This is a genomic window from Cyanobium sp. Candia 9D4, assembly GCF_024346155.1.
Taxonomy (GTDB): Bacteria; Cyanobacteriota; Cyanobacteriia; order PCC-6307; family Cyanobiaceae; genus Cyanobium; species Cyanobium minutissimum.
Genome location: NZ_JAGQCK010000006.1, coordinates 1 through 57,671 on the forward strand (window position 1 = coordinate 1; position 57,671 = coordinate 57,671).

At 70.4% G+C, this 57,671-nt stretch carries 49 protein-coding genes and 1 pseudogene (1 of these 50 running past the window's edge); 45 read left to right on the forward strand and 5 right to left on the reverse strand.

What is annotated here, in order from left to right; genetic code table 11:
- The 3 genes and pseudogenes from KBZ08_RS12150 to KBZ08_RS12160 form a co-directional block, all read left to right on the forward strand.
- Positions 1 to 266, forward strand: a pseudogene (locus KBZ08_RS12150) (photosystem II D2 protein (photosystem q(a) protein)); the annotation flags it as partial.
- Entirely contained in the window at positions 250 to 1,638 is a 1,389-nt protein-coding gene (gene psbC, locus KBZ08_RS12155; protein WP_015108803.1) for a photosystem II reaction center protein CP43, read from the forward strand. The pseudogene KBZ08_RS12150 and the gene psbC, both read left to right, overlap by 17 nt.
- Positions 1,639 to 1,884: 246 nt before the next feature.
- On the forward strand, positions 1,885 to 2,907 hold the full coding sequence (locus tag KBZ08_RS12160) for a hypothetical protein (protein WP_254973264.1): 1,023 nt from the start codon (positions 1,885 to 1,887) through the stop codon (positions 2,905 to 2,907).
- Here the strand turns inward: KBZ08_RS12160 and KBZ08_RS12165 are convergent.
- Positions 2,892 to 3,497 (reverse strand): nucleoside triphosphate pyrophosphatase, encoded by a 606-nt coding sequence (locus KBZ08_RS12165; protein ID WP_254973266.1) that lies wholly within the window; start codon positions 3,495 to 3,497, stop codon positions 2,892 to 2,894. The two genes, KBZ08_RS12160 and KBZ08_RS12165, sit on opposite strands and share 16 nt — an antisense overlap.
- 53 nt (positions 3,498 to 3,550) lie before the next feature.
- Here KBZ08_RS12165 and KBZ08_RS12170 point away from each other — a divergent pair, with 53 nt between their 5' ends.
- The 6 genes from KBZ08_RS12170 to glf all read left to right on the forward strand — a co-directional run bounded on the left by KBZ08_RS12170 (position 3,551) and on the right by glf (position 9,139).
- Complete coding sequence (locus tag KBZ08_RS12170) at positions 3,551 to 3,925, forward strand: Npun_F0494 family protein (RefSeq protein WP_106220735.1); 375 nt, start codon at positions 3,551 to 3,553, stop codon at positions 3,923 to 3,925.
- Positions 3,926 to 3,957: 32 nt separating this feature from the next.
- A complete protein-coding gene (locus KBZ08_RS12175) occupies positions 3,958 to 5,475 on the forward strand; it encodes a cobyric acid synthase (RefSeq protein ID WP_254973452.1) in 1,518 nt (505 codons plus the stop codon).
- Positions 5,476 to 5,546: 71 nt separating this feature from the next.
- Positions 5,547 to 5,771 (forward strand): 2Fe-2S iron-sulfur cluster-binding protein, encoded by a 225-nt coding sequence (locus KBZ08_RS12180; RefSeq protein WP_396122420.1) that lies wholly within the window; start codon positions 5,547 to 5,549, stop codon positions 5,769 to 5,771.
- A gap of 5 nt (positions 5,772 to 5,776) precedes the next feature.
- On the forward strand, positions 5,777 to 6,817 hold the full coding sequence (locus tag KBZ08_RS12185; RefSeq protein ID WP_254973268.1) for a hypothetical protein: 1,041 nt from the start codon (positions 5,777 to 5,779) through the stop codon (positions 6,815 to 6,817).
- A 309-nt stretch (positions 6,818 to 7,126) separates the two neighbouring features.
- The gene (locus tag KBZ08_RS12190; RefSeq protein WP_254973270.1) at positions 7,127 to 8,008 is read left to right on the forward strand and encodes a hypothetical protein; all 882 of its coding nucleotides are present in this window, start codon (positions 7,127 to 7,129) and stop codon (positions 8,006 to 8,008) included.
- A 3-nt stretch (positions 8,009 to 8,011) separates the two neighbouring features.
- Positions 8,012 to 9,139, forward strand: coding sequence for a UDP-galactopyranose mutase (gene glf, locus KBZ08_RS12195; RefSeq protein ID WP_254973271.1), 1,128 nt, complete (start codon positions 8,012 to 8,014; stop codon positions 9,137 to 9,139).
- On the opposite strand, the gene mnmA is transcribed toward glf, so the two are convergent.
- Positions 9,124 to 10,251: a tRNA 2-thiouridine(34) synthase MnmA gene (gene mnmA, locus KBZ08_RS12200; RefSeq protein WP_254973456.1), complete on the reverse strand. Its 1,128-nt coding sequence runs from the start codon at positions 10,249 to 10,251 to the stop codon at positions 9,124 to 9,126. The genes glf and mnmA overlap by 16 nt on opposite strands.
- 133 nt (positions 10,252 to 10,384) lie before the next feature.
- Between mnmA and KBZ08_RS12205 the strand changes: the two genes are divergently transcribed.
- A complete protein-coding gene (locus KBZ08_RS12205; RefSeq protein WP_254973273.1) occupies positions 10,385 to 12,007 on the forward strand; it encodes an NAD(P)H-hydrate epimerase in 1,623 nt (540 codons plus the stop codon).
- Positions 12,008 to 12,229: 222 nt separating this feature from the next.
- Entirely contained in the window at positions 12,230 to 13,162 is a 933-nt protein-coding gene (locus tag KBZ08_RS12210; protein WP_106220730.1) for a sigma-70 family RNA polymerase sigma factor, read from the forward strand.
- A gap of 18 nt (positions 13,163 to 13,180) precedes the next feature.
- Here KBZ08_RS12210 and KBZ08_RS12215 read toward each other — a convergent pair whose 3' ends face one another.
- On the reverse strand, positions 13,181 to 13,942 hold the full coding sequence (locus KBZ08_RS12215; protein ID WP_181280085.1) for a hypothetical protein: 762 nt from the start codon (positions 13,940 to 13,942) through the stop codon (positions 13,181 to 13,183).
- A 148-nt stretch (positions 13,943 to 14,090) separates the two neighbouring features.
- Positions 14,091 to 15,200: a pyruvate dehydrogenase (acetyl-transferring) E1 component subunit alpha gene (pdhA, locus tag KBZ08_RS12220; RefSeq protein WP_106220728.1), complete on the reverse strand. Its 1,110-nt coding sequence runs from the start codon at positions 15,198 to 15,200 to the stop codon at positions 14,091 to 14,093.
- A gap of 108 nt (positions 15,201 to 15,308) precedes the next feature.
- Here pdhA and KBZ08_RS12225 point away from each other — a divergent pair, with 108 nt between their 5' ends.
- The 9 genes from KBZ08_RS12225 (at position 15,309) to galE (ending at position 25,096) form a co-directional block, all read left to right on the forward strand.
- A complete protein-coding gene (locus KBZ08_RS12225) occupies positions 15,309 to 17,276 on the forward strand; it encodes an ARC6/PARC6 family protein (protein ID WP_254973276.1) in 1,968 nt (655 codons plus the stop codon).
- Positions 17,276 to 18,760, forward strand: a complete 1,485-nt coding sequence (ffh, locus tag KBZ08_RS12230; RefSeq protein ID WP_254973279.1) for a signal recognition particle protein — start codon at positions 17,276 to 17,278, stop codon at positions 18,758 to 18,760. The genes KBZ08_RS12225 and ffh overlap by 1 nt, the downstream gene beginning before the upstream one ends.
- Positions 18,761 to 18,806: 46 nt before the next feature.
- Positions 18,807 to 19,232, forward strand: coding sequence for a 30S ribosomal protein S16 (rpsP, locus tag KBZ08_RS12235; RefSeq protein ID WP_254973280.1), 426 nt, complete (start codon positions 18,807 to 18,809; stop codon positions 19,230 to 19,232).
- Positions 19,229 to 20,245 (forward strand): PhoH family protein, encoded by a 1,017-nt coding sequence (locus tag KBZ08_RS12240; protein ID WP_254973458.1) that lies wholly within the window; start codon positions 19,229 to 19,231, stop codon positions 20,243 to 20,245. Before rpsP ends, KBZ08_RS12240 begins: the two co-directional genes overlap by 4 nt.
- Entirely contained in the window at positions 20,242 to 20,748 is a 507-nt protein-coding gene (locus KBZ08_RS12245; RefSeq protein ID WP_254973281.1) for an aromatic acid exporter family protein, read from the forward strand. The genes KBZ08_RS12240 and KBZ08_RS12245 overlap by 4 nt, the downstream gene beginning before the upstream one ends.
- A gap of 104 nt (positions 20,749 to 20,852) precedes the next feature.
- Positions 20,853 to 21,581: a Bax inhibitor-1 family protein gene (locus KBZ08_RS12250; protein ID WP_106220722.1), complete on the forward strand. Its 729-nt coding sequence runs from the start codon at positions 20,853 to 20,855 to the stop codon at positions 21,579 to 21,581.
- A 248-nt stretch (positions 21,582 to 21,829) separates the two neighbouring features.
- Positions 21,830 to 22,954, forward strand: a complete 1,125-nt coding sequence (gene gmd, locus KBZ08_RS12255) for a GDP-mannose 4,6-dehydratase (protein ID WP_254973282.1) — start codon at positions 21,830 to 21,832, stop codon at positions 22,952 to 22,954.
- Between the two features lie 130 nt (positions 22,955 to 23,084).
- Positions 23,085 to 24,053 (forward strand): GDP-L-fucose synthase, encoded by a 969-nt coding sequence (locus tag KBZ08_RS12260; protein WP_254973283.1) that lies wholly within the window; start codon positions 23,085 to 23,087, stop codon positions 24,051 to 24,053.
- Positions 24,050 to 25,096, forward strand: a complete 1,047-nt coding sequence (gene galE / locus KBZ08_RS12265; RefSeq protein ID WP_254973285.1) for a UDP-glucose 4-epimerase GalE — start codon at positions 24,050 to 24,052, stop codon at positions 25,094 to 25,096. Before KBZ08_RS12260 ends, galE begins: the two co-directional genes overlap by 4 nt.
- Here the strand turns inward: galE and KBZ08_RS12270 are convergent.
- Positions 25,050 to 26,147 (reverse strand): TIGR03790 family protein, encoded by a 1,098-nt coding sequence (locus KBZ08_RS12270; RefSeq protein WP_254973288.1) that lies wholly within the window; start codon positions 26,145 to 26,147, stop codon positions 25,050 to 25,052. The genes galE and KBZ08_RS12270 overlap by 47 nt on opposite strands.
- Before the next feature lie 460 nt (positions 26,148 to 26,607).
- Here KBZ08_RS12270 and KBZ08_RS12275 point away from each other — a divergent pair, with 460 nt between their 5' ends.
- From KBZ08_RS12275 to KBZ08_RS12395, 25 genes are all read left to right on the forward strand, one after another.
- Entirely contained in the window at positions 26,608 to 28,527 is a 1,920-nt protein-coding gene (locus tag KBZ08_RS12275) for an ABC transporter ATP-binding protein (protein ID WP_254973289.1), read from the forward strand.
- Between the two features lie 49 nt (positions 28,528 to 28,576).
- On the forward strand, positions 28,577 to 29,506 hold the full coding sequence (locus KBZ08_RS12280) for a glycosyltransferase family 8 protein (protein ID WP_254973291.1): 930 nt from the start codon (positions 28,577 to 28,579) through the stop codon (positions 29,504 to 29,506).
- Positions 29,503 to 31,053, forward strand: a complete 1,551-nt coding sequence (locus tag KBZ08_RS12285) for an asparagine synthase C-terminal domain-containing protein (protein ID WP_254973293.1) — start codon at positions 29,503 to 29,505, stop codon at positions 31,051 to 31,053. The genes KBZ08_RS12280 and KBZ08_RS12285 overlap by 4 nt, the downstream gene beginning before the upstream one ends.
- Complete coding sequence (locus KBZ08_RS12290; protein ID WP_254973294.1) at positions 31,050 to 32,264, forward strand: glycosyltransferase; 1,215 nt, start codon at positions 31,050 to 31,052, stop codon at positions 32,262 to 32,264. The genes KBZ08_RS12285 and KBZ08_RS12290 overlap by 4 nt, the downstream gene beginning before the upstream one ends.
- Positions 32,257 to 33,168 (forward strand): glycosyltransferase family 2 protein, encoded by a 912-nt coding sequence (locus KBZ08_RS12295; protein ID WP_254973295.1) that lies wholly within the window; start codon positions 32,257 to 32,259, stop codon positions 33,166 to 33,168. The genes KBZ08_RS12290 and KBZ08_RS12295 overlap by 8 nt, the downstream gene beginning before the upstream one ends.
- On the forward strand, positions 33,165 to 34,049 hold the full coding sequence (locus KBZ08_RS12300; RefSeq protein WP_254973296.1) for a glycosyltransferase: 885 nt from the start codon (positions 33,165 to 33,167) through the stop codon (positions 34,047 to 34,049). Before KBZ08_RS12295 ends, KBZ08_RS12300 begins: the two co-directional genes overlap by 4 nt.
- Before the next feature lie 15 nt (positions 34,050 to 34,064).
- Positions 34,065 to 35,186 (forward strand): hypothetical protein, encoded by a 1,122-nt coding sequence (locus KBZ08_RS12305; RefSeq protein WP_254973298.1) that lies wholly within the window; start codon positions 34,065 to 34,067, stop codon positions 35,184 to 35,186.
- Positions 35,187 to 35,209: 23 nt separating this feature from the next.
- Positions 35,210 to 36,094 (forward strand): glycosyltransferase family 2 protein, encoded by an 885-nt coding sequence (locus KBZ08_RS12310; protein ID WP_254973299.1) that lies wholly within the window; start codon positions 35,210 to 35,212, stop codon positions 36,092 to 36,094.
- On the forward strand, positions 36,091 to 37,443 hold the full coding sequence (locus KBZ08_RS12315; RefSeq protein WP_254973302.1) for a glycosyltransferase family 4 protein: 1,353 nt from the start codon (positions 36,091 to 36,093) through the stop codon (positions 37,441 to 37,443). The genes KBZ08_RS12310 and KBZ08_RS12315 overlap by 4 nt, the downstream gene beginning before the upstream one ends.
- A complete protein-coding gene (locus KBZ08_RS12320) occupies positions 37,436 to 39,457 on the forward strand; it encodes a glycosyltransferase (RefSeq protein ID WP_254973303.1) in 2,022 nt (673 codons plus the stop codon). The genes KBZ08_RS12315 and KBZ08_RS12320 overlap by 8 nt, the downstream gene beginning before the upstream one ends.
- 4 nt (positions 39,458 to 39,461) lie before the next feature.
- Complete coding sequence (locus tag KBZ08_RS12325) at positions 39,462 to 40,397, forward strand: glycosyltransferase family A protein (protein ID WP_254973305.1); 936 nt, start codon at positions 39,462 to 39,464, stop codon at positions 40,395 to 40,397.
- The gene (locus KBZ08_RS12330; RefSeq protein ID WP_254973306.1) at positions 40,394 to 42,457 is read left to right on the forward strand and encodes a glycosyltransferase; all 2,064 of its coding nucleotides are present in this window, start codon (positions 40,394 to 40,396) and stop codon (positions 42,455 to 42,457) included. The genes KBZ08_RS12325 and KBZ08_RS12330 overlap by 4 nt, the downstream gene beginning before the upstream one ends.
- A gap of 1 nt (position 42,458) precedes the next feature.
- Positions 42,459 to 43,766 carry a hypothetical protein gene (locus KBZ08_RS12335; RefSeq protein ID WP_254973307.1) on the forward strand — a complete coding sequence of 436 codons (1,308 nt, stop codon included), beginning with the start codon at positions 42,459 to 42,461 and terminating at the stop codon, positions 43,764 to 43,766.
- Positions 43,763 to 44,935, forward strand: coding sequence for a glycosyltransferase (locus KBZ08_RS12340; protein ID WP_254973308.1), 1,173 nt, complete (start codon positions 43,763 to 43,765; stop codon positions 44,933 to 44,935). The genes KBZ08_RS12335 and KBZ08_RS12340 overlap by 4 nt, the downstream gene beginning before the upstream one ends.
- Positions 44,932 to 46,389 carry a hypothetical protein gene (locus tag KBZ08_RS12345; RefSeq protein WP_106220705.1) on the forward strand — a complete coding sequence of 486 codons (1,458 nt, stop codon included), beginning with the start codon at positions 44,932 to 44,934 and terminating at the stop codon, positions 46,387 to 46,389. The genes KBZ08_RS12340 and KBZ08_RS12345 overlap by 4 nt, the downstream gene beginning before the upstream one ends.
- On the forward strand, positions 46,386 to 47,189 hold the full coding sequence (locus KBZ08_RS12350; protein WP_254973310.1) for a glycosyltransferase family 2 protein: 804 nt from the start codon (positions 46,386 to 46,388) through the stop codon (positions 47,187 to 47,189). Before KBZ08_RS12345 ends, KBZ08_RS12350 begins: the two co-directional genes overlap by 4 nt.
- A 106-nt stretch (positions 47,190 to 47,295) precedes the next feature.
- Positions 47,296 to 48,330, forward strand: a complete 1,035-nt coding sequence (locus KBZ08_RS12355; protein WP_254973313.1) for a GDP-mannose 4,6-dehydratase — start codon at positions 47,296 to 47,298, stop codon at positions 48,328 to 48,330.
- Positions 48,327 to 49,544 carry a glycosyltransferase gene (locus KBZ08_RS12360; protein WP_254973316.1) on the forward strand — a complete coding sequence of 406 codons (1,218 nt, stop codon included), beginning with the start codon at positions 48,327 to 48,329 and terminating at the stop codon, positions 49,542 to 49,544. The genes KBZ08_RS12355 and KBZ08_RS12360 overlap by 4 nt, the downstream gene beginning before the upstream one ends.
- A 4-nt stretch (positions 49,545 to 49,548) precedes the next feature.
- A complete protein-coding gene (gene asnB, locus KBZ08_RS12365; protein ID WP_254973318.1) occupies positions 49,549 to 51,393 on the forward strand; it encodes an asparagine synthase (glutamine-hydrolyzing) in 1,845 nt (614 codons plus the stop codon).
- A 277-nt stretch (positions 51,394 to 51,670) separates the two neighbouring features.
- Positions 51,671 to 53,422 (forward strand): carbamoyltransferase C-terminal domain-containing protein, encoded by a 1,752-nt coding sequence (locus KBZ08_RS12370; protein ID WP_254973319.1) that lies wholly within the window; start codon positions 51,671 to 51,673, stop codon positions 53,420 to 53,422.
- Positions 53,419 to 54,297: a glycosyltransferase gene (locus KBZ08_RS12375; protein ID WP_254973321.1), complete on the forward strand. Its 879-nt coding sequence runs from the start codon at positions 53,419 to 53,421 to the stop codon at positions 54,295 to 54,297. The genes KBZ08_RS12370 and KBZ08_RS12375 overlap by 4 nt, the downstream gene beginning before the upstream one ends.
- A gap of 28 nt (positions 54,298 to 54,325) precedes the next feature.
- Positions 54,326 to 55,060 carry an ElyC/SanA/YdcF family protein gene (locus KBZ08_RS12380; protein WP_254973323.1) on the forward strand — a complete coding sequence of 245 codons (735 nt, stop codon included), beginning with the start codon at positions 54,326 to 54,328 and terminating at the stop codon, positions 55,058 to 55,060.
- 5 nt (positions 55,061 to 55,065) lie between these two features.
- Positions 55,066 to 55,989 (forward strand): hypothetical protein, encoded by a 924-nt coding sequence (locus KBZ08_RS12385; RefSeq protein ID WP_106220697.1) that lies wholly within the window; start codon positions 55,066 to 55,068, stop codon positions 55,987 to 55,989.
- Positions 55,986 to 56,924, forward strand: coding sequence for a glycosyltransferase family 4 protein (locus tag KBZ08_RS12390; RefSeq protein WP_254973326.1), 939 nt, complete (start codon positions 55,986 to 55,988; stop codon positions 56,922 to 56,924). Before KBZ08_RS12385 ends, KBZ08_RS12390 begins: the two co-directional genes overlap by 4 nt.
- A 338-nt stretch (positions 56,925 to 57,262) precedes the next feature.
- Positions 57,263 to 57,671, forward strand: the 5' portion of a protein-coding gene (locus KBZ08_RS12395; protein WP_254973328.1) for a nucleoside-diphosphate sugar epimerase/dehydratase. It continues 1,499 nt past the right edge of the window; 409 of the gene's 1,908 nt are visible here — the first part of the coding sequence; its start codon is at positions 57,263 to 57,265; the stop codon falls past the right edge of the window.

The following is a 57,671-nucleotide window of genomic DNA, read 5'->3' on the forward strand; positions in this document are numbered from 1 at the left end:
GCTGGCTGCACTTCTTCATGCTGTTCGTGCCGGTGATGGGTCTGTGGACCAGCAGCATCGGCATCATCGGCCTGGCCCTCAACCTGCGGGCCTACGACTTCGTGAGCCAGGAGATCCGCGCAGCGGAGGATCCTGAATTCGAGACGTTCTACACCAAGAACATCCTGCTCAACGAAGGTCTGCGTGCCTGGATGGCGCCTGCCGACCAGCCGCACGAAAACTTCATCTTCCCTGAAGAGGTTCTGCCCCGTGGAAACGCCCTTTAATTCCGGTCTCATCTCGGTCGGGGGCAAGGACCTCGACTCCACCGGCTATGCCTGGTGGGCGGGCAATGCCCGGCTGATCAATCTCTCCGGCCGTCTTCTGGGCGCCCACGTGGCCCACGCGGGCCTGATGGTCTTCTGGGCCGGCGCCATGATGCTGTTCGAGGTGAGCCACTTCACCTTCGACAAGCCCATGTACGAGCAGGGCCTGATCCTGTTCCCCCACGTCGCCACCCTCGGCTACGGAGTCGGCCCCGGCGGTGAGGTCACCGACCTCTATCCGTTCTTCGTGGTCGGTGTGCTGCACCTGATCAGCTCCGCCGTGCTCGGCCTCGGTGGCCTGTACCACGCCCTGCGTGGTCCGGAGATCCTGGAGAACTACTCCGCGTTCTTCTCCCAGGACTGGCGCGACAAGAACCAGATGACCAACATCATCGGTTACCACCTCATCCTTCTCGGTGTGGGTGCCCTGCTGCTGGTGTTCAAGGCGATGTTCTTCGGCGGCGTCTACGACACCTGGGCTCCCGGTGGCGGTGATGTTCGCCTGATCAGCAACCCCACCCTCAGCCCCGGGGTCATCTTCGGTTACCTCACCCGCGCCCCCTTCGGTGGCGAGGGCTGGATCATCGGTGTCGACTCCATGGAGGACATCATCGGTGGCCACATCTGGATCGGTCTGATCTGCATCTTCGGTGGCATCTGGCACGTCATCACCAAGCCCTTCGGCTGGGTGCGTCGCGCCTTCATCTGGAACGGTGAGGCCTACCTGAGCTACAGCCTGGGCGCCCTGAGCTTCATGAGCTTCATCGCCTCGGCCTACATCTGGTTCAACAACACCGCCTATCCCTCGGAGTTCTACGGCCCCACCAACGCCGAAGCCTCCCAGGCCCAGAGCTTCACCTTCCTGGTGCGTGACCAGCGCATGGGCGCCAACATCGGTTCCGCTATGGGTCCCACCGGCCTCGGCAAATACCTGATGCGCTCCCCCACCGGTGAGATCATCTTCGGTGGTGAAACCATGCGTTTCTGGGACTTCCGCGGTCCCTGGCTGGAGCCCCTGCGCGGCCCCAATGGTCTGAGCCTCGACAAGCTCCAGAACGACATCCAGCCCTGGCAGGTGCGTCGGGCGGCTGAGTACATGACCCACGCCCCCAACGCTTCCCTCAACTCCGTCGGCGGCATCATCACCGAGCCCAACTCGGTGAACTTCGTCAACATCCGCCAGTGGCTGGCCTCCACGCAGTTCGTGTTGGCCTTCTTCTTCCTGGTCGGTCACCTGTGGCATGCGGGCCGGGCCCGCGCCGCCGCCGCCGGTTTCGAGAAGGGCATCGACCGTCAGGCCGAACCCACCCTGGCCATGCCGGACCTCGACTGATGGCACTCCGGGATCCGCACGCCGGATCCTCTCCATCACCCCTTGCCTCCGCCCCCGGGCGGAGGCTTTTTGCTGTGGGGGCGTTCTGGAGCGGGGGTTCTCTGCTGCAGCTGTTTTGCTGCCGTATCTTGAGTTTCGCCGCAGCCGTTGGGAGATCCGATGGGTGATCCTTCCCCCACGGACGCGGCGAGCCTATGGCGGAGGCTGGGCGGCAAGATCCGGCGATCGCCACGCACCCTCCGGGTCGTGCTTGGCCCCCGAATCCGGCGTCGCACCCAGGCCATCGAAGGGCTCCTCAACCGGCGCCGGTTCTCCGCGACCCGTCGCTCCCTGCGCCGCCGGAACCCGGACGGGACCGGCCTGGTGCTCAACACGCGGCTGGTGGAGCCCACCATCCCCTCGATCGCCCACTGGGCCGACTGGAGCCTGACCCGCCATGGCTTCTTCGGCAACCTGCGCGCCCAGCCCCGACTCCTGTTCGTCAAGGCGGTGCCGGAGTGCCTGGAACTGTTTCTGGACCGCTATCTCCCCCGCATCGCGGCCACATCACGCTTTGTTCTGGTCACCGGCGATGCCGACACCACCCTGCCCCGGCAGGTGGATCAGCGCTTCCCCGATTACATCGCCTCCGGGCTGCAGCAACGGCTGCTCGGCCTCCTGGACGACCCCCGACTGGTGCACTGGTACGCGGAGAATCTGGACACCCCGCTACCCGGTGTCACCCCGATTCCGCTGGGCTGCATCAACAGTGATGGCCACGTCATCTACCGCCGGACCCTGGCGCAGGACGCAGCAATCCCCCTCCGGCAGCGACCCCTCAAGGCCTTCTGCGCCCACTACGTCCGTGAGGGTCCGCAATGGGAGAACCGGCGCAGGGTGATGCGGCTGGCGACCGGCGAGTGGCGGGCGTTCGTCGAGGTGCACGAGCAGATTCCCTACGACGATTTCTTCCCGACCCTCAAGCGCTATCCCTTCGTGATCTGCGCCGGCGGCGGCGGCCTCGATCCCTGCCCGAAGGCCTTCACGGCCCTGCTGGCCGGCGCCATTCCGATCATCGAGCGCAATCCCACCACCGTCGCCTTCGGGGATCTGCCGGTGGCCTATGTCGACCAGTGGGACAGCCACAGCCTCTCCCCCGCCCGGCTGGAGGCCTGGCGGGACGCGCTCCATCCCCGGTTCGAGGATCCGGCCCAGCGCCGCGCCGTGCTGGAAAAGATGTCGATGGCCCACTGGCTGCGGCGGATCCGCGCCCATCACCCGGGCGCCTGAACCAGGGCTCCCGGGCCGAGCCAGCGCCGCAGCAGGGGCAGGCTGAGGCCGATCACGTTGCTGAAGCAACCCTCCAGCCGCTCCACCACCAGGCCGCCGCGGCCCTCGAGGGCGAAGCCGCCGGCACAGGCCAGGGGCTCACCGCTGGCCACATAGGCCTGGATGTCCGCCTCGCCGAGGTCGGCGAACTGCACCCGCGTGGTCACCACCGCCTGCAGCGGCTCGTCCGGCGCCCCGGGGGCGGGGGACTTCAGCAGGGCATGGCCGGTGTGCAGGTCCCCCCAGCCACCGGCCATGCGCCGCCAGCGGTCCACCGCCTCGGCGCCGTCGCGGGGCTTGCCCCAGGCCTCCCCCTGCACCACCAGCAGGGAATCACAGCCCAGCACCCCAAAGGGCGGCCAGTCGGTTTCAGAGGCGAGCGTGGCGGCCACGGCCCGGGCCTTGGCCAGCGCCAGCGCCTGCACCAGCCGCCGGGGATCCGGCTGGCGGATCCCGTCCTCATCCACGCCGCTCACCTGGGTCCGATGGGGGATGCCGGCCTGCTCGAGCAGGCGGCGGCGGGCCGGGGAAGCGGAAGCCAGCAGCAGCAAGGGGATCACCGGGGAGGCCTCCAGCCTGCCCGTCGATTGGGGAGAATGGGGCGATGGCACAGGCCGACACCGAGTCCCGTTCGCTGGCGCGGGCCGCCCTCTCCCTCCGCTGCCTGCCCTTCCGCCGCCGCTTCTACGAGACGGTGGGGGAACAGCCCCTGAGCAGCACGGAACTGGCCGCCCGCACCGAAGTCCCTGCCCCTTTCACCTTCCTGCCCCTCAGCAGCGACCGGACCGAGGACCATTTCCTCTGGCTGATCCGGCTGGGGGTGCTGCGGCGGGAAGTCGATGGCCAGGGGCTCACCGAGCGGGTGCGGCTGACGCCGATGGGCCGGCAGCTGCTGCGGCGCTGGCCTGGTGAGATCCCCCGGGCGGGCCGGCGGGAGCGGATCCTGGAGGCGCTGCGCCGCCACCGCCCCCGCCTTTGAACCGCCCCCACCCCGCCTCTCCGCGGCCGCTGATGGTGCTGGGCACCAGCAGCGGCGCCGGCAAATCCCTGATGACCGCCGCCCTCTGCCGGGTGCTGCGGCGCCGGGGGGAGCAGCCCCTGCCCTTCAAGGGGCAGAACATGAGCCTCAACGCCTGGGTCGACCCGCAGGGCGGGGAAATGGCCTACTCCCAGGCGCTGCAGGCCTGGGCCGCGGGCCTGGAGCCGCAGGTAGCGATGAACCCCGTGCTGCTCAAGCCCCGGGGCGACAGCACCAGTGAGGTGATCCACCTGGGTCGCTCGGTGGGCACGGCCCGGGCGGAGCACTACTACCGCGACTGGTTCCGGCCCGGCTGGGCGGCGATCCGGAGGGGCCTGGCGGAACTGCAGGCGGCCCACCCTGGCGGCCGGCTGGTGCTGGAGGGGGCCGGCAGTCCGGTGGAGGTGAATCTGCAGGCCAGGGATCTCACCAACCTGCGGCTGGCCCAGTACCTGCGGGCCCGCTGCCTGCTGGTGGCGGACATCGAGCGGGGCGGTGTCTTCGCCCAGATCGTCGGCACCCTGGCGTTGCTGCGGCCCGTGGAGCGGCCCCTGATCGGCGGGCTGCTGATCAATCGCTTCCGCGGCCGCCGTTCCCTGTTCGATGCCGGCCGCGACTGGCTGGAGCAGCAGACCGGGGTGCCGGTGCTGGGGGTGATGCCCTGGCTCGATGAGCTGTTCCCCCCCGAGGACTCGCTCGACCTGCTCGAGCGGGGCAGCCGCAAGCCCCGCGCCGAGCTCGACCTGGTGGTGGTGCGCCTGCCCTCCCTGAGCAACTTCTCCGACCTCGACCCGCTTGAGGCGGAGCCCAGCGTGCGGCTGCGCTGGCAGCGGCCGGGGGAGCCCCTGGAGCAGCCCGATGCCGTGATCCTGCCGGGCAGCAAGCAGACTCTGCGGGACCTGGCGGCGCTGCGCAGCAGCGGGATGGCGGAGCAGCTGCGGGCCTATGTGGCCCGGGGGGGCCAGGTGTTCGCCCTCTGCGGTGGGCTGCAGATGCTGGGCCAGGAGCTGGACGACCCCGAGGGCCTCGAAGGGGGCCAGCCCGGCGAGCGGGCGAGCGGACTGGGCATGCTGCCGCTGCGCACCGTCTTCCAGGGCGACAAGGCGCTGCGGCAACGGCAGAGCCGGGCCCTCTGGCCCCCCGGCCCGGGCGACCTCCCCCTGTTGGAGGGCTTCGAACTCCACCATGGCCGCAGCGAGCGGACCGACCCGGCGGGCTGTGCGCCCCTGGCGCAGGACGGCGAACTGGGCTGGTGGGCGGAGTCCGGCGGCCAGGGGGGCCTGGTGGTCGGCACCTACCTGCACGGCATCTTCGAGAACGGCCCCTGGCGGCGCCGCTGGCTCAACCAACTGCGGTGGCGGCGCCAGCTGCCGCCTCTGGAGGAGAACCAGCCCCACCACGGCCGCCAGCGGGACGCCCTGCTCGATCGCCTGGCCGACGCCTTCGAGGCCCACATCGACCTGGCGCCCCTGCTGGCCCCGGATCCTCCCCCCCACGGGCGGCGGGCCTGAGCAGCCGGCACCCCCTAGATTTCCGCCAGCCCGACCCTCCCCCCATCGCCATCCCCCGCCCTGCCATCACCATCGCCTGGCCGGACGGACGCACCACGACGGCCATCCCCGGCCAGGACTGGCTGGAGGCCGCCCGCCAGGCGGCGGTGATGATCCCCACCGGCTGCCTGGGGGGCAGCTGCGGCGCCTGCGAAATCGAGGTCAACGGACGGGTGGTGCGGGCCTGTGTGGCCACCGTGCCCTCCAGTCCGAGCGGCCGGCTGACGGTCAACCTGGCCAGCGACCCCCACTGGTAGGTCGTGTGAGTTTCCCCCCTCGGTTCTCCATCCTTTCGATCGATTTCCAGGATCTCGATGTGATCTGGAACGTGCGGCTCTTCTATCGGGCCGTGGGTTTCCGATTCGTCCGCGGCGGGGTCGATCCGGATCTGGACCTGCTGGTCATCCTGCGGGGAGACCCGGGCCTCGCCCACCGGGAGCACCGGGGGATCGTGCATGTGTACGACTACGTCAAGGAGCTCCAGGTGGACTGGCCGGCGCGCTTTCCCCTGGCCCGCGAGATCCGGCTGATCTCCCTGTTCCGACCGGATCCAGTGCCTGAGGGGCTGCGCTGGGTGCCGGGGTACCTGCCGGTGGTCCCCGAGTTCTGGCAGCGGAGCCCCTTCCGCAAATGGGCCGGCCGGCCGCTGCACATCGCCAATTTCAAGCCGATGGGCGACGACCCCTACCAGCAGGATCTGGCCCGGCTGGCGCGCCGGGGGCTGGTGGAGGTGTTCGGCGGCCGCTGGGACAGGCTCGGGCTCGCCACCCACGGCCTCAGCTATCTGGAGGCGAATCGGCGGCTGGCGGGCGCCTGGTGCTGCTACGGCCTGATGTATCCCTACCAGCGGGGCACCACCCTCTCCGGCCGCATGTGGCAGGCACCCCTGCATGGCTGTCTGGTGATCAGCGAACAGGGCACCAACCCCCTGGGAGTGCCCGGGGTTCTCGAAGTGGAACGGTTCACCCCGGAAACGCTGCTGAGCGTGGGCTCGATCCGGGAGTGCTGGCAGATCAGGCAGCAGGCCACCCGCTACTGGCGCGAGGCCACCGAGCGGCTGGCCCAGCAGCTGGACCTGCCGGCCTACCGGGGTCCCACGGCCGCCCAGCTGGCCGACTGCAGGCGGGAGCGGCTGGCCCAGCACCTGCGGCTGGTCTTGGGCCGGCGCCTGGGGCGAGCGGGACGGTGGCTGGCGCCGCCGCCGGTCAGCTGCTGGTGGCGGCGGCGGCAGCGGACGCTGCAGGGACTGGGGCGATGGCTGCAGGGGGGCTCCGGCCGGGCCCGAGGGACCACGAACCGCTGAGAGGCCCCATCAGCCAGCCCGCTGTGGCCTCATCGTCGAATCAAAACCACGGGCCTTCGATGTCAGCGGGAAGGCTCTTCAATGTCAGCGGGCAGGGGCTACGATGCAACGACGCATGACGTTTTTGTAGGAATCTAGATGGCGCTGCCAACAGTCCTGAAGCGTGCCGTTCCCAAGAACGTGCAATCGGCTGTCAAGCGTTTTCTGTGGCCTGAATACTCCCCTGTACCTCCAGGTCAGAAGGTCATTGAATTCTGGGTGGATGTGGTGAGTGGCTGCAATCTCCGCTGCACGGCCTGTCCGGTCGGCATGCCCGAATTCACCAACAGCATCGGCCAGAAGCTGACGGAAATGCCGATCGAGCTGTTCGAGAAGATCTGCCTGAAGGCCAAGGCCGACACGAACGGCAACTGCCGTTTCGGCCTGTACAACTGGACGGAGCCCACGCTCCATTCCAAGCTCCACGAACTGATTGCCTGCGCCGAGAGCCATGGCGTCCCCTGCGGCATCTCCTCCAACCTCAATTACGACTACGACTGGTCCCTGCTCAAGCCGCTGCGCCTCTGGAATTTCACGATCACGGTGTCGGGCTTCACCCAGCGCACCTACCAGATCAACCACAAGGGGGGCCGGATCGAACCGGTGCTCGCGAACTTGATCCGTATCTCTGAAACCCTCGGCGACTGGGAATGCTTCCAGAACATCGACGTGCGCTATCTGGTGCACAAGCAGAACCTGCATGAGGTGCATCTGTTCAAGCACTTCTGCGACAAGCTGGGGATGAAATTCAGCCCCTACCACGCCTATTACATGCCCATCGACAAGATGTTCGACGGGCTGGAAACGATCCCCCCGGAACTCGAATACATCTATTACAGCCCCCAGCTGGTGCAGCAGGCCATCGGCAATCACCGGTCCCAGAACTGCTTCATGCGCGAATCCCAGGTGTGCCTCGACCACGAGGGGAACTTCTCGGTCTGCTGCGTGCAGTCCCCATCCGCCCCTTCAATCGCCAACTACCTGGACACCCCCTACCAGGTGATGCAGGCGAAGCGCTACGGCAGCGAACTCTGCAAGAAGTGCACCAGCAGCGGCATCAACATCTTCGCCACCTATGGCATGCAGGAGCCCCCGGAGATCCAGCAGTCGATCGAAAACCTTCTGCCCGTCGACCTGAAGGATTTTCGCTGATCTGTGACCTCCCAGGAATCAGACTCGCCCACCTACGATTATCTGATCGTCGGCTGCGGCCTGTTCGGCGCCACCTTTGCCCGACTGGCCACCGATGCTGGCAAGCGCTGCCTGATGGTCGACCGCCGCTCCCACATCGGTGGCAATTGCTATACGGAGAAGCTGGAAGGCATCAACGTTCACCGCTACGGTGCCCACATCTTTCACACCAGCAACAAGACCGTCTGGGCTTTCGTCAACAGGTTTGCGGAATTCAATAACTACATCAACTCCCCCAAGGCGATCTCCGGAGACAAGCTATACTCCCTCCCCTTCAACATGAATACCTTCTACGAGCTCTGGCAGACCCGGACGCCCGCAGAAGCCCGGCAGAAGATCGCCTCCCAGCGCTTCAGCGGCGAACCCACCAACCTGGAAGAGCAGGCCCTGTCCCTGGTGGGGAAGGATATCTACGAAACCCTGATCCGCGACTACACCCGCAAACAGTGGGGCAAGCATCCCCGTGAGCTGCCTGCCTTCATCATCAAGCGGCTGCCGTTGCGCTTCACCTACGACAACAACTATTTTTCCGACCGCTACCAGGGGATCCCGATCGGGGGTTACACAGCCCTGTTTGAGGCCATGCTGGAGGGCATTGAGGTCCGCCTCAACGTCGATTACTTCACGCAGCGCACCCCGCTGGAGCGGCTGGCCCACAAGGTGGTCTACACCGGCTGCATCGACCAGTACTTCGACTACGCGCTGGGGCGGCTGGAGTACCGCTCCCTGGAGTTCGACAACGCCGTGGTGGAGACCGACAACGTCCAGGGCAATGCGGTGATCAACTACTGCGACATGCGCGAGCCCTTCACCCGCATCATCGAGCACAAGCACTTCGAAGGCTCCAGCTCCCCCGTCACCGTGATCACCCGGGAGTACCCCCGCCCCTGCAGCGGCGACGCCATTCCCTACTACCCGGTCAACGATCCCCGCAACCAGGAGCTCTATCGCCGCTATCACGACCTCTCCCAGGGAACGGAGAACGTGATCTTCGGCGGCCGTCTCTCCGAATACAAGTACATGGACATGCACGTGGTGATCGAATCGGCGATGAACCGGTTCCGCAGCGAGAGCCGTCAGGCGTCGGCCTGAATCAGCCCGCCTCCGAGAAGCACCTCGCCGCTGTAGACCACCGCCGCCTGCCCCGGAGCCACCGAGAACTGGGGCTCGGCGAAGTCGAGCCGGGCCCGGTGGGGCCGTCCGGCGGCATGGTCGGCGGCCGTCTCGGGCAGGGGCGTCAGCAGGGCCCGCTCCGGCAGGCTCCGGTAGCGCACCTGCACCTCCACCTCGATCGGTGCGCTGGGCGGCGTGATCGACACCCAGTTGATGGCGCCCACCACACAGGCCAGGCGGGTCGCCTCCCGCCGGGGCGCCACAACCACCCGGTTCATGGCCCCATCCAGCCGTACCACATGGAGAGGTTCGCTCCAGGCCACCCCCAGCCCCTTGCGCTGGCCGATGGTGAAGTGTTCGATGCCGTCGTGCTGGCCGAGCACCGTGCCGTCCGCCAGAACGATCTCACCCTGGCGGGGCGCCAGGTAGGCATCCAGGAACGCCCGCATCGACCCATGGTGATCCGCCAGACAGAGATCCTGGCTTTCGGGCTTGGCGGCGGTGCGCAGGCCGAGGCGTGCCGCCTCGGCCCGGGTGGCCTCCTTGGTGAGTTCACCGAGGGGGAAGACCAGCCGGCCCAGCACCGACTGGGGCAGGTCGTAGAGGAAGTAGCTCTGGTCCTTGTGGGCATCGAGGCCCCGCAGCAGCTGATGGCGGCCGTCCCGGGGGTCCCCCTGGCGCAGCCGGGCGTAGTGGCCCGTGGCGAGGCGGCCGATGCCGCGCTCCGCCTCGGCCCACTCCAGCATCGGGCCGAACTTCACCGCCCGGTTGCAGCGGGAGCAGGGCAGGGGGGTGAGGCCCTCGCCATACCCCTCCACCAGAAAATCGACGATCTGCTCCTGGAAGCGGGCCCGGGAATCGACCACGTGGTGGGGAACCCCCAGCTGGTCGCAGATGCCGGCCGCATCCACCAGACCCTCGGCGCAGCAGGCGCCCTTGCCGCTCATCAGCCACAGGGTGAGACCCTCCACCTCCCAGCCGGCCGCCACCAGCAGGGCCGCGGTCAGGGAACTGTCGACGCCGCCGGAGAGGCCCACCGCCACGCGCCGTTCACCGGGCCAGTCGCCAAGCCATCCCAGCACCTCCGCCACCTCGGGGCTGCCGGCGGGGGGGTGGGCGGTGGACTCAGGCGGAACGGAGACCGTGGCGGCGGTGGGGCTCAAGGATCCCGATGGATGGAACGGGCGGACGCCTCCATCATGGGAGAGCACCGCTCGGGCCGCCGTGAACCTCGGGCCGCTGCCCACCGCCTGGCCGCCGGCGGATGCCGACCACGTCCTGGTGAGCGGCGCGGCCATGGCCGCCATCGAGCAGGAGCTGTTCGCCAGCGGACTGCCGGTGGAGGCCCTGATGGAGAAGGCCGCCCTGGCGGTGAGCCGCCGCCTGGCGGAACGGCCGGGCCGGGACCGGCAGGACGGCCTGTTGGTGCTGGTGGGACCGGGCCACAACGGCGGCGATGGGCTGGTGGTGGCCCGGGAATGGCACCTGGCCGGAGGCCGGGTGCGGATCTGGTGCCCCTTCGTGCGCCGCCGGCCCCTCACCGAGGCCCACCTGCGCCATGCCCGCTGGCTCGGCATCCCCCTGCTGGAGGCCCCGCCCGACCCGGAGGATCCGGCCCTCTGGGTGGATGCCCTGTTCGGCATCGGCCAGCAGCGCCCGGCCGGCCCGCTGATCGAAGCCCTGCTGGAGGAGCGGCAGCGAAGGCGGCCCGGCGCCCTGGTGGCGATCGATGTGCCCACCGGCCTGGACGCCGATGACGGTGTCCTGCTCGGTGGCGTGGCCGCCACGGCCGCCACCACCTACACCATCGGCCTGATCAAGCGGGGCCTGGTCCAGGACGCCGCCCTGCGCTGGGTGGGACGGCTGGAGCGCATCGACCTGGGGCTGCCGGCCGCTCTCCTGGTCCAGCCCGGTGGCGAGCCGCTGCTGGGCCTGGGGCCCGCCGACCCGTCCTCAGCCCCCTGGCCCGTGCCGGATCCGGCCGCCGGCAAATACGCCCGCGGCCGCCTGCTGGTCGTCGCCGGCAGCCGCCGCTTCCGGGGGGCCGCCCACCTGGCCCTGGCCGGCGCCACGGCCTCCGGGTGCGGCAGCCTCCGGGCCGCCCTCCCCCAGGAGATCACCCCCCACCTCTGGCAGATCCATCCCCATGTGGTGCTCGAGCCCGGCCTGGGGGCCACCCCGGCCGGGGGGCTGGCCCTGGCGGATCTGGGCGAGGGCTGGCTGGACCGTCTGGATGCCGTGCTGCTGGGGCCCGGTCTGGGGGGGATCGACCCCGCCGGCGGACCGCCAGCGGCGGCGATCGACGCCCAGGAACGGCAGCGCTGGCAGGACCTGGCCGACTTTGAGGGCCTGCTGGTGCTCGATGCCGATGGTCTCAATCGCCTGGCGGCCCTGGGCAGCGACTGGCTCCAGACGCGCCGGGGCCCCACCTGGATCACCCCCCACGCGGAGGAGTTCCGGAGGCTCTTCCCCGACCTGGCGCCGCTGCCCCGTCCGGAGGCGGCGGCGGCGGCGGCCCGCCGCAGCGGCGCCAGCGTGCTGCTCAAGGGGGCCCGCAGCGTCGTGGCGGCCCCCGATGGGCGCGGCTGGCAGCTGCTGGCGGCCTGCCCGGAGGCGGCCAGGGCCGGACTGGGGGATGTGCTCGCCGGCTACGCGGCGGGGCGGGGGGCCCTGGCCCTGGCCGCCATCGGGCAGGGGGGAACGCCAGGGGCCGATGCCGTCTGGCTGGCGGCCGCCGCCCTCGACCATGCCCTGGCCGGTGTCCGGAGCCATCGCCGGCACGGGGCCGGGGGCGTCACGCCCCTGGCGGTGGCCAAGGCCCTGGAGAATCCGGAGCCATTGGAATAGGGCGGAGCCGCCACTTCCCCATCGGGCGACTCTGATGGATTCCTCAGACCGGCAACAGAAGAATTAGCCCTTTGCTCATCCAATCAAAGCCCATTGCTAAAGAAGTCCGATTGTGTGCGGGTTCACATCTCATTCCTTAAAAGTTGTTCCAGACACTTTCTGCCCCTGCCGGTGGGTGGATAATCCGTTCACACTTTCGAAGGCGCCATTACGCCCCCTCCTATGACCGTCTCCGCCATTGCGACGAGAAGGGAGGGCTCCACCCGCAGAGGGAGTGATTCCATCACCTGGTACCTCACCTCCATCGGCAGAGAGCCTCTGTTGACCCCGGCTGAGGAGATCGAGCTCGGCAACCAGGTCCAGGCGATGATGCACCTGGTGGAAGAATCAAAAGCCGGATACTCCATCCAGGAGAACAAGACGATCAAGATCGGCCGTCGCTCCAAGGAGCGCATGATGCGCGCCAATCTTCGGCTCGTGGTGAGCGTGGCCAAGAAGTATCAAGGCAAGGGGCTCGAACTGCTCGATCTGATCCAGGAAGGTTCCCTCGGCCTCGAGCGTGCCGTCGAAAAGTTCGACCCCACCCGGGGCTACAAGTTCTCCACCTATGCCTTCTGGTGGATCCGCCAGAGCATGACCCGGGCCATCGCCTGCCAGTCCCGGGCCATCCGCCTGCCGGTTCACCTCAGTGAACGGCTGACGACCGTGCGCAAGGTGAGCCTGGAGCTGGCCCACAAGCTCGGCGCCATGCCCAGCCGCCGTGAGATCTCCGAGGCCATGGCCATCCCCGTCGAGGAGCTTGATTCCCTGCTGCGCCAGGCCCTCACCATCTCCAGCCTGGATGCTCCCATCCATGCGGAGGACGGCCGCAGCTTCCTGGGGGACCTCATCGCCGATGGTTCCGCCGAGGAGCCGCTGGATCGCATCGAGCGGGGCATGCACCAGGAGCAGCTGGCGGAGCTCATGGGCCACCTCTCCGCCCAGGAGAAGGAGGTGCTGGCCCTCCGCTTCGGCCTCGACGGCATGGAGCGCCACACCCTGGCCGAGATCGGCCGGCAGCTGGACGTCTCGCGGGAGCGGGTGCGGCAGATTGAACTCAAGGCCCTGCGCAAGCTGCGCAGCCTCTCGACCCGGTCGGCCGTTCCCCTGGCCTGATCGGCAGGGGGGGGCTCCTCAGCCCCGGCCCCCTCCGGCCAGAAGCCGTTTCAACCAGCCCTTGGCCTGGAGCCCGGCGATCTTCACTCGGCTCTCCCCCTTGAGGCCGCGATCACGGCGGATCTGGATCGGAGCATCGCCGACCCTCTCCCAGTCCGGCAGCCAGCAATTGTCGGTGCGGGGAAACCAGAACTCGAACACGGATGTTGTCGAGATGGGCAGCAACTTACCCAGGATCGAGTAGATCGACTGATCATGGCGGTGCTCCTGGAACCCCTCCAGGTTGGGGGAACGGGACGGGCGATCATCGATCATCGAGAAGTCCTCGCTGAACACCCTGATCCAGTGCCGCATGAAGTCCATGGCGGCGGGGCACTTGCGCACGAAGAAGGTGGTGGCCCCCAGCTGCTGGCTGCCGGTGATCTCGGGCCGGTCCCGCACCGCCAGGCGGTCGAGCAGATCACCTTTGGTCCACTTGGCCTCCCCCTGATCGGGAAACTGACGGCCCTCGTAGATGAGGGAACCATTGGGGGGCAGACATTCGAAACCCTGCAGCCCCGAAGGGGCTTCCGCCGCCATCGCAAAGAACTCCAGCAGGCGCTGCCGTCCCGCCGGGTTGAGATGACAGCCGGAATCGATCCAGTGCACAAGATCACCGTCCTGCAGACGCTCAAGGGTCTGAAGAACGATCTGGGGTTTCCAGGCGTAGTAGCCGAATCCCCGGTGCTCCGGCGTCAGATAATCCTTGAACTGCTGGCGAAAGGCAGGATCGAGATCCAACTCCGAGGCGCCGACGATGTCTGTATACACGCCCATATCCTTCGCCTGACGACATAATCGCCGGCGGGCCACTTTCATGCGGTGATCCGTGAAAGTGACAAGGACGCGTTTGGTCATCAGACCGCTGCCATTGCTGCCATCGTTGCGTTCAGTCGTCGGCCCAGATGTAGCGGGTGAGTTCGCTGCCATCGGGCTCTGGTGCGGCGAGGGCGAACTCGACGCAATCGGCCACCACGGCGTCGATCTCCCTGTCGATCTCCTTGAGTTCCTCGGCCGTGGCCAGGCCCTGATCGATCAGTCGGGCCGCCAGCTGCTTGATCGGATCACGCTTGGCCCAGAACTCCTTCTCCGCCGCTTCGCGGAGTTCGTCGGGATCCGCCAGGGAATGGCCGCGGAAGCGGTAGGTGAGACATTCCAGCAGGGTGGGACCCTCTCCGGCTCGGGCCCGGGCGATCGCCCGCTGGGCCGCCGCCCGCACGGCCAGCACGTCCATGCCGTCGACCTCCTCGCCGACCATGCCGAAGCCGGCCGCCTTGCGCCAGATCTCCGGCTCGCTGGTGGCCCGGTTGTGGTCCATGCCGATGGCCCAGCGGTTGTTCTCGACCACGAACAGGATCGGCAGTTTCCACAACGCCGCCATGTTGAGGCATTCGTAGAACTGGCCGATGTTGCAGGTGCCGTCCCCGAAGAAGGCGGCCGTGACGGCATCGCTGTCAGCCTGGCCGAGGGCGTCACGCTTGTAGCGGCTGGTGAAGGCCGCCCCCAGGGCCACAGGGATGCCCTCGCCGATGAACGCATAGCCGCCGAGGAGATGGTGCTCCCGGGAGAAGAGGTGCATCGAGCCGCCCCGTCCCTTGCTGCAGCCGGTGGCCTTGCCGAACAGTTCGCTCATCACCTCCCGGGCCGGCACACCACAGCTCAAGGCATGGACGTGGTCGCGGTAGGTGCTGCAGAACCAGTCGTGCTGGAGGCGCATCGCCCGGATCACACCGGTGGAGACGGCTTCCTGACCGTTGTACAGATGCACGAAGCCGAACATCTTGCCGCGGTAGTACATCTCGGCGCACTTGTCCTCGAAGCGGCGCCCCAGCGTCATGTCGCGGTAGAGCATCAGGCCCTCGTCCCGGCTGACACTGGCCCGCTCGGCCGGGTACAGGCCCTCGAGCCGCACCGCATGGCTGCCGGCCTCCTCGGACGACGAGCTGGCGCCCACGGTGCCGGGCTGCGCTGCCCGCGCCGCGGTCAGTTCCTGAGTCATGGCAGGACGGCGTTGCGATTCGTGGCCATGACTGTACGGGGTCCGTTCCCTGATGACAGTCAAAACCACTGCCTCTGACTACAGTCGCGCCCCAGCGGCCTCATCGGATTGGACCTGCCGATCGATCACTTCCGGTTGCTGGGTGTCTCTCCCTCCGCCGATGCCCAGGGGGTCCTGCGCACGCTTCAGTCGCGGCTGGACCGGGTGCCCCACGGGGGGTTCACCCAGGAAACGCTGCAGGCGCGGGCCGACCTGCTCCGCGCCAGTGCCGATCTGCTCTGCGACCACGATCGACGCGCCGCCTACGAAGCGGAACTGACAGGCCTGGCCGACACCGGCGGTTCCCTGCAGCCGGCCCTGGAGATCGCCACCACCCGCCAGGTGGGAGGTCTGCTGCTGCTGATGGAGGGGGGCCAGCCCCTGGAGACGTTTGAGCTGGCCAGCCGCTGCCTGCAGCTGCCCCAGGCGCCCACCCTCGGCAGTGGCCGCGAAACCGATCTGACGCTCCTGGCGGGACTGTCCTGCCTGGAGGCCGCCCGGGAGCTGGAGGAGCAGCGTCGTTTTGAAGCCGCCGCCCGCACCCTGCGGCAGGGGCTGCAGCTCCTGCAGCGTCTCGGCCGGCAGCCCGAGCTCAGGGAAACCATGAACGCCCGGCTGGAGCGGCTCACCCCCTACCGGGTGCTCGATCTGCTCAGCCGGGATCTGGTCGCCGGCGCCGAACGGCGTGAGGGGCTGGCGCTGCTGGAGCAGCTGGTGCAGCGGCGCGGGGGCCTCGAAGGAGACGGGGATCCCCATTTCCCCCGCGAGGACTTCCAGACCTTCTTCCACCAGATCCGCTCCTTCCTCACCGTCCAGGAGCAGGTGGATCTGTTCAGCCGCTGGGCCGCCAGCGGCTCCGAGGCCGCCGACTTCCTGGCCACGATCGCCCTGACCGCCTCCGGCTTCGCCCAGCGCAAGCCCGAACGCATCGCCGACGCCCGGAGCCGCCTGCAACGCAGCGGACGGGAGGGCGTCGAGCCCCTGCTCGCCAACCTGCACCTGCTGCTGGGGGAGGCCGACACGGCGCGGGTCTGCTTCGACAGCGGCGCCAGCCAGGAGCTCAAGGCCTGGGCGGCCGGCAAGAGTGACGATCCCCTCGGCCAGCTCTGCGCCTACTGCAGTGACTGGCTGGTGCGGGACGTGCTGCCCGGCTACCGGGACCTGGAGGCCGAACCGGATCTGGTGGCCTACTTCAGCGATCGCGACGTGGTGGCCTACGTGGAGCGGGAGGACCAGCGCCGGGGCCGCGCCTACCTCTCGGCACCGGCCGCACCGGCCGCGGCGGCCCCTCCCCCGTTCCCAAGCTTCGAGACACCCGGTTTTCCTGCCGCCGAGCCCTTCGCGTCCGGCGCCTCGGTCCTGGAGGGCTTCGCCCCCCTGCCGCCGCCCGGCCCCGGAACGGATCCCGACGACGACGGGGATCTGGATGACGACGTGCCCCTGCGCTGGCCCGTGCCCCCCCGGCCCTGGCTGCTGGCGGGCGGCGCCGCCCTGCTGCTGCTCCTGGCCGGCGCCTGGGTGCTGCGGCAGCGCCAGAGCGCGCCCCCGCCGCCACCACCGGCTCCGCTGCCGGCTCCGCCCGCCAAGCCCTCAGCCGCCCCGGCGCCCTCCCCAGGGCCGGCGATCGGCCAGAGCCTGACGCCCCTCACCAGCCCCCGACCCGATGCGGCCCAGGTCCGGAGGCTTCTGGAGGACTGGCTGACGATCAAGGCTGAGGTGCTGGCCGGTGAGCCCGTGCCCCGGGGCCTGGATCGCATTGCCCGGGAAGCACCGGTGGGCCTGCTCATCAAGGAGCGCCGCAGCGATGCCGCCCGGGGCCAGACCCAGCGGCTGGACGTGCGGATCACCGATCTGACCCTCGCGGAAAGCGGGCCCCGCCGCATCGTCGCCGTCGCCCGGCTGCGCTACAGCGACCGGCGTCTCGATGCGAACGGCAAGGTGGTGGAGACCACCGCGCCGCTGGAGCTGCGCAATGGTTATGTATTCGGGCGCGACGGCGACAGCTGGCGCCTGGTGGCCACCCAATCCCTCAACTGATGTTCGACGAACTCTCCCAGCGCTTTGAAGACGCGGTCAAGGGACTGCGGGGCCAGGCGGCCATCTCGGAGACGAACGTCGATGGCGCTCTCCGCGATGTGAGGCGGGCGCTGCTGGAGGCCGATGTGAGCCTGCCGGTGGTGAAGGAGTTCATCGACGAGGTGCGGCGCAAGGCCGTCGGCGCCGAGGTGGTGCGCGGAGTGAGCCCGGACCAGCAGTTCATCCAGCTGGTGCACGCCCAGCTCGTCGAGACCATGGGCGGCGCCAACGCCCCCCTGGCGCGGGCCGCGGAAGGGCCCACCGTGATCCTGATGGCCGGTCTGCAGGGGGCCGGCAAGACCACCGCCACCGCCAAGCTGGGCCTCCACCTCAAGGAGCAGGGTCGCCGTCCCCTGCTGGTGGCCGCCGACGTCTACCGGCCGGCCGCCATCGACCAGCTCCAGACCCTGGGCCGCCAGATCGGCGTGGAGGTGTTCAGCCTCGGCAGTGACGCCAGCCCCGAGGCGATCGCCGCCGCCGGCGTGGCCAAGGGGCGGGACGAGGGCTTCGACACCGTCCTGGTGGACACCGCCGGCCGCCTCCAGATCGACACCTCGATGATGGAGGAGATGGTCCGCATCCGGGAGGCCTCGGCGCCGGATGAGGTGCTGCTGGTGGTGGATTCGATGATCGGCCAGGAGGCGGCCGACCTCACCAGAGCCTTCCACGAGCAGGTGGGCATCACCGGCGCCGTGCTCACCAAGCTGGACGGCGATTCCCGCGGCGGAGCCGCCCTCTCGATCCGCAAGGTCAGCGGCGCCCCGATCAAGTTCATCGGCACCGGCGAGAAGGTGGAGGCTCTGCAGCCGTTCCACCCCGAACGGATGGCCAGCCGGATCCTGGGCATGGGCGATGTGCTCACCCTGGTGGAGAAGGCCACCAAGGAGGTGGAGCTGGCCGATGTGGAGAAGATGCAGCGCAAGCTGCAGGAAGCCAGCTTCGATTTCTCCGATTTCGTGCAGCAGATGCGCCTGATCAAGCGCATGGGCTCCCTGGGCGGGCTGATGAAGCTGATCCCCGGCATGAACAAGATCGACGACGGCATGCTCCGCCAGGGGGAGAGCCAGCTCAAGCGCATCGAGGCCATGATCGGCTCGATGACCGAGGCCGAACGCCGCCAGCCCGAACTGCTGGCCGCCCAGCCCTCCCGCCGCCGCCGCATCGCCGCCGGCAGTGGCCACACCCCGGCGGACGTGGACAAGGTGCTCCAGGACTTCCAGAAGATGCGCGGCTTCATGCAGCAGATGACCCGCGGCGGGATGCCCGGCATGCCCGGGATGCCGGGCATGGGTGGCTTTCCCGGCATGCCGGGGATGGGCGGCATGCCGGGGATGCCTGGAATGGGGGGCATGCCGGGCATGGGCGGGCCCGGTGCCCGCGGCGGCGGCCAGCCCCGCAAGCCCCCCAAGCCGGCCAAGAAACGCAAGGGATTCGGCCAGCTCTGAGCCGGCCTGTAGGATTGGTGGCTGCATTTCGAGCACCCTTTTCCAGATGATCAAGCTCCGGCTGAAGCGGTTCGGCAAGAAACGGGAAGCGAGTTTCCGTCTGGTGGCCACCAACAGCACCTCCCGCCGCGACGGCCGTCCGCTCGAGGAACTGGGCTTCTACAACCCCCGCACCAAGGAAACCCGTCTCGACGCCGAGGCCATCCGTGTCCGCCTGGGTCAGGGTGCCCAGCCCACCGACACCGTGCGCAGCCTGCTCGAGAAAGGCGGCCTGATCGAGAAGACCACCCGGCCCGCCGAAACCGTCGGCAAGCTGCAGCAGGCCGCCGCCCGTGACGCCGCCGCTGCTGCCGCGGTGAAGGAAGCGGCCGCCGCCGCCGAAGCCGCCAAGGAAGCCGCCGCCAAGCAGGCCGCTGAGGCCGCTGAAGCAGCCGCCGCCGCTGGCGCCGAACCTGCCGCCGCCGAGGCCTGAGCGAGCTCTCCTCCACGTTCGCCCTGCCCGACAGCGCCGCCGCCATCGCCCTGGCCGGCACGGACGGAGCTTCACTGCGTCGTCTCGAAGCGCTGACGGGTGCCCAGATCGTCCTGCGGGGCCTCGATCTCCAGATCCGGGGCCGCACAGCCCAGGTGGAGCGGCTGCAGTCCCTCATCCAGCTCCTGGAGCCGCTGTGGCAACGGGGCGAGCCCATCAGACCGGTGGACATCCAGGCGGCCCTGACGGCCCTGGACACGGGGCGCTCCGACCAGCACCGCAGCATGGGGCTCCAGGTGCTGGCCACGAGCGTCACCGGCCGGCCCCTGCGTCCCCGCACCCTGCGTCAGAACAGTTACGTCGAGGCGATCGAACGCCACGACCTGACGCTGGCCATCGGACCCGCCGGCACCGGCAAGACCTTTCTGGCCACGATCCTGGCCGTACGCATGCTGCAGGAGCGCAAGGTGGAGCGGCTGGTGCTGACCCGGCCGGCGGTGGAGGCCGGCGAGCGGCTGGGGTTCCTGCCCGGTGACCTGCAGCAGAAGGTGGATCCCTACCTGCGTCCCCTCTACGACGCTCTCCACGGCCTGCTGGGTCAGGAGCGCACCAGCCAGCTGCTGGAGAAAGGGGTGATCGAGGTGGCGCCCCTGGCCTTCATGCGCGGCCGCACCCTGGCCGATGCCTTCGTGATCCTCGATGAGGCCCAGAACACCACCTGCGCCCAGATGCGCATGGTGCTCACCCGGCTGGGGGAGAACTCGCGCATGGTCGTGACCGGTGACACCACCCAGATCGACCTGCCCCCGGGCCAGCTGAGCGGCCTGGTGGAGGCGGAGCAGGTGCTGGCCGGGGTCGAAGGGGTGGCGATCTGCCGCTTTTCCGACGCCGACGTGGTGCGCCACCCGCTGGTGCAGCGCCTGGTGCAGGCCTACGCCCGCCGCGATGCCCGCCCGCCGGTCCCCCCAGCCAGGAAACGGGTCGATGGGACCCCCAGCCGATCGGACCCATGAACAGCGCCGAACGGCTGCGCATCCCGGCCCAGATCGCGCTGGCGGCCCTGGTGGCCTACTCCCTGGGCTTCTGGTTCACCAGCCTGTTTCCAGGCTACCTACCCAAGATCGGCGGCCTCTGGTCGGCGATCTCCGCCGTCGTCGTGACCCAGGTCACCCGCAAGGATGCGGCCTCCTCCGCCTCGCTGCGGATTCTGGGGTCGGCGATCGGCGCCATCACCAGCGCCGTTTACCTGACGCTGCTGCCCTTTCACCCCCTCGGCATGGCCGCGGCGATCTTCGCCACGGTGGTGATCTGTGCGGCCATCAACGTGCCCAGCCACGGCCGTCTGGCGGCGATCACGGTGATCGTCGTGATGGTCACCGGCAGCCTGGATCCGGCCCTGAGTCCGGGGGTGAATGCTCTGCTGCGCTTCCTGGAGTCCTGCATCGGCACGGGGGTCGCGCTGCTGGCGGTGTGGCTCTGGCCCGGGTCGGGCCGCCAGCCCGCAGGCGACGCCTGAGCGTGCCTCCAGGGCTGCGGTCCGCATGGGGAGATCCGAACCGGCGCCGCTGCCGCAACCCTGGGGCCGCTGGCAAGATGGACTGAGTTTGAAATGCCAGCGCCATGCCGGCCCGCAGCAATTTCCAGGAAGCGATCCGCGAAGCCCAGTCCAGCGCCCTGGTCGGACCCAACGTTGTCAACAAGGCCCTGCCCTATGTGGGCGGCGGCATGGTGCTCACCGCCGTCGGCGTGGTCGGTGGCCTCTCGATGATCGGCAACCCGATCTTCATGCCCCTGTTCTGGGTGTCGCTGATCGGCAACTTCATCCTCTTCTTCGTGGCGCAGAACGCGGCCATGAAGGGCAACAACGGCACCGCCCTTCCGATCCTGGCCACCTACAGCCTGATCACTGGCTTCACCCTGAGCGGCATCGTGGCGATGGCCATCGGCACCGCCGGCATCGGAGCGATCGGCACGGCGGCCCTGGCCACCGGCATCACGTTCGTGATCGCCTCGGTGGTGGGTCGCAACATGAGCGACAACCTCGGTCAGGCCCTCAGCGGGGTGGTAGGCCTCGGCATCGTCGGCCTGCTGATCGCCATGGTGGTGCAGCTGGTGGGAGGGATCTTCATTCCCGGTTTCGGCGGCAACGGTTTCGAGCTGATGATCGCCGGCTTCGGCACCGTGCTGTTCGTGGGTGCGGCCTTTGTCGACTTCTACACCATGCCCCGCACCTACAGCGACGACCAGTATCTGGCCGGCGCCCTGGGCATGTACCTCACCTACATCAACCTCTTCATCTTCATCCTGCGGCTGATCATCGCCCTTCAAGGTGGCGGTCGCCGCGACTGAGCTGCGATCCTTCTTCTCAGCCAACCTTGCCAAGGGCCTGTCCGTTGCGGATGGGTCCTTCTTTTTTGGCAGGGCAACGGCACCGCTCCGATCGATCCCCCGGCTCCCCCACGGACGGAGCCCAAGCGTCCGGCTAAGCTCCGACCGACTCCAGCCGAACGCCGCAGGCATGGCCCAGCCCCAGGGGCAACCCGCACACCAGCACGGCGGGTGCGGCCCCTTCACCCTTTGAACACAACGGAAACCCCATGACCAAGACGGCTCTGATCACCGGGATCACCGGCCAGGACGGTTCCTACCTGGCGGAGTTGCTCCTGGAGAAAGGCTATGTGGTGCATGGGATCAAGCGGCGGGCCAGCAGCTTCAACACCGACCGGATCGACCACCTCTACCAGGATCCCCACGAGCAGAATCCCCGCCTGGTTCTGCACTACGGCGATCTGACCGACTCCACCAATCTGATCAGGATCGTTCAACAGATCCAGCCGGACGAGATCTACAACCTCGGGGCCCAGAGCCACGTGGCCGTGAGTTTCGAAAGTCCCGAATACACCGCCAACTCCGATGCCCTGGGCACCCTGCGGATCCTCGAAGCCGTCCGCATCCTGGGGCTGACCGAAAAGACCCGCATCTATCAGGCCAGCACCAGCGAACTCTATGGACTGGTGCAGGAGATTCCCCAGAAGGAAACGACCCCGTTCTATCCACGCAGTCCCTACGGCGTGGCCAAGCTCTATGCCTACTGGATCACGGTCAACTACCGGGAGGCCTACGGCATGTACGCCTGCAACGGCATCCTCTTCAACCACGAAAGCCCCCGGCGGGGGGAGACCTTCGTCACCCGCAAGATCACCCGGGGCCTGGCCCGCATCGATGCCGGACTCGACCAGGGCCTGTTCATGGGCAACCTCGACTCTCTCCGGGACTGGGGGCACGCCCGGGACTACGTGGAGATGCAGTGGCGGATGCTGCAGCAGGAGCAACCCGAGGACTTCGTGATCGCCACGGGCCGGCAGGAATCGGTGCGCCGCTTCATCGAGCTCACCGCCGAGGAGCTCGGCTGGGGGGGGATCGACTGGAGCGGCAGCGGCGTCGAGGAGACGGGCGCCCGGCGTGACACCGGCGCCATCGTGGTGCGCATCGACCGGCGCTACTTCCGGCCGGCGGAGGTGGAGACCCTGCTGGGGGATCCCACCCGGGCCCGGGAGCGGCTGGGCTGGACGCCCACCACCACCCTGGAGGAACTGGTGGCGGAGATGGTCGCCACCGACAAGGAGGAGGCCGCCAAGGAGGCCACCCTGCGGCGGGAGGGGTTCACCGTTGTCGGCTCGATGGAGAATCCCCCCCAGGTCGGGGTGAGCGCCGCCCCGTGAGCCGGCCCGCAAAACGCGGCTATGGTCAGGGCCGTGATCCGTTCCCGTCGAAGCGGACCTTCGCTGGAACGACGCCTTCTCCCGTGGTCCGCCACCCCGCCCGGCAGCGCGGGGGCCTGACGATTTCCCCATGCTGATCTCCACGAACGATCGGATCTTCATCGCCGGCCATCGCGGCATGGCCGGCTCGGCCATCGCCCGGCGCCTGGAGTCCGAAGGGCACAAGCACCTGCTCCGCGTCAGCCGCTCCGAGCTCGACCTCATCGACGGCCCCGCCGTGGCCGCCTGGTTCGCCGACCAGCGGCCCGAGGTGGTGGTGCTGGCGGCGGCGCGGGTGGGGGGCATTCTCGCCAACGCCACCTATCCGGCCGACTTCCTGCTCGACAATCTCAGGATCCAGCAGAACGTGATCGAGAGCGCCTGGCGGCACGGCACCCGGCGCCTGCTGTTCCTGGGCAGCAGCTGCATCTACCCCAAGCTGGCCGAGCAGCCGATCCGGGAGGAGGCCCTGCTCGGCGGGCCCCTGGAGCCCACCAACGAGTGGTACGCCATCGCCAAGATCACCGGCATCCAGCTGTGTCGCGCCCTGCGGCTGCAGCACGGCTTCGATGCCATCAGCCTGATGCCCACCAATCTCTACGGCCCGGGCGACAACTACCACCCCACCAACAGCCATGTGCTGCCCGGCCTGATCCGCCGCTTCCAGGAGGCCCGGGAATCCGGCGCCGAGGAGGTGGTCTGCTGGGGCAGCGGCAGCCCGCGGCGGGAGTTCCTCCACGTCGATGATCTGGCGGATGCGGCCCTGTTCTGCCTGCGCCACTGGCAGCCGGGCGCCGAGGAGCTCCAGCACCTCAATGTGGGAACGGGAACGGACGTGAGCATCAAGGAGCTGGCCACGATGGTGGCCGAGGCGGTCGGGTTCCGCGGACGCATCGCCTGGGACACCTCGAAGCCCGACGGCACCCCCCGCAAGCTCCTGGATGTGGGCCGCCTGGCCGCCCTGGGCTGGCGGGCGTCGATTCCCCTGCCGGACGGGCTGCGTCGCACGGTGGCGGAATTCGTCAGCGAGCGGGCCAGCGGCGCCGAGGTGCGGCTGTGAGGATCCTCGTCACCGGGGGCGCCGGCTACATCGGCAGCCATGCCGTCAGGGCCCTGACCCGTGCGGGACACCAGCCCGTGGTGCTCGACAACCTGGTCTATGGCCATGCCGACATCGTCGAGAAGACCCTGAAGGTGCCGCTGGTGCTGGGCCAGGTGGGAGACCGTGAGGTGCTCGAACCCCTGCTGCGCGGCCGCCATCCCGCCCTCGACGGCACGCCCCTGGAAGGCAAGCCGATCGAGGCGGTGCTCCATTTCGCCGCCTACGCCTATGTGGGCGAATCGGTGACCGACCCCGCCAAGTACTACCGCAACAACCTGGGCGACACCCTCACCCTGCTCGAGGCCCTGGTGGCCACCGAGCGGCCCCTGCCGATCGTGTTCTCCTCCACCTGCGCCACCTACGGCATTCCCCAGCAGGTGCCGATCACCGAAGAACACCCCCAGGCCCCGATCAATCCCTACGGACGCAGCAAGTGGATGGTGGAGCAGCTGCTCACCGACTTCGCGGCGGCCTACGGCCTGCCCAGCGTGATCTTCCGCTACTTCAATGCCGCCGGTGCCGACCCCGACGGCGACCTGGGGGAGGACCACAACCCGGAGACCCACCTGATCCCGCGGGTGCTCGACACCATGAGCGGCCGGGAGCCCTACCTGCAGATCTTCGGCGACGACTACCCCACCCCGGACGGCACCTGCATCCGCGATTACATCCACGTGGCCGACCTGGCCGACGCCCACGTCCTGGGGCTGGAGCGGCTGCTGCGGTTGCGGGAACGGGAGGAGACCGAGCGCCGACCGCTGATCTACAACCTCGGCAACGGCACCGGCTACTCGGTCCAGCAGGTGATCGAGACCGCCAAGGCCGTCACCGGTCGCGGCCTGCTGGCCCACGTGGCCAAACGCCGCGACGGTGACCCTCCCCAGCTGGTGGCCGGGGCCACCCGGGCCCACCAGGAACTGGGCTGGCGACCCCGCTTCCCGGAACTGGAAACGATCATCGAGCACGCCTGGGCCTGGCACCAGCGCCGTCACCAGGGCTGAGGGCGCCGGCCCCGGGCCAGGGCCTGGCCAGGGGCTCGCCGATGAAGACCCCCTGCCCGGGCATGGCCACACTGCGCCAGTAGCTCTCGATCAGGGTGTCACCCCGGAGGTAGTAGCTGAGCAGCAGGCCGGGATCGGGGAACTTGGCCGTGAAGTTGCAGGGTTCCACCACGGTGCCGTAACTGCCGGTGGCGCCGGCCTCGAGCCAGCGCAGCGCACTCATCTGGGGGCTGTCGGTCAGCTGCCCGCCGAAGGAGGTGAGGTGATCGGCGACGGCACCGGGCCGGAAGCGGTTGGTGCGCAGGCCCGCGGGGAAGGCCAGCCCCGTGACGTAGGCCATCACATCCTGGGCTCCCACCAGGGTGTCGCCGAGGATGATCCGCACCCGCAGGCGGGAGCCGATGGCGGCCCTGACCCTGTCGTAACCGGCGGCCCGACGGTTGCGCCGCCCGTCGCCGGTGCTCAGCAGGTAGGCGGTCCCCGGCGGGGCGGTCCCGTCGGAGGCCACCCCCTGCTGGATCAGGCGCCGGGCCGCCGCCGCGCTGGTGGCGGCCAGCATCATGCTGGGCCGGATGCGCAGCTGATCCCAGGGCCGGCGCACGTCACCGCGGGCGAACAGGGGGCTCAGGGCCGTGGTGCGGCAACCGCTGGCGCAGAAGCGCGGATCGAGGCCGAGGCTGAAGGCGCTGGTGATCGACTGGCAACCGACCCGGTACGGGGCCGCCCAGGCCAGCGCATAGACCTGGACATGGGACGGGGTGCGGCGATCGACGCTGGCCTTGATGCGGCGGAACAGGTCAGGGTTCAGCGCGGCTTCCCCGGGTGCGAAGCGCACCCGGATCACCTGGTTCTGTGGGATCAGCCGGGCCGCCTGGTAGTGCCGGCCGATGGTCTCGCTGAGGGGATCGGCGGCGTTGACGATGATCGCCAGATGGCGATGGTCGAGGGGGCCCAGGGAGGGCGGTGCGATGCCGGTGGAGCGGCCGTCAGCCCATGGGCTGCCGCTGGCCGCCAGGGCCAGCGGCAGCAGCAGCGCAACCCCGATGGCCATGCGGCGGCGCCACGCACGCCGTGGCCCGGCGCCGGTGGAAGCAGCCCCGCCCGGGGGTCCGGGAAGCGGAGGCCGTGGCGGGGGAGGGGCCATGGCGGAGGCGGCGAGGCCGGGGGCTTGGCCGACTGGGGCGGCTCCGAACCCGGAGTGGACCTGGAAGCGAGGCGGAAAGCGAAGGCAGGGACGGCGCCGGTCGCGGGGCCGTCCCCCGTCCTGCCATCCGTCGAGGGGGGATCGTAGGACCAGCCCAACGTCGTGCAGGTCCTTGGTGGCGGCCTAGATTTGAGACCACCGGCGTTCCTGTTGCCATCCCGATCCCCTGGTCCGCCGGGCTGGGCCAAGCCCCTGCTCCAACCCCCTGCCGTGTGACCCGGAGGCGGCTTTCCGACCGGAGACGGCAGGCCGCCCCAGCCCCGATTCCCCATCCGCCTGTTCCAGCATCCTTTTCGCCTCGCCGTTGATGCCGCTTCTCCATCGCATCGCCAGACGACTCCCCAGCCCCCTGCTTGCCCCCCTCACTGACCAGAGACCCGCTGCGCGTCTGATCCGGCATTCGGCGAAGAAGTACTGGAAGCTTCTGGCCCTCAACTTCTCCACCAGCCTGGCCGCCAGCCTCAGCGAGGGCGCCACCCTCGGGATCATCTTTCTGTCGGTCAGCCTGATCAGCGCTCCCGAGAACAGTGACTGGACCAAGATGTCCTCTCTCGGCTCCCTCAGCCAGCTGCCCTGGCTGCAGGACTGGCTGAACAGTGCCCTCAGCACCCGCACCGGCCGCGACGGCCTCTTCGTGCTGCTCCTGGCGACCGCCGTGGCCCTGCAGGGCCTGATGGCGGCGACCAGCTACGTGAACAGCGTCAGCACCGCCGTGATGGGGGCCCGGATGGGCACCGAAATCACCGGCAAGCTGAACGATCGGGTCCTCTCCCTCACCTTCGGCTGCGCCAGCCGTTACCGGGTCGGTGACCTGCTCAATTACGTGGGCTCCGGGGGCAGCACCGTTCAGAAGGAGATCAGCCTGGCCAACGGGCTGTTGATGAACAGCCTGCAGCTGATCATCTACCTGGCCATCCTGGTGGCGATCTCCCCCTGGCTCCTGCTGGTGGCCTTTGCGATGGCCGCCGTGATGCAGACGGTCCAGAAGGTACTGCTGCCGCGGATCCGCAGGAATTCACGGGAGCAGCAGAAGGTGGGCGTCGAGCTCTCCAGCCATCAGAACGAACAGATCCAGGGCCTGAGGCTGCTGCACAGCACCGGCCAGCTGGAAAGTTCGAGGAAGAAGCTCAAAGCGCTGCTCAATGAAAGCAGGCGGCTCTCGATCCGGCAGAGCAAGCTGTCCAACATCGTGCAGCCGATCTCCAACATGCTGCCGATCATTTCGATCGCCATCATCGCGGCGCTCAGCCTGATGGTGTTCAAGGACCGCAGCAGCGGTGTCCTGCCGAGCCTGGTGACGTTCATCATCGCCCTCCAGAGACTCAACCAGCGGGTCGGCAGTCTCACGGGTCTGGCCACCAGCTATGCCGCCAACAGCGCCAATGTGGAGCGGCTCAACCAGATCCTGCGCGACGACGACAAGGACTTCATCCGCACCGGCGGTGTGCCGTTCACGGCCCTGCGCGATGCGATCCAGCTGGATGATGTCTCGTTGCGCTACAGCCCCGATCTGCCCCAGGCCCTCTCCTCCATCCAGCTCACGATCGGCCGCGGCCAGACGGTCGCCCTGGTCGGCTCCAGTGGCGCCGGCAAGAGCTCCATCGCCGATCTGCTGGTGGGCCTCTACGAGCCCACCGGCGGCCGGATCCTGGTCGACGGCGTCGACATCCGGACGATCAATCTGGCGAGCTGGCAGCAGCGCCTCGGGGTCGTCAGCCAGGACACCTTCCTGTTCAACGCCAGCATCGCCAGCAACATCGGCTTCGGCGTCGAGAACGCCTCCATGGAAGACATCAAGGCCGCGGCCGCCAAGGCCCAGGCCTCCCGGTTCATCGCGGATCTCCCCGAGGGCTACGACACCAAGATCGGCGAACGGGGCTATCGGCTCAGCGGTGGCCAACGCCAGCGAATCTCCCTGGCCAGGGCGATTCTGCGCCGACCTGAACTGCTGATTCTCGATGAGGCCACCAGCGCCCTCGACAGCCAGAGCGAACGGCTGGTGCAACAGGCGATCGAACAGTTCGAGCGCCAGCACACCGTTCTTGTGATTGCCCACCGCCTCAGTACGATTGTCAATGCCGATGTGATCTGTGTCCTTTCCGAGGGAAGGATCGTGGAGCGGGGCCGCCACCATGAGCTGCTCGCCCAGGACGGTCAGTACGCAAAACTCTGGAGCGACCAATCCAAACATCCCCATCAGAAGCCGATGACGGCAGCCCCCGTCTGATGGTTTTCCCATTCCCCGGGGCGACCCTGCAGGAGCACGCATCTTTCCCATGATCATTGCCTGCACGATCGACAACAACTACATCCGGCACTGCGCCGTGATGCTGAAATCCCTGCAGCTCTCCAACCCAAAAGAAAGCCTCAGTGTCTATATCCTCCACGGCGTCATCGATGCCGCGGAGCGAGCTCGATTGGCGGCCTACCTCGGTGAATTTCTCCCCTCGGTCTCCTTCCTGCAGCTGGATGAGCAGATGCTCGCGGGTTTTCCCGTCTTCGGTCATATCAGCCTGGCCACCTATTTCCGGCTGCTGCTGCCGGCGGCCCTTCCCCATGCCGTCGAGAAGGTCCTCTACCTGGATTCCGACCTGATCGTGGTCGACTCGCTGCGGGACCTCTGGGAGTCGTCACTGGAAGGGAACAGCATCGGCGCGGTGGAGGAACACAATCAGGACTTCGACCGCAACCGCCTCTGCCTGGCGGAGGGCTCCCTGGTCTTCAATGCCGGCGCCATGCTCATCGATCTGGGCCGCTGGCGCCGGGAGAACATCCTGGCCAACGGCCTGGAGTTCGCCCGCACCCATCCCGAGCGGATCAAGCACTGGGACCAGGACGTGCTCAACTCCCTGCTCGAGGCCCGCTGGCGTCCCCTCGACTGGCGCTGGAACGCCCTGCCCCACCTCTGGATGCACCCCGAGTACACCGCCGCCGACACCCCCCTGGGCCGGCAGGCGGAGCTGGCCCGGGCGAGCCCCGCCGTGATCCACTTCGCCGGCTCGGGCGTGGCCAAGCCCTGGCACCATCGCTGCACCCACCCCTGGCGCCAGCGCTACCTGGAGATCCGCCGTCAGACGCCCTGGGCGCACCTGCCCCTGGAGGGCACCCCCAGCGTTTCCCCGGGCGATCGCCTGGGCCGCCTGCGGTTCCGGGTCAAGCGAGCCGGCAAGGAGATGCTGGCCAGGCTGGCTCCCCGCAGCCGATGACCATTCAGATCGGAGACCACCGGCTCACCTGCATCGGCTACGCCGACAGCACGGAGGCCGAGCTGCTGGGACGCTTCTTGCGCCAGGGAAGCCGCGCCCTGGCCGAGACCCAGGGGGAGTACGCCCTGGTGATCGAGACCGACGCCGGCGACGTGACGGTGGTCACCTCACCGGTGGGGGCGACCCACTACTACGTCCTGGAGCACGACGGCCGCCTCTTCCATGGCGACCGGGTGGCCGAGATCCTGCACCGCAGCGGCCTGGCCTGGCGCTGGAACTGGCAGGCCCTCGGCGATCTCTGCCAGCTGGAGAACCTGACCGACAACCAGACCCTCCACCCGGCGATCCGCCGGGTGCCCCCCGGCAGCATCCTCCACTTCACCGACGGCAGGGTCTCCCTCTCCTCCGTTGCAGTCCTCGACCGGATCCCGGCGGCACCCGCCGACCCCGACGCCGCCGTCGAGGCCCTCAACGCCGCGGTGCTGCGGCTGGCGGGCGAGAACCCCTATCTGTCCCTGTCGGGCGGGTTCGATTCGCGGGTGATCCTGGCGTCGATGCTGCGCCAGGACCTGCGCCCCCATCTGATCACGATGGGACGGGAGGAGGCGACCGATGTGCAGGTGGCCCGCCGCATGGCCGAGCGCTTCGACCTGCCCCACCAGCTGATCAGCCTGGAGCTCGACGACATCTTCGCCCACGCGTCCACCATCTCCAGCCTCACCAACGGCACCAAGACCGCCTGGCACTGGCACACCTTCCTTTATCCCCTCAAGGCGGCGATTCCGGCCGACGCCACCTTCTTCGTCGGCACCCTGGGGGAATTCGCCCGCTCCTACTACTTCGACCGCGGCTGGCTGGGCCGCTTCGCCTCCCTGGCCCCCGAGGTGGCCCTGGGCCGGTTCTGGGGCATGAAGCTGAACAGGCACCCCAGTTTCTCCGCCGATGAACTTCGGCATCTGGCCCCTGAACTCGCCGCCGAGCTGATGCCGGACGGCCGCCACCGGCGGGCCGCACGCCTGGCGGGCTTCTGCCGCGGCGGCTTCCTTGAAGGCCTCACCCGTTACTACTTCGAGCAGCGGGTGCCGAACTTCTACGCCAACGGCATCCGCATGTACCGGGCCTCCAGCGCCTGGCGCTCCCCGTTCCATGACCGCCGTTGGATCGAAGCGATCTGGAACCTTCCCGATGGCTGGAAGCTGGGCTCCAACTGGCACCGCCACGCCATCGCCCGCAACTGCCCGGAACTGCTGACATTCCCGGAGGAGAACGGTTTCGACCGCCGCCGCATGCTTCCCAAGGCGCCGCCCCTCTACTGGACGCCGCCGATGCGGCGGGCCCGCTACGTGAGCTACGACCTCAGCGCCGACTGGTACCGCGATCCGCGGATGCATGCCTTCCTGCGCGAGAACGCCGGACGGATCGACGACCTGGTGGATCCGGAGCTCGTCGGGCGGATCCTGGAGGCCCACCGCAGCGGCACCGACCGGACCCGGACCCTGGCCTTCCTGCTCACCCTGATCGTCTGGAAGCAGGTGATCGCCCCATGAGGGTGCTGTTCGTCTCCCACATGGCCACCCGCAGCGGGGCCCCGCTGCTGCTGCTCTGGCTGCTGCGCTGGCTGATGGCCCATGGGCGCGGCATCGAACCGGCGGTGGTGCTGCTCAGCGATGGGCCCCTGCGGCCCGATTTCGAGGCCCTGGCGCCCACCGAGGCCTGGAGCCGGCCCCTGTTCCAACCCCTGCGCGAGCGGGTCGCCGCCCGGCTGGGGCGGGGGAGGGCCGGCAGTCCGGCCGAGCTGCTGGAGGCGGCGGTGCAGCGGCACCGACCGGAGCTGATCTACCTCAACACCCTGGTGCTGGGCCAGCACCTGAAGGGCCTGGGTGGCGATCCGGCCCGCCCGGCCTGCCTCAGCCATGTCCACGAGCTGGAAACCACCCTGGCCACCATGAGCAGCCCGGAGGCGGTGGCCCGCCAGCTGGCCCTCTCCAGCGTCGTGGTGGCCTGTGCCGAGGGGGTGAGGCAATCCCTGCACAACCACCACGGCCTGCCCCTCAACCGCTGCACGGTGATTCCGGGCTTCCTTCCCTTCGCCGCCCCCGGGCAGGGGCCGCCCGCTCCGGCCCCCCTGGCGGAGGAGCCCGGACTGGAACCGGCCCTGGAGCCCCTGGAGTCGGCCCTGGCGGCGGGCACGTTCGTGTTCGGCTTCGCGGGCCAGGCGATCGCCCGCAAGGGTTTCGACCTCTTCCCGCTGCTGGTGCGGGAGTGTGAGCGGGTCTTCGCCGGCCAGCCCTTCCTGGCCGTCTGGCTCGGGGCCTCCCCGGGGCAGGAGGAGGTGATCGTGGCCCGCCGCGATCTGCAGCTGCTGGGTCTCGAGCACCGGGTCCTGCTGCTGCCGCCAAGGCCCTCCGCCATCGGCGTCATCGGTCGCTTCGCCGTCCACGGCCTGCTGTCGCGGGAGGACCCCTATCCCCTGGTGGCCCTCGAGGCCGCCGCCGCGGCCGTGCCCACCATCTGCTTCGACGGCGGGGGCGGCATCGTCGACTTCGTGGCCGACGGCTGCGGTCTGGCCGTCCCGTACCTCGACCTGGCAGCCTTCGCCACCGCCCTGCACCGGCTCAGCAACGACCCGGAGAGCCGGCGCCGGCTGGGGGAACGCAGCCGGGCCCGGGTGTGGCGGGAGTCCGGCATCGACGACGTGGCCCCCCGTCTGCTGGCCTGCATGGAACGGGCCGTCGCGGCCGGACCCCACCATGGCTGAGCCGCCCCTGCCCGCCAGCCGCCCCCTCTACGGCTGGAGCGCGGCCGACCCGCCCAGCGTGCCCGAACGGCTCAGCACGGACCCTGGCCGGCCCCTGTTCTCGATCGTCATCCCCACCCTCAACCAGGGGGCCTTCATCGAGGACACCCTGCTCTCGATCCTCTGGCAGGGTTACGACAACGTCGAGATCATCGTGGTGGACGGCGGCAGCACCGACGACACCCCGGCGGTGCTGGAGCGCTACCGCCCCTGGATCTCGGTGATGATCAGCGAGCCCGACCGGGGCCAGTCGGACGCCATCAACAAGGGCTTCCGCCGGGCCAGCGGATCGATCCTGGCCTGGCTGAACTCCGACGACCTCTATCTCCCCGGTGCCTTCCGCACCGTGCTGGAGGCCTTCGCCGCCCATCCCGACGGCCGCTGGGTGATCGGCAGCGGCGACATCATCAGCGCCGACCAGCGGTTCCTGCGCCACGTGCCCGCCCGGGAGGGATCGGAGCAGACCCTGCTGGCGATCGAGAACGACTGCTTCCTGCTGCAGCAGAGCTGCTTCTGGAGTGCCTCCCTCTGGCGGGAGGCCGGCGGGCAGGTGGACGAGTCCCTCAGCCTGCTGATGGACTACGACCTCTGGTGGCGCTTCTCCCGGCGCTGCACCGGCATCGTCACCCAGGAGAAACTGGGGGCCATGCGCTACTACGCCACCGTGAAGACCCGCCGCCAGGGGGAACGGTTTCCGGCCGAACTGGCCACCATCTACGCCCGCTACGGGGCGAGCGCCTCGCTGGATCGGCTGGTGCAGCGGCTGCTGGCGGAGAAGTCCGCCCTCGGCGAGCGGCTCTCGGCCCTGGAGCGCCAGCTGCCGGTGCGGCTGCTGCGCCGCCTGCGGCTGCTTCCCCGACCATGACGACACCCGAACTCTTCGTCGGCATCACCAGCTGGAACAGCGAGCTGTTCCTGCCCCACTGTCTGGAGGCCCTCCAGGCCACCACCCGGGGCCTGGAGACGCACGTCTGCGTGCTGGACAACGGCTCCACCGACCGATCCGTGGCCATCGCCCGCCAGCGGGGGGCCGAGGTGGTGCAGCGCCGCTGCAGCCAGCCGGAGGCGCTCAATGCCCTGCTGAACCGATCGCGCTCCCCCTACACCCTACTGCTGCATGCGGACGTGATCCTGCTGGCACCGGACTGGTTCGCGCTGTGCCGCTCCCGGCTGGTGGAGGGGGTGGCGCTGGTGTCGCCGCAGGACATCGGCTGCGGACCGCTCACCCGCCCCTTCGGGGCCGGCATGCCGGAGAGCTCCTTCCTGCTGATGCACACCCGGCAGTTCCGCCGTTGCCGGCGCCTCCACTGGCGGCGCAAGGGGCGCCTGCCGCGGCCCCGCTACGAGGTCGACTTCCACGGCCCCCACATCACCCACCACCTGCCGCGGGAGCTCCAGCGCCAGAAGCTCGGCTGGGTGCCCATGGACGTCTACGTGTCCAACCGGGCCAGCGAACCGCTGTTCACGCCGGCCTCGCCACCGGCGGTCTGGAGCGACGAGCTGGCCTACCTGCGCTACGGCCTCGGCAACTTCTACGGCCTCGACGGCACGATCACCCATTACCACAACTGGTACGACCGGATCGCCGCCCGGGAAAAGAGTGAATCGGCACCGAACCCCGCGCGCAAGGATTTCCCAGTGGACTTCATCCGCTCCTACACAAACCGGCTGCTGGAGGACTACGGCGCCGGCCGGCTGGAGCTGCCCACCGACCTCAGCACCACCCGCACCCCCAGGGCCCTCTAGCCCACCGCTTCCTCCATGACCGGTCCCTCGTTGCCACGGCCGATCGCCGCCCACTTCCTGCTGGTGCCGGAGCTGCTGCACTCGCCCCCCAACGAGGCGATCATCTCCGCCCTGCTGGAGAGCGGCTACGACGTCCACGTCTTCGCCCCCGGTCCCTGCGGCAGCACCGCCCCCTACGGCGAACGGGTCAGCACCCACCCTGTGGCCTATTCGATGCGCTGGTTGCTGGCCCAGGCCTGGCGCCCCCGCTGGCGGCGCTACGCCTGCTTCTCAGGCACCACCGAGGATCCGATCGCCGTGGTGGGAGTGCTGGCCCGCCTGCACCGCCGTCCCTCCTTCATCCTCGGGGACGAGATCCGCGCCGGCAGCTACCGGGGGCCCCGCTCGGAACGCTGGAAACGGCTGTGTCTGCAGGCCTACCGGCGGGCCCGCTTCACCATCGTCAACGACACCCACCGGGTGGATCTGGTGCGCGAGTACGCCGGCCTGCCGGCGGCCCAGCCGGTGCTGGTCTACCCGGGCTGTTTCCGCAACCCGCCGGAGCGGGATCCACGGCTGCGCCGGGAGCTCCGCCAGCGCTGGGGCCTGGCGCCGGACGCTCTCACCCTGGCCATCTCCGGGGGCTTCAACCTCACCGCCGGCGCCGACTGGCTGCTCGACGCCCTGCACGAGGATCCGGCCCTCTGCGCCGTGATCCAGCCCCTGGGGGTGGATCCCCTGGCCCTCTACCTGCTGCGGCGCCTGAGCCTGGGGGGCCGGCTCCACATCGAAACCGACCGGCTGTCCTGGCAGGAGGCGTGGCGATCGGCCGTGGGCTACGACATCGGCCTGGCCGTCTACACCAATCCGGCGCCCCAGTTCCAGGCCATGGGCGTCAGTTCCAACCGGCTGTGCATGTACCTGGCCATGGGGGTGCCGGTGATCTGCAGCCGCCAGGCCAGCTTCCAGTTCGTCGAGGACTTCGGCTGCGGCGTGATGGTCGACGATGGCGCCGGCTTCCTGGCGGCGGCCCATCACCTCGGCGCCGACCTGGAGGCCCGCCGGGAGGACTGTGCCCGCTGCTTCCACGACCACATCCGCCCCCGGGAGCGCTACCGCGGCCTGGTGGAGGCGATCGGCGCCCTGGGGCACGCCTGAAGGGAGCACCCACCACCGCCACTATGACCCGCTCCTCCCTGAACCTGCGCCTCTACCTCGCCGCCCGGGCCGTGGTGCACGGCGGCCGGCGCCGCATCCCGAGGGTGCTGCTGCCGCCGCGGCGGCCCCTCGGCGATCGCTTCACGATCGCGATCACCACCTTCGAGGCCCGCTACGAGACCTATTTCCGTCCGCTGTACCGCTCCCTGCGGCGCACGTTCCCCGAAGTGCCGATCCTGGTGGCCGTCAACGGCCACGGCGACCCCGCCAGCCAGAGCCGCTACCTGGAGCGGCTCTGCGGGGAGCTGGCCAGCGGTGAACCGCCCCATCGCCGCTTCCTGCTGCATGAGCGGGTGGTGGGGCTCTGCCAGATGTGGAACGAACTGCTCCAGGCCAGCCCCACAGCCACCACCCTGGTGCTCAATGACGATCTGCGCATCGATCCCTACCTGCGGCGCTGGGCCGAGACCATGGCCTGGGAATCGGTGGATCTCAGCCTGCTCAACAACACCTGGTCCCATTTCGCCATCGGCCGGCGCTGCTGGGAGCGCATCGGCGCCTTCGACCAGAGCTTCAGCGGCATCGGCTTCGAGGACATGGACTACACCGCCCGGGCGAGCCTGGCCGGGGTCGAGATCGCAGGGGTGGCCTGTCCCTACCTGCACCATGCGAACGACCAGCCCGCCACCACCTCCTTCGACGGCCAGTCGGAGCGCGTCTGGGGCAAGTACACCTCCGCCAACCAGGAGAGCTTCTTCCGCAAGTGGGAGCGCTGCCCAGCATCGGAGGGGATCTACATCCGCCAGCTCGGCCACCACGTGCGGGCCGTCGCCCCCCTGCCGCACCTGGCCGTGCCACCGTTGACGGCCGACGGACCGGGGATCGTCCACCTGGATCGGACGCCATGAGGGTGCTGGTGCTCGCCCCCTCCGCCTACCTGCTCGGCGGCGTCCAGGACTGGCTGGCGAACCTGGTGCCGGCCCTGCGGGAGGGGGGGCTGGAGGTGACCGTGGCGGTGCCCGATGGGGATCACCACCGCCATGGCCCCTACGCCCGGGCCTACCCGGCCCTGGCGGCCGGGGCGATCGCCAACCCCAGCGGCAGCGCCGAAGGCCGGCTCCGTGCGATCGCCGCCCTGCTGGAGCGGCTGGACCCGGATCTCGTGCTCGGCGTCAATCTCGTCGATCTGTACCCGGCGGCCCGGCGGGCCCGGCGCCGGGGGCGGTTCCATGGACGGGTGGTGATGACGCTGCATGCGCTCGAGGCGGAGTACTTCGACGACCTGCGCCGGCATGGCGTCGGCATCGACGCGGTGATCGCCACCAATCGCCTGGCCTGCCGGCTGGCGAGCAGGCGGGGCGGGATGGATCCGGCCCGGGTGCTCTACGCCCCCTACGGCGTGCCGGTGCCGCCCTGGCAACTCCCTGACGGCGATCCGGCCGCCACCCTGAAGCTGGCCTGGGTGGGCCGGCTGGAGCAGGAGCAGAAACGGGTGCACGATCTGCCGCCGCTGCTGGAGGCGCTGCACTCCCGGGGCATCGACGTCCGGCTCAGCATCGCCGGGGATGGCGAGGAGCGTCCGGCCCTGGAGCGGTCCCTGGCCCCCTGGATCGAACGGGGCCGCGTGCGGATGCTCGGCCATGTCGACCAGGGCCGGCTGGCAGCGGAGGTCTACGGCCATCACCATGCCCTGGTGATCACCTCCTCCTGGGAGACGGGCCCGATCGTGGCCTGGCAGGCCATGGCCAGCGGCATGGCGGTGGTGAGCAGCCGGTACGTGGGAGCGGGCCTGGAGGGGGCCCTGGAGCAGGACGCCACCGCCCTGCTGTTCCCCTGCGGGGATGCGGATGCCGCCGCCGGCGCACTGGCGCGGCTGCGGGATCCGGCCCTGCTGGAGCGGCTCTCCAGGGCCGGGCACGCCCTGGTGGCCCGTCGCTACAGCGGGGCGGCCTCCCTGGCCGCCTGGCGGCGGGCCCTTGATCAGGCGACGGCCCTGCCCCCCCTGCCCCAGGCCCCGGAGGAGCCGGCGCCGGCGCCCGCCGGACGGCTGGACCGCTGGCTGGGCCGCCAGCGGGGTGAGGACCTGCGCCGGCTGCTGGGGTTGCGCTTCCGCCACGGCAGCCCCGGCAGCGAGTGGCCCCATGCCGGCGGCGACGGGGCCGGCGGGGCCGGCGATGCCGCGGGCACCGGGGCCCAGGCCGAGCACCTGCTGGCGGCGGCAGCCCGCCTCGACGCTCCCGGTGCGTCCCATGGCTGAGGCGGCGGGGCCCACCCGGCGGGAGCGGCTGGGGGTGTGGCTGAAGGACCGGCTCCGCTACGAGTGGCTGCTGCGCCGTCCGGCACCGGCCCAACTCGGCATCGCCAACCGCCGCGAGCGGCTGGAGGCCGCCCCCGATGGCTTCGGTCAGGCCTGTCTGTGGCGCTACACCTCCCGCCTGCACGCGCCGGCCATCCAGCCGGAGCTCGGCCGGCGCCTGCTGCGCCGCTGCCTGGCGGCGGCACCGATCCGGCGCCGGCCCACCCCCGGCTGGGCCGCTGGGCCACCGGAGGTAAGCGTGCTGATCGGCCACCGGGGCACCGAGCGGCTGCCCCTGCTGCTGGCGACCCTCGAATCCCTCGCCGCCCAGGAGGGCGTCCGGCTCGAATGCCTGGTGATCGAACAGGACAGCGAGCCCCGCATCGCCGACCGACTGCCGGGCTGGGTGCGCCACATCCACGGCCCCCTGCCGGATCCGACCGCCCCCTACAACCGCTCCCACACCTTCAACCTCGGCGCCCGCGAGGCCCAGGCCCCGGTGCTGCTGCTGCACGACAACGACATGCTCGTGCCCACCGGTTATGCCCGCCGCCTACTGGAGCGGATCAGCCGGGGCTACGCGGTGGTGAATCCGAAGCGGTTCGTCTTCTACCTCGATGAGACCCACAGCGCGGCGGTGCTGGCCGGCTCGGGCGCCTATGACGCCAGGCCGGCGGAAGCGATCGTGCAGAACCTGGAGGCCGGCGGCTCGATGGCGATCACCGCCGAGGCCTACGCCGCCATCGGTGGGATGGATGAGGGCTTCGTCGGCTGGGGCGGGGAGGACAACGAATTCTGGGACCGCTGCCTCACCCGGCCCACCTGGATCTGGGGCTACGAGCCGATCGTGCACCTCTGGCACCGGGGCCAGCCCCTCAAGCACCGGACCGACAACCCCAACCTGGAACGGGCCCGGGCCGTGATGCGGCGCCCCGCCCTCGAGCGCATCGCCGCCCTGCGGCCCGCCCCGGTCCCCGGCCTGGTCAGCACGATCATCCCGGTCCACAACCGTGCCGCCCTGCTGCGCGCAGCGGTGGCCAGCGTGCTCGAGCAGGACCACCGGCCGATCGAGATCGTCATCGTCGACGACGGGTCCAGCGACGACACCGGCGCCGTGGCCGACGGGCTGGCCGCCGACCATCCGCAGACCATCCGGGTGATCCACCAGCCCAACCGCGGTCCCGGCGCCGCCCGCCAGCGGGGCCTGGACCAGAGCCGCGGAGAGTTCGTCCAGTACCTCGACAGCGACGACCTGTTGCTGCCCGGCAAGTTCAGCGCCCAGGTGGACGCCCTGCGGCGCTCCCCCGGAGCCGGGATCGCCTACGGCCCCAGCCTGGAGGAGGACCACTCCCGGCGGCCCGTCGAACGGTGCGGCCCGATGCGGGCCACCGGGATCCCCCTGGAGCGGCTGTTCCCCCGGCTGCTGCTGGAGCGCTGGTGGACCACCAGCTGTCCCCTTTACCGACGCGACCTGCTCGACCGCATCGGCCCCTGGCAGCCCTGGATCAACGAGGAGGACTGGGAGTACGACGGCCGGGCCGGGGCGACCGGCACTCCCCTGGTCTGGGTGCCGGCGCCGGTGTCGGTGCGGCGGATCCATATGGGCGACGACCACCTCAGCGACCGGGGCCACCTGGACCCCCGCAAGCTGGTGGACCGCTCCCGCGCCCAGGAGTCGCTGCTGCGCAGTGCCCTGGCCGCCGGCGTCGACCCCGGCGGCCCCGAAATGGCGCGCTTCTCCCGCTCCGCCTTCCTGCTCAGCCGCCAGTGCGGTGCCGCCGGCGCCGAGCAGGCCGCCCGCCGGCTGTTCCGGCTGGCCCGGCGCCACGGGGCCCGGCAGCCGCGACGGCAGCTGGAGTTCCTCCTCTACGGCCTGCTCGCCGCGGCCCTGGGCTGGGGCCGGGCGGCCCGGCTGAGCATGGGAGTCCGGACACGGCTGCGGCCAGGACCCCGCTCAGGGGGGAACATGACCTGAGGTGATGCACGAGCCTGTGGAGCACGAATCCGGCACGGCCCCGCAGGTGTCGGTGGTGATGGGGGTTCGCAATGGCGCCGCCAGCCTCGCCGCGACCCTCGATTCCCTGACCGGCCAGGAGGGGGTGGAGCTGGAGATCGTGGTGATCAACGACGGCTCCAGTGACAACACCGGCGCCCTGCTCGCCGCCCGGGCCGCCGCCGAGCCGCGGCTGCGGGTGCTGGATCGGCCGGGACGGGGCCTCACCCGCTCCCTGATCGAGGGCTGCCAGCTGGCCCGCGGCCAGTTCATCGCCCGCCAGGACGCCGGTGACCTCTCCCTGCCGGGTCGGCTGCAGCGGCAGCTGCGCTGCCTGGAGGAGCATCCCGAAGCCAGCCTCTGCTCCACCCACGTGCGCCTCGTGGTGCCGGAGGGGGCCACGGTGCGGGTCAACGCGCCGGAGCCCGCGGAGCTGGCCGATGGTCTCACCGGGCCCGCCATCCACGGCTCGGTGATGATGCGCCGCAGCGCCTACGAGCGCGCCGGGGGCTATCGGCCGATGTTCTATTTCGCCCAGGACATCGATCTCTGGAGCCGCATGGTGGAACTCGGCAAGCACCTGGTGGTGCCGGAGGTGCTCTACGAAGCCACCCTCTCCCCTGGATCGATCAGCGGCTCCCGGCGCCGGGAACAGGACGCGTTCCATGGTCTGATCGTGGCGGCCACCGAGGCGCGACGATCAGGCCGGGAGGAGGGTCCCGTGCTGGCCGAGGCCGAGGCGCTGAGCCAGCACTGCCGCGGCTCGCTGCCCGACCCCCGCCGCCAGGCCGATGGGGCCTACTTCATCGGCGCCTGCCTCATCCGTGAGCACCCGGACCTGGCCCGCCGCTACCTGCGCCAGGCCCTGGCCCTCAACCCCTGGCACCTCAAGGCCCGGCTCAAGCTGGCCACCCTGCCATGACCCTCAGCGTCGCCATTCCCACCTTCGGCCGCGATCAGGTGCTGATCGACAGCGTCGCCGCCCTGCTGGCGCTGGATCCGCCCCCCTTCGAGCTGCTGGTGGTCGACCAGACGCCCCGCCACGACCCCGACAGCGAGGCCCGGCTGGCGGCCTGGCAGGCGGAGGGACGGATCCGGTGGCTGCGGCTGCCGACCCCCTCGATCACCGGCGCCATGAACGTGGCCCTGCAGGAGGCCCGCGGCGATCGGGTGCTGTTCCTCGACGACGACATCCTGCCGGACCCGGAGCTGCTCAACGCCCACGAACGGGCCGGTGCCGCTGACCCCGACGCCATGCTGGCCGGGCGGGTGCTGCAGCCCTGGCACGGGGGCGAGAGCGACCCGGAGGACGGGCCCTTCCTGTTCAACAGCCTGCGGCCCCGCTCCGTGGCGGAATTCATGGGGGGCAACGTGGCCATCCCGCGGCGGCTGGCCCTGGAGCTGGGGGGCTTCGACCAGAACTTCGTGCGGGTGGCCTACCGCTTCGAGGCGGAATTCGCCTTCCGCTGGCGCCAGGCCGGCCATCCGATCCAGTACGTGCCGGGTGCCCTGATCCACCACCTCCGGGCCGAGCGGGGCGGCACCCGCAGCTACGGCAAGCACCTCACCACGGTGAAGCCCGACCATGCCGTGGGCCGGTACTACTTCCAGCTGCGCACCCAGCCCCTGCCGGCGGCCCTGGCGGGCTGCCTGGGCGGCTGGCTGGGGTCGGTGCGCAGTCGCCACCACCTGCGCCATCCCTGGTGGATCCCCCCCACCCTGATCGCCGAAGGGCGCGGCCTGCTCTGGGCCCTGCGGCTGCAGCGCAGGGGGCCGGCCCTGCTGCCCACCCGCCGCCGGCGGCTGCTGATCGCCGGCAGCCACCCGGTCCAGTACCAGACGCCCCTGTTCCTGGCCCTGGCCGCCGCCCCCGGCGTGGCCACGGATGTGCTGTACCTCACCCTCCCGGACGCCCGCACCCAGGGGCTGGGTTTCGGCGTCGCCTTCGAGTGGGACGTGCCGCTGCTGGAGGGCTACCCCTGGCACCGGGCCGCCAGTGGCCGGGGCCGCGGCATCACCTCCGGCTACCGGGGCGTCTGGCTGGCCCGGCCCCTGAAGGAGCTGGGCTTCGGCCCGGCCCGGCAGCGCCCCGATGCCCTGCTGCTCACCGGCTGGCACTTCCTGGGCATGGTGCAGCTGTTCATCGCCGCCCGGCTGCAGGGCCTGCCGGTGCTGCTGCGGATGGATTCCAACGCCTTCCGTCCCAGGCCCTGGCCCCTGAACCTCACCTATTGGCTGCTGTTCCGGGGGGTGTCGGTGGGCCTTCCGGTGGGTACGGCCAATGCCCGCTGGTACCGCCAGTTCGGTGTGCCCCAGAGCCGGCTGGTGCCCTCGCCCCACTTCGTCGACAACGCCTACTTCGCGGAGCGGGCCGCGGCCCTGCGCCCCCACCGGGACGCGCTGCGCCAGGACTGGTCCGTCCCCCGGGAGGCCTTCTGCTTCCTGTTCGCCGGCAAGCTCCAGCCCAAGAAACGGCCCCTCGACCTGCTTGAAGCGCTGCGGCTGCTGGTGATGGAGCCCCTGGGCCACCCGGTGCATCTGCTGATCGTGGGCAGCGGCCCCCTGGAGGAGGCCTGTCGGGAACTGGCTCGCCAGCACGCCCTGCCGGTGAGTTTCGCCGGCTTCCTGAACCAGTCGGCCATGCCCTCGGCCTATGCGGTGGCCGACGCCCTGGTGCTGCCCTCCGACCACGGCGAGACCTGGGGGCTGGTGGTGAATGAGGCCATGGCCTGCGGGCTGCCGGCGATCGTGAGCGACCAGGTGGGCTGCTCCGAGGATCTGGTGCTGGAGGGCCGCACGGGCCTGGTGAGCCCCGTCGGCCAGCCGGTGGCCCTGGCCGCGGCCATGGGCCGGATGGCCGCCGATCCGGCCGCCGCCGCCGCCATGGGACAGACGGCCCGGGAGCGCGTCAACAGCCACTTCAGCGTGCGGAACGCCGCCGAGGGGATCCTGGCGGGGCTGGCCCGGCTGGAGGGGCGCTGAGATGGCCAGAGCCCTGGTCCTCTCCCTCCAGCCGCCGGGGGGCGGCGGCGTCCAGGCCCGCCGCTACGCCAAGCTCCTGCCCCATCTGCCGGCGGCCGGCTGGGAGTTCCACGTCATCGGCCCCGATCCCCGGCTCGATGCCGTCACCCCGGAACCCTTCCCCGAGCAGGAACGCTTCTGCCACTACAGCCGGCAGGTGTCCCGCTCGCAGCGCTGCGCCATCCGCAGGAACCGGCGCCGTCGCGGCTCGCCGCTCCACCTCTGGTTCGGCCTGCGCCAGCTGGTCCACCGGCGCCTGGAGCAGCTGGGGCGCCACGACCCCCAGACCCATGCCCTCGAAGGCCTCCGGGCCACCGCCCTGGAGACGGCGGCGCGCCTTCCCTTTGATGCGGTGGCCGGCATCTGCCCGGATTTCCGCGTGCTCGAGGTGGCCCTCGAGGTGGCCGGCCAGCTCGGCAAGCCCTTCATCGCCATCTACGACGATCCCTTCGGCCACCGGGAGAAGGGCCGTTTCCACCCGGCCCACCCCGAGCGCCAGCGGGCCGTGCTGGCCGCCGCCGCCGGGGCCGTGTTCGCCTCGCCCCTCACCCTGGAGCGCTACCGGGAGCAGGGGCTGCTGGGCGACACGCCGGCCCGGTTCCTGCCGGACTGCTTCGATCCCGGTGAGGCTTCCGCGGTCCCGCCTGCCGGCGTGGGCGGCGGACCGGCCGACAGGGAGACACCGGCGCGACCCCTGGCGCCGCTGACGCTGTTCCACCCTGGCAACCTGGGCCCCTGGCGGCCGATCGAGCCGCTGCTGGAGGCCGTGCGGCGCTGGCGGGCCGAGGCCCACGGCGGGCTGCGGATCCTGCTCTACGGCTACCTCTACGAAGCGGCCCGGGCGGCCATTCGCAGCGACCCGCTCCTGCGCCAGGACGTCACGCTCCACGCCCCCGTCAGCAACGAACGCTCCCACCAGCTGGCGGAGGCCGCCGATGGCCTGCTGGTGCTGATCGGCCCGCGCCACACCGACAACCTGCCCTCGAAGTTCTTTGAATACCTGCCCCATGGCACGCCGGTGCTGGTGGCCGGGCCGGCCGGCAACCCGCTGCAGGCGATCGTCGAAGGCCTGGAGAAGGGGATCTACTGCGACATCGAGAGCAGCGCGGCCATCTTCGACGCCCTGGTGGCCCTGCGGGAGCGGGGCGGCTGGTTCCGGGAGCGCCATCGCCACCACCGTGACGCCATCGCCGCCTATGCCGCCCCGGCGGTGGCAGGAGCCTGGGGGGCGGCCTTCGACGATTTCCTGGCGATTCGCCCGGCGCCATGAGGGTGCTTCATGTCATCCCCTCGATCAGCCCGCTGCGGGGCGGCCCCAGCCGGGCCGTGGTCGAGATGGTGGCGGCCCTGCGGCTCCGGGAGGTGGACGCGGCCATCCTCACCACCAACGACCACGGCCCGGGGCTGCACCCCGACCTGGTCACCGGCCGCTGGCAGCAGCACCGGGGGGTGCCGGTGCTGGCCTTTCCCCGCTGGAGTCCGCCCGTCGCCGCCCTGCGGGAGTTCGCCATCAGTCCCGGGCTCAGTCTCTGGCTGGCCCGCCACCTGAAGGACTACGACCTGCTGCACATCCATGCCCTGTTCTCCTACCCCTCCACCAGCGCCATGGCCCAGGCCCGCTGGGCCGGCGTTCCCTACATCCTGCGCAGCATCGGCCAGCTGAGCCCGTGGAGCCTGGCCCAGAGCCGCGGCCGCAAGCGGCTGATGCTGGGCCTGATCGAACGGCGCAACCTGCAGCGGGCGGCCGCCCTGCACTTCACCACCTGTGCCGAGCGGGACGAGGCCGCCGCCCTCGGCCTGGCTCCCCCCGCCCTGGTGCTGCCCCTGGGGGTGCGCGGCCCTGCGGCGGCGGCGGCGGGCGACCGGGACGGCACCACGCCGGTCCGCTTTCTGTTCCTGTCCCGGCTGCACCCCAAGAAGCGGCTGGAGAACCTGCTGGACGCCCTGGCCCTGCTGCAGCGGCACCGGCCGGAGGCGCCCTGGGAGCTGGCCATCGCCGGCGACGGGGAGCCGCGCTACGTCGCCGGCCTGCAGGAGCGCAGCCGGCGGCTGGGCCTGGAGGCCCGTTGCCGCTGGCTGGGGTTCGTGGAGGGGGAGGCCAAGTGGCAGGCGCTGCAGACGGCCGACTGGTACGTGCTGCCGTCGGCGGCGGAGAACTTCGGCATCGCCGCCGTGGAGGCCCTCGCCGCCGGCACCCCGGTGATTCTGTCCCCCGAGGTGGCCGTGGCGGCCGATGTGGAGCGCTGCGGCGCCGGCCTGGTCTGCGGCAGCGACCCCGAAGCCCTCGCCCGCACCCTGGCCACCGCGCTGGAGCGGCCCACCCTGTCAATGCGGGCGTCCGCCCTTAATCTGGCTCAGATGGATTTTTCCTGGAGCACGATCGCCCTTCAGCTGCGTGACGCTTACCGCCAGGTGCTGAACTCCTCCGCCGGCCGATGACCATCCTGCTGCTGATCGTGCTCTTCGGCGCCCTGGCCGCCGTGCTGCTCGACGGCGACTGGCGGGCGGGCCTGATGGTGACCCTGCTGATCGGCTTCGTGCAGGATCCCCTGCGCAAGATCACCCCGGACCAGCCGGGCTACATGGTCGGCCTGGTGCTGGTCGGCTTTGCCCTGTGCGGCGCGGTGATGCTGGAGCGGGCGGGCCGCTTCAACCTGCGGGCCATGTTCTGGACGGTGCCGCAGTTCGATGGCTGGGTGACGATCTACTTCGCCCTGATCGCCCTGCAGAGCCTCAACAGCTTCGCCCGTTTCTCCGACATCCGCCTCACCGCCATCGGCGCCGCCTTCTATCTGGCCCCGGCCTTCGGCCTCTGGGTGGGCTTCCAGGTGGGCTGCTCCCTGCCGTTCCTCAGGCGGCTGCTAACGCTCTACCTGATCGGTTCGACGGTGATGGCCTTCACCGTCTATCTCAGCTTCCAGGGGGTCGACCATCCCACCCTCCAGGAAGTGGGCGAGGGTCTGCTGATCACCTTCCGCCACGGCTTCTCCGCCCAGGGGGCCTCCGGCTTCTGGCGCACCAGTGAGATCGCCTCCTGGCAGCTCTCGGCGGCAGCCTGCATCGCCGCCTCGATGGGCATCGCCAGCCAGAAACCCACCAACCAGTTCGGGCTGCTGCTGCTGGCGGCGGGCTTCGCCTTCCTGACGATCCTCACCGGCCGGCGCAAGGCCCAGGTGCTGATCCTGGCCTTCGTCGCCGTCTATCTGCTGCTCTTCAGCCGCCGGGCCAGCCCCGCCTCCAAGGAGCGGGTGATCTCGAGCGTGCTCGGCGTGGCCGGGATCGCCTACCCCCTCTATGCCTTCATCCTCTCCGAGAATCTGGGGGAGAACTTCGGCGAGTACACCAACCGCTCCCTGACCATCCAGCAGGATCTGGTCGAGCGCTTCGATTCCCAGGGCATCGGCGCCACCCTGCGGGCCATCGAGATCTCCGACGGCATCGGCATGGGGGTGGGTGCCGGGGCCAGCACGGGGGGCCTGGTGAGGAATGCGGCCCGCGATGCCATCCAGAGCGTGGGCTTCGTGTCCGAGGGGGGCGGCGGCCGCCTCATCCTCGAACTGGGGGTCCCCGGCATGGTGGTGCTCGGGGTGATCCTGGTGCTGCTGGGCCTCGTGCTGCTGCGCAACTTCCGGCTGCTGAAGCAACTGCCCCAGTCCACCTCGGCCCTGCTGATGGGGCTGATGTCCTTCGCCCTGGCCAATGTGCCGGCGTTCTTCTCGGCGGCCCAGCTCTACGGCGACCCCTTCGTGCTCATCCTGATGAGCCTGTCCCTCGGCTCCTTCCTGGCCATTCCCACCCTGGTGTCCCAGCAGCAGGAGCAGTGGGCGCTGTGGCAGGAGCAGCGACGCCGGCAGCAGATCCTCCTGGAGCAGCACTCCCAGCCCCAGACATGAGTCGGAACGAGCCCGCCGCGCCGCTCCTCACCGCCCTGATCCTGACCCACAACGAAGAGGCCAACATCGGCCGCACCCTCGCCCACCTGGACTGGCTGGATTCCATTCTGGTGATCGACAGCGGCAGCAGCGATGCCACCCTCGCGATCCTCGCCGGCCACGGGGCGGTCCGGGTGCTGCTTCGGCCCTTCGACAGCTTCGCCGACCAGTGCAACTTCGGCCTCGACCAGATCACCTCCCCCTGGGTGCTGAGCCTGGATGCGGACTATCTGATCCCGCCGCCGCTGGCTGCTGAAATCCAGGCGGTGATCAGGGATCCGGCGGCCTCCGCGATGGCGGGCTATGCCATCCCGTTCCGCTACTGCATCGGCGGCCGGCCCCTGCGCAGCGGCATGCTGCCCCCCCGCACCAGCCTCTATCGCCCGGAACTGGGCCGCTATCGCAACGACGGCCACGGCCACCGCATCGTCCTGTCGGGACCCGTCGGGCGGCTGCGGCAGCCGATCTTCCACGACGACCGCAAACCCCTGCAGCGCTGGCTGGCCTCCCAGGGCTCCTACCTGGCGATCGAGGCGGCCAAGCTGCGGGCCACCCCCTCCAGCCAGCTGTCCCCGGCGGATCGGCTGCGCAAGCACACTCCCCTGGCCCCCTTGGCGGCCCTGCTGTTCTGCCTGATCTGGAAGGGGGGGCTCCTGGAGGGCTGGCGCGGCTGGGCCTACGCCCAGCAACGCATGTATGCCGAACTGCTGCTCCATCTGATGCTCCTGGAGGGCCGCTGCAGCCTCTCGACTCCCCCGTGAATGCCCACAGGGCCCTGCAGGATCTGGCAGTTGGATTAAGGTCCGGCCGGACCGCCGGACTGCCCCCTTCGAGTCCTTCGTTGATTCCCCCGCCCCGCTCTTCTCGATGCCTTCGATCCTGATCACCGGCGGCGCCGGATTCATCGGCGTCAACGCCGCCCAGCATTTCGCCTCCCTGGGGTGGGAGGTGGCGATCCTCGACAACCTCTCCCGCCGGGGCACCGAGGACAACCTCCGCTGGCTCCTCGACCAGCATCCCGCCATCGCCTTCCACCGGATCGACATCCGCCAGGCCGACGCCCTCGCGGAGGTGGTGGCCGCCGTGCGCCCCTCGATGCTGCTGCATCTGGCCGCCCAGGTGGCGGTGACCACCTCCTACACCAACCCCCGGGATGATTTCGAGATCAACGCCCTGGGCACGTTCAACGTGATGGAGGCCGTACGGCTCCATTCCCCCGAGAGCTTCGTGCTCTACGCCTCCACCAACAAGGTCTACGGCGGCATGGAAACGGTGCCGGTGGAGATGACCCCCCACGGCTATCGCTTCCGCGACCTGCCGTCCGGGGTGCCGGAAAGCCAGCCCCTTGATTTCCACTCCCCCTACGGCTGCTCCAAGGGGGTGGCCGACCAGTACACGATCGACTACGCCCGCATCTACGACCTGCACACCTGCGCCTTCCGCCAGTCGTGCATCTACGGCACCCGCCAGTTCGGCATCGAGGACCAGGGCTGGGTGGCCTGGTTCAGCATCGCCGCCCTGCTGGAGCGGCCGATCACCCTCTACGGCGACGGCTGGCAGACCCGCGACGTGCTCGACGTGCGCGACCTGGCCCGGGCCTACGAGGCCGCCTGGCACAGCCGCGACCGCATCAGCGGCCAGGCCTTCAACATCGGCGGCGGGCCGGTCAACACCCTCTGCCTGCGGGATCTGCTGCGCTTTCTGGAGGAGGAGCTGGCGATCACGCTCACGCCCCTCAGCGGCCAGTCCCGCCCGGGCGACCAGCCCGTGTTCATCTGCGATGTCAGCAAGGCCGCCGAGCAGCTGGGCTGGACGCCGGAGATCAGCGTTGATGCCGGCGTGCGCCACCTGATCCGCTGGGTCCGCGACAACCGCGAACTGTTCGGCTGGCTCAGGCAATGAGGCGGCCCCGGGCCCTGGTCAGCACCATCGAACCGGTGGACGGCGGCGTGCCCGCCATGACCACCGCCGTCACCCGGATGCTCGAGGAGCTCGACATCGAGCCCGTGTTCGCCTGGTACGCCCCCTGGAGCACCCATCCCCGTCTGTCGGTGCCGCTGCACGCGCTCGCCAGCGGCCGGCGCCCCGGCCGGATGGAACGGTGCGTCTACGGCGACCATGACGGCCATGGCCTGGGGGCCTGGCTGCCGGAGCTGGAGTTCACCCACTACCTGCCGCGGCGGGCCTGGAGGGAGCTGGTGGCCGGCTGCGACCTGCACCTCTCGGTGACGGGCAATCCCCTCTGCGCCGTCCCCTTCGCCCGCCTGGGGATCCCGTTCCTGGCCTGGGTGGCCACTCCCTGGAAGGAGGATCGGGTCGATCGCGTCCGGGGCTTCTCCCGGCCCCGGCGGCTGCTCGACCGGATGCTCAACGGACCGGTGCTGCAGCGGCTGGAGCGCCAGGTGCTGCGGGCCCCCCGGGGCCGGATCCTGGCGTTGAGCGGCTACACGGCCCGGGCCCTCGAGGCGCTGGCCCACCGGCCGATGGACGGGGTGATGCGGATGCCGGTGAATCCCGCCGTCTTCCTCCCCGCCCCGGAGCGGCTGGTGCCCTGGCGCGTCGGCTTCGCCGGGCGCTACGGGGACCCCCGCAAGCACATCACCCTGCTGCTGGAGGCCGTGGCCCGCCTCGTCGCCGCCGGCCACCCCGTCGAACTCGTTCTGGCGGGCGAGCAGGACGTCGACCGCCTGCGCGGCCCCCTGGTGGCGATGGGACTGGCCGATCGGGTGCGCTGCCTCCCCTGCCTGGCCCCCGCCGCCCTGGCGGAGGTGCTGCAGACGCTGGATGTGTTCGTGATCCCGTCCCACCAGGAGGGGCTGTGCATCGCCGCCCTCGAGGCCATGGCCTGTGGCGTCCCGGTCGTGAGCACCCGCTGCGGCGGACCGGAGGACTACGTGATCGACGACCGCACCGGCCAGCTGGTGGCCCGTGATCCCGCCGCCATGGCGGCGGCGATCGCGGCGATCAGCGTCGATCGGGACCGGCGCGGGCGCCTCTCCGCCGGCGCGCTCAGCTGGGTGCGGGAGCAGGCGAGCCCCCAGGCGGCCCGGCGCACCTTCCGGGCCCACCTGGAGGCGGTCGCCCCCGGGAGGATTCCCTCCCTGCGGGAGGCCTAGGGCCATGTGCGGCATCGCGGGCCAGCTGGGGAAGGACCCGGGCGACTTCGCCGCCAGGGTCGGCCCGCGACTCGCCCACCGGGGGCCGGATGATGCCGGCGTCTGGCAGGACGCCAACGCCTGCCTGGTGCACCGGCGGCTGGCGATCCTGGATCTCTCCCCCCTGGGCCACCAGCCGATGGCCTCCGCCTGCGGCCGCTGGCAGCTGGTGTTCAACGGCGAGATCTACAACCATGGCGAACTGCGCCGCCGGCTCGAGGCGGAGGGGCAGCGCTTCCGGGGCAGCGGCGACACGGAGGTGCTGCTGGCCTGGCTGGTGAGCCGGGGCCTGGACGGGCTGGAGGCGCTGCGGGGCATGTTCGCCTTCTGCCTCTATGACGCCCGGGAGCACAGGGCTCTGCTCGCCCGCGATCCCCACGGCATCAAGCCCCTCTACCTGCGCCGCGGGCCCGGGGGGTCCCTGGCCTTCGCCTCGGAGCTGCGGGCCCTGCTGGCCGCCGACGGCGAGGCGCCGTGCCTGAACCGCCGGGCCCTGGGGCAATACCTGGCCACCGGCTCGGTGAGCGAGCCCGACACCCTGGTGGAAGGGGTGGAGCGCCTCCCCTGTGGCCACGCCGCCACCTGGCGCCAGGGTCGGCTGACGCTGCGGCCCTGGGGGGCCCTGCCGGAGAGCCTCGTCGGCGCCACCGGCACCGCCGCCATGGGGACCGCCGAGGCGGTGGCCCTCACCCGCTCGGCCCTCGAGGATTCGGTGGCGGCCCACATGGTCAGCGATGTGCCGGTGGGGCTGTTCCTCAGTGCCGGGCTCGATTCCGCCTCCCTGCTGGCGCTCGCCCCCCGGGGCCTGCATACGTTCACGATCGGCTTCGAGACGCCGGGTGCCGGCACGTTCGATGAATCGGGGCCGGCGGCCCGCATCGCCGCCCACTTCGGAGCCCATCACACCCCCCTGAACCTCAGCGCCGACCAGGCCCGCCAGTGGCTGCCGGCCTTCCTGGCCAGCCAGGACCAGCCCTCCATCGATGGCTACAACACCTGGTGTGTCTCCCGGCTGGCCACGGAGCACGGGCTGAAGGTGGCCCTCTCCGGTCTGGGCGGGGATGAGCTGTTCGGCGGCTACCCCAGCTTCCGGATGGTGCCGAAGCTGCGGCGCTGGCGGCGCCTGATCGGTCCCGCCGGTCCGGCGGCGGCGTGGCTGCTGCAGCGGCTGCCCCAGGGGCGCCGCGCCCGGCTGCAGCGGATCAGCGCACTCCTGGAAGCGCCTGCCTCCCTGGCGGAGGCCTACGGCTGCTTCCGAGGCCTGTTCTCCCGCTCCGAGAGCGATCGTCTGCTGGCGCACTGGGGGCTCCCTCCCGAGCCCGGGGGCGTGCCGTCGGCCGCCGATGGCGGCGGGGTCGGGGGCGGCACGGGCGGCGGTGCAGCGCCGGGGGGCCGCGAAGGGGTGGCCTGGCTGGAGGGCAGCCGCTACCTGCGCAACCAGCTGCTGCCGGACAGCGACGTGATGGCGATGGCCGCCGGGCTGGAGCTGCGCCTGCCCCTGGTGGATGCCCGGCTGCAGCGCCGGCTGGCCCCGATTCCCACCGCCCTGCGCCTGGCGGAGGGCAAGCAGCTGCTGGCCCGCAGCGTGCCGGAGCTGCCCGACTGGTTCCTGAACCGCCCCAAGCAGGGGTTCCGCTTTCCGTTCCAGCTGTGGCTGGACGACCCGGCCTCGCCCCTGGCCCTGCGGCTGCCCTCCACCCCCCGGGGGATCGATCTGGCGCCCTGGTACCGGCGCTGGAGCCTGATGGTGCTGCAGCACTGGCTGGAGGTGCACCTCGGCCTCAGCCTTTCGCCGGCGCCCCGCCCATGAGCCGGTTCCCGGCGTGGCCGCCCGCGATGGCGGGGATGGCTCCGGAAAGGTCGCCTAGAATCATTCCGCGGGCGAACGCCGCCTCCGCCGTGTCATCCGCTGAACGTTTTCCTCCCTTGATCCGGCCAGCCGTCCGTGGAAGCCGAGGCCGACCGGGTGGTGGGAACCATCGGGACGGCTCCAGTGCCCGGGACCGGAGCAGGGTTCCGCCGATCTCCCTTCGCGGGGCCCCATCCGCCCAGCCCGTCCACCACCCGCCGTCCGGTTCCCCAGCTCCATGACGCTCATCCTGGGCATCAATGCCTTCCACGCCGATGCGGCCGCCGCCCTGGTGCGGGACGGGGTGATCGTCGCCGCCGCCGAGGAGGAGCGCTTCCGCCGCATCAAGCACTGGGCCGGCTTCCCATCGGAGGCCATCGCCTGGTGCCTCGCCGATGCCGGCGTCGAGCCGGCCGACCTCGACCACGTCGCCATCAATTCCCAGCCGGGGGCCCACCGCTGGCGCAAGGTGGCCTACACCCTGGGCCACCGTCCCGATCCCCGCTTCCTGGTCGCCCGCTGGCGCAACAAGCGGGAACGGGCCGATCTGGGCCAGCAGCTGGCCCAGGCCTTCCCCGGGACGGCGATCCGTGCGCAGCTGCACTTCGTCGAGCACCACCGGGCCCACCTGGCCTCGGCCTTCTTCGCCTCCCCCTTCGAGGAGGCGGCGGTGATCTCGGTGGACGGCTTCGGTGACTTCGCCAGCGGTGCCTGGGGGTATGGCCGGGGGAACCAGCTCAGCCTCGATGGCCAGATCTGGTTCCCCCATTCCCTCGGCGCCTTCTACACGGCGATCACCCAGTACCTGGGCTTCCCCAACTACGGCGACGAATACAAGGTGATGGGGCTGGCGCCCTACGGCCAGCCCACCCGGATGGAGGCGATGCGCCGCATCGTGCGGCTGCAGGACGACGGCACCTACCGCCTGGATCTGCGCTACTTCCTGCACGCCACCCAGAAGCTGCCCCACCAGTGGAGCAACGGCGCCCCTGTGGTGGGCAGCCACTGGAGCCCGGAGCTGGAAGCCCTGCTCGGCCCCGCCCGCCGCGCGGATCAGCCGCTGGAGCAGCACCACATGGACATCGCCCGCTCGGCCCAGGCGATGTACGAGGAGGCCTTCTTCCACCTGCTGCGGGCCCTGCACCGCAGCCACCCCAGCGACCAACTCTGCATCGCCGGGGGCTGCGGCGCCAACTCGGTGGCCAACGGCAAGGTGACCCTGGCCACCCCCTTCCGGCGCGTCTACGTCCAGGCCGCCGCCGGCGATGCGGGGGGTGCCCTCGGCGCCGCCCTCGAGGTCTGGCACGGCCTGGGTGGACCCCGTTCCACGCCGATGCGCCATGCCTACCTGGGCAGCCAGCCGGCCGCCGGTGAAGTGGAGGAGCTGCTGGCCAGAGCGGACACCCGCACGGCCTTGGAGCAGGCCGGTTGCAGCCTGCAGCGGCCGGAGGAGGGGGTCCTGTGCGAGCAGGTGGCCGCGGCGATCGCCGAAGGTCTGGTGATCGGCTGGTTCGACGGCCGGATGGAATGGGGACCCAGGGCCCTGGGCCACCGCTCGATCCTCGGCGACCCGCGCCGCGCCGACATGAAGGACATCCTCAACCTCAAGATCAAGCGCCGGGAATCCTTCCGCCCCTTCGCCCCCTCGGTGCTCGCCGAGGCGGTGGGCGAGTGGTTCAGCCTCGACGGGGAGGTCCCCTTCATGATGCAGGTGTATCCGATCCGGGAGGAGCAGCGGGCCCGCATCCCGGCCGTCACCCACGTGGACGGCAGCGGCCGGCTCCAGACCGTCAATGCCGCCGACAACGGCCGCTACTACCGCCTGATCCGCGCCTTCGCCGACCTCACCGGCGTGCCGATGGTGCTCAACACCTCGTTCAACGAGAACGAACCGATCGTCTGCACCCCCGCCCAGGCCCTCGACTGCTTCCTGCGCACCCGCATGGACCTGCTCGTGCTCGGCGACGTGCTGATCCGCCGGCAGGGGTGAACGCCACGCCGCCACCGGGCCCCGCCACCGGCGCCACCACACCCTCAGGCGCCGACACCGGGCTCAGCCTGATCGTTCCGACCCTCGATTCCCACCACCTGCTGCCGCGGCTGGTGAACTCCCTGCAGCGCCAGAGCTGGCCCCACTGGCGGGTGCTGTTCATCGACGGGCCCAGCGGGCCGGAGCACCGGGCCTGGCTGGAGGCCCTCTGCCACCGGGACCACCGCTTCCGCTGGCAGCCCCAGGATCCGGCCCTCCCCGGCATCTTCGGCGCCATGAACCAGGGCTTCCGGGCCGCGCCGGCGGAGCACTGGCTGCTGTTCTGGGGCAGTGACGACTGGGCACCCTCCCGCACCGTGCTCGAGGAGGCCATGGAGGCGACCCAGCGGGGGCCCCGCGGCGGCCAGCCACCGGATCTGGTGGTCTGCTGCGGCCGCTATGCGGGCAAGGGGCCGGACGGGGCCACGCGCCTGGGGCGGCGCACCGCCTTCTCCAGCTGCCGGGCCTTCCGCCTCAGCCTGTTCCTGGGCTCCACCCCCCCCCACCAGGCCACCCTGATCGGCCCCGGGGCCCGCCGGCGGCTCGATCACTACGCCGAACCCTTCCGGCTCTCCGCCGACCTCGACTACTTCCTGCGCCTCAGCACCAGCCGCGACCTGACGCCCAGGGGCCTGGATCTGGAACTGGTCCACATGGGGGAAGCGGGGGCCAGCGGCCAGCAGACCGGCCGGCGGCTGCAGGAGGTCGCCCTGGCCTACCGCCGGGCCTTCGGCTGGCTCTGGTGGCTCCCCTTCGGCCTTCGCTACGTCCGGCGACTCTGGAGCCGCCGGCCCGGGGCGGGGCGGCGGCGGAAGCCCCCCGGACGGGACCGATAAGCTTGGCCAGGCCTGCGCAGCGATTCCCTTGCCCGAGGAGGAGAGGCCACCAGGGGCCGACCCGGAACCGCGGCGGAAACGGGTCCGCAAGAAGAAGCCGCGGCAGAGGGAGGGCTCGCTGCTGCAACGGCTCTGGTGGAATCGCAAGACCCGGCTGGGGATCCTGGCCCTGGGCGTCGCCGGAGCCCTTGCCTGGTTCTTCGCGCCCGCCTGGCAGGGGACGCGGGGCACCTCCCCCCGGCCCTCGCGCCAGGCCGTCACCAACGTCCCGAAGGGCGCCACCTCGGGCCCGGACGTCATCTCCGCCTTCATCGAGGATCCCTGGCGCAGCCAGTCCGCCATGCTCCTCTGGCGCGATCGGCCGGGGTCCTATCTGGTGCTCCAGGGCAATGCCGAGTACCAGGCCATCACCACCAACCACCTCAGGAACCGCCAGCTCTGGCCCCGGGACACCTCCAGGATCGTGCGGCTGCTGCCGGCCTGCGACACGGTGGGCCTGGTCACCCATCTGGCCAAGCTGCTGGAGACGTGGCCGAAACCCGGCCAGGTCACGATCGTGACCGCCCCGACCCACATGGATCGCACCATGGCGATCGCCCGGATCGTCTACGCCGGCACCGGTTGGCGGGTGGTCGGCTCCGAAGCTGAAACTGGTGATCTGCGGCCCGAATCCCAGCTGCGCCTCTGGCGCGACCAGCTGCGGGCCTCCCTCTGGCGCCTGACCGGATGGGACGGGCGCCTCGACGGCAACGACTGCGTCTGATCCCCTTGGCCCCCCCCATACCTGCGCCGATCACGCTCTTCGGGGCCACCAGCCCGAGCGGTCAGGCCCTGATCGCTCGGGCTGCGGGGCGGGAGCTGGTGGTGGCGGGCCGACGGGAACCGTTGCCCCCGGCCGGCGGCGGCGAAGCGCCGCCGTTCCTGCGCTGCGACCTGGAGGACACCGGCGCCGGGGCCGAGCTGCCGGCGGGGCTGCTGGTCAGCTTCGCCCCGATCTGGTCGTTCGCCCCCTGGCTCGACCGCTGGGCCCGCCGTGACCCGGCCGGCTTCGGGCGGCTGCAGGGGGTGGTCGCCTGCTCCTCCTCCTCGGTGATCACCAAGCGCTTCGCCGCCAACCGCTTCGACCGGGATCTGGTGCAGCGGCTGCGGCAGGCGGAGGCGTCCCTGGCCCAGACGTGTGCCGCCCACACCCGTCCCCTGCGGATCCTGGCCCCCACGCTCATCTACGGCCAGGCCGGCCCCCTGGGCGATCGCAACCTCAGCCGGCTGCGCCAGCTGCTGCGCCGCCTGCCCCTGCTGCCCCTGCCCGGCGAAGGAGGACTGCGGCAGCCCATCCACTGCCGCCAGCTGGCCGCCGTGGCCCTGCACCTGGCCGACCGCCTGGCCGAGGACGGCTTCGACCCGTCCCAGCCGGTGCACCTCCCCCTCGGCGGCGACGACACCCTGACCTACGCGGCCATGCTGCGGCGCCTCCAGGAGGCGACCGCACCGGGGGATCGGGCCCGCCACTGCCGCCTGCTGGCCCTGCCGCCGCGCCTGTTCCTGGCCCTGGCCTCGCCGCTGCTGCTGCTCTCCCCGAAGCGCTTCGAGGCGGTGCTGCGGATGGGCGCCGACCTGGCCGGCTTCACGCCGGCCCACAGGCTCCTGGGGGGATCCCCCGAACCCTTTCCCGTGCTGCCGCTGGTGCCATGACCGTCCTGCACGGCCCGGCCTTCCTGCTGCTGGGCGCCGGCCTCGGGGCGCTGCTGCTGCACCGCCTCCTGCCCCTGCTGCGGCGCCGGCTGGTGGATCAGCCCAACGCCCGCAGCTCCCACCGGCGTCCCACCCCCAGGGGCGGGGGCCTGGCCTTCGTGCTCGTCGGCTGCGCCCTGGCTCCCCTGGCGGGGGGCGGCTGGCCGGCCTGGATTCCGCTGATCTGCCTACCGCTGGCCCTGGTGGGCCTGCTGGACGACCGCCTCGACCTGCCGGCCGCCTGGCGTTACGGGGTGCAGATCGCCACGGCCGTGGCCCTGGTGGCGATCACACCCCTGTCCCTGCCGTGGTGGCTGGTGCCGATGGCGGTCTTCGCGGCCACGGCGGTGATCAACTTCGTCAACTTCAGCGACGGGCTCGACGGGCTCGTCGCCGGCTGTGCCGCCGTGCTGCTGGTGGTGGCCGCCCTGGCCATGGCCCCCGACGGCGGCCATGGCCTGCTGCCGCTGATCGGGGCCCTGCTGAGCTTCCTGGCCTGGAACTGGAGCCCGGCACGGGTGTTCATGGGAGATGTGGGCAGCACCTTCCTGGGGGCGGTGTTCGCCGGGATGGTGCTGCAGCAAACCACACCGGCCCTGGCCCTGGGGCTGCTGCTGGCGGGCTTCCCGCTCCTGGGGGACGCCTGCCTCTGCGTCCTGCGCCGGCTGGCCGCGGGCCAGCCGATCTTCCAGGCCCATCGCCTGCACCTCTACCAGCGCCTGCATCAGGCCGGCTGGCCCCATGCCCGGGTGGCCCTGCTCTACATCGGGGCCACCGCCCTGCTGGGGGCGGCCCTGCTCCTGCGGGGCCTGCCCCTGGAGCTCGGCCTGCTGCTGCTGGAGCTGGTCCTTGGCCTGTGGCTGGATCGGCACCAGGCGGTCCCCTTCTCACCTTGAACGGGCAGTAACCTCAAAGGGTGCAGGGATTGCCAGGGCCATGATCCATTCCGCCATCACACTATTGCTGTGTGAGAACGACAATCTCCAGCGGATTGCCTAGTCGCGGTCGGCCCAGCCGGCCGCAATCCCTCCCGCCGTTCCTTCCCCGGGCTGTCCTTCCACGGACCGGAAACCACATCCAGCCCCATCATCGATGCGTGAGGACTCCGGCTCGCCATCATCCAGACGTCGGTTCTTTCACCCTTCTCCACCTGACTTCTCACCCGTTCATCTCCTGATTCGTCGATCACCGCCGAACTGAACGATTGATCCCCCAGCTCTCATTCCTCCGTTACGTGCAGAAGCAGCTGCTGGCCCGCCGGCTGCTGCTGGTGTTCTTCGATGGTCTGATGATCGTCGCGGCCTATCTCGGCGCCTTCATCCTGCGCCTGCCCGACGCCACCACCCTCAAGGGCTTCCTGCCCTCCACGATCCTGTTGCTGCCCCTGGCCGTCATCACCGGCCTGCCCGTCCTCGTGGTCTCCGGCTGGTATCGGGGGCTCACCCGCTATGCCGGCAGCCACTCCCTTTACGGCCTGGTGCCGCGCTCCGGCGCGATGGTGCTGATCCTGCTGCTGAGCAGCACATTGATCGGTGGGGCCCAGCCACCGCGCTCCTTCTGGATTCTTTACTGGCTGCTGTTCACCGGCGGGGCCATCGCCAGCCGCATCGTGCTGCGCGACGTCCTCGTCCATCACCTCGACC

Coding starts and splice junctions, on each gene's coding strand:
- KBZ08_RS12290 (WP_254973294.1), top strand. CDS start 31,050: ATGAGGGTGCTGTTCGTCTCCCACATGGCCACCCGCAGCGGGGCCCCG.
- KBZ08_RS12245 (WP_254973281.1), top strand. CDS start 20,242: ATGAACAGCGCCGAACGGCTGCGCATCCCGGCCCAGATCGCGCTGGCG.
- KBZ08_RS12320 (WP_254973303.1), top strand. CDS start 37,436: ATGGCTGAGGCGGCGGGGCCCACCCGGCGGGAGCGGCTGGGGGTGTGG.
- KBZ08_RS12190 (WP_254973270.1), top strand. CDS start 7,127: ATGCCCGAATTCACCAACAGCATCGGCCAGAAGCTGACGGAAATGCCG.
- KBZ08_RS12170 (WP_106220735.1), top strand. CDS start 3,551: ATGGCACAGGCCGACACCGAGTCCCGTTCGCTGGCGCGGGCCGCCCTC.
- KBZ08_RS12210 (WP_106220730.1), top strand. CDS start 12,230: ATGACCGTCTCCGCCATTGCGACGAGAAGGGAGGGCTCCACCCGCAGA.
- KBZ08_RS12270 (WP_254973288.1), bottom strand. CDS start 26,147: ATGGCCATCGGGGTTGCGCTGCTGCTGCCGCTGGCCCTGGCGGCCAGC.
- KBZ08_RS12350 (WP_254973310.1), top strand. CDS start 46,386: ATGAGTCGGAACGAGCCCGCCGCGCCGCTCCTCACCGCCCTGATCCTG.
- KBZ08_RS12175 (WP_254973452.1), top strand. CDS start 3,958: ATGGTGCTGGGCACCAGCAGCGGCGCCGGCAAATCCCTGATGACCGCC.
- KBZ08_RS12345 (WP_106220705.1), top strand. CDS start 44,932: ATGACCATCCTGCTGCTGATCGTGCTCTTCGGCGCCCTGGCCGCCGTG.
- KBZ08_RS12335 (WP_254973307.1), top strand. CDS start 42,459: ATGGCCAGAGCCCTGGTCCTCTCCCTCCAGCCGCCGGGGGGCGGCGGC.
- KBZ08_RS12300 (WP_254973296.1), top strand. CDS start 33,165: ATGACGACACCCGAACTCTTCGTCGGCATCACCAGCTGGAACAGCGAG.
- KBZ08_RS12370 (WP_254973319.1), top strand. CDS start 51,671: ATGACGCTCATCCTGGGCATCAATGCCTTCCACGCCGATGCGGCCGCC.
- KBZ08_RS12260 (WP_254973283.1), top strand. CDS start 23,085: ATGCTGATCTCCACGAACGATCGGATCTTCATCGCCGGCCATCGCGGC.
- KBZ08_RS12390 (WP_254973326.1), top strand. CDS start 55,986: ATGACCGTCCTGCACGGCCCGGCCTTCCTGCTGCTGGGCGCCGGCCTC.
- KBZ08_RS12280 (WP_254973291.1), top strand. CDS start 28,577: ATGATCATTGCCTGCACGATCGACAACAACTACATCCGGCACTGCGCC.
- KBZ08_RS12340 (WP_254973308.1), top strand. CDS start 43,763: ATGAGGGTGCTTCATGTCATCCCCTCGATCAGCCCGCTGCGGGGCGGC.
- ffh (WP_254973279.1), top strand. CDS start 17,276: ATGTTCGACGAACTCTCCCAGCGCTTTGAAGACGCGGTCAAGGGACTG.
- rpsP (WP_254973280.1), top strand. CDS start 18,807: ATGATCAAGCTCCGGCTGAAGCGGTTCGGCAAGAAACGGGAAGCGAGT.
- KBZ08_RS12310 (WP_254973299.1), top strand. CDS start 35,210: ATGACCCGCTCCTCCCTGAACCTGCGCCTCTACCTCGCCGCCCGGGCC.
- KBZ08_RS12285 (WP_254973293.1), top strand. CDS start 29,503: ATGACCATTCAGATCGGAGACCACCGGCTCACCTGCATCGGCTACGCC.
- KBZ08_RS12360 (WP_254973316.1), top strand. CDS start 48,327: ATGAGGCGGCCCCGGGCCCTGGTCAGCACCATCGAACCGGTGGACGGC.
- KBZ08_RS12295 (WP_254973295.1), top strand. CDS start 32,257: ATGGCTGAGCCGCCCCTGCCCGCCAGCCGCCCCCTCTACGGCTGGAGC.
- KBZ08_RS12250 (WP_106220722.1), top strand. CDS start 20,853: ATGCCGGCCCGCAGCAATTTCCAGGAAGCGATCCGCGAAGCCCAGTCC.
- asnB (WP_254973318.1), top strand. CDS start 49,549: ATGTGCGGCATCGCGGGCCAGCTGGGGAAGGACCCGGGCGACTTCGCC.
- gmd (WP_254973282.1), top strand. CDS start 21,830: ATGACCAAGACGGCTCTGATCACCGGGATCACCGGCCAGGACGGTTCC.
- pdhA (WP_106220728.1), bottom strand. CDS start 15,200: ATGACTCAGGAACTGACCGCGGCGCGGGCAGCGCAGCCCGGCACCGTG.
- KBZ08_RS12315 (WP_254973302.1), top strand. CDS start 36,091: ATGAGGGTGCTGGTGCTCGCCCCCTCCGCCTACCTGCTCGGCGGCGTC.
- KBZ08_RS12325 (WP_254973305.1), top strand. CDS start 39,462: ATGCACGAGCCTGTGGAGCACGAATCCGGCACGGCCCCGCAGGTGTCG.
- KBZ08_RS12275 (WP_254973289.1), top strand. CDS start 26,608: ATGCCGCTTCTCCATCGCATCGCCAGACGACTCCCCAGCCCCCTGCTT.
- KBZ08_RS12305 (WP_254973298.1), top strand. CDS start 34,065: ATGACCGGTCCCTCGTTGCCACGGCCGATCGCCGCCCACTTCCTGCTG.
- KBZ08_RS12355 (WP_254973313.1), top strand. CDS start 47,296: ATGCCTTCGATCCTGATCACCGGCGGCGCCGGATTCATCGGCGTCAAC.
- KBZ08_RS12330 (WP_254973306.1), top strand. CDS start 40,394: ATGACCCTCAGCGTCGCCATTCCCACCTTCGGCCGCGATCAGGTGCTG.